Origin of the sequence: Achromobacter denitrificans NBRC 15125, from assembly GCF_001571365.1 — a bacterium.
GTDB classification, from domain to species: Bacteria; Pseudomonadota; Gammaproteobacteria; order Burkholderiales; family Burkholderiaceae_B; genus Achromobacter; species Achromobacter denitrificans.
Map to the genome: position 1 here is coordinate 1 of NZ_BCTQ01000016.1, position 54,444 is coordinate 54,444.

General features: G+C 69.8%; 55 protein-coding genes (1 of these 55 only partly in view). 20 read left to right on the forward strand and 35 right to left on the reverse strand.

All coding sequences use genetic code 11. The annotated features are described in order from the left end of the window. The 3 genes from ADE01S_RS14750 to ADE01S_RS14760 all read right to left on the reverse strand — a co-directional run. Positions 1 to 574, reverse strand: a 574-nt coding sequence (locus tag ADE01S_RS14750) for a Y-family DNA polymerase (protein WP_444540220.1), incomplete at its 3' end; no start/stop codon positions are given. Further along, the gene (imuA, locus tag ADE01S_RS14755; protein ID WP_062682460.1) at positions 504 to 1,208 is read right to left on the reverse strand and encodes a translesion DNA synthesis-associated protein ImuA; all 705 of its coding nucleotides are present in this window, start codon (positions 1,206 to 1,208) and stop codon (positions 504 to 506) included. The genes ADE01S_RS14750 and imuA, both read right to left, overlap by 71 nt. Positions 1,209 to 1,343: 135 nt before the next feature. After that, complete coding sequence (locus ADE01S_RS14760) at positions 1,344 to 2,879, reverse strand: amino acid permease (protein ID WP_062682461.1); 1,536 nt, start codon at positions 2,877 to 2,879, stop codon at positions 1,344 to 1,346. Positions 2,880 to 3,093: 214 nt separating this feature from the next. Between ADE01S_RS14760 and ypfH the strand changes: the two genes are divergently transcribed. Then, positions 3,094 to 3,798: an esterase gene (ypfH, locus tag ADE01S_RS14765; protein ID WP_062682462.1), complete on the forward strand. Its 705-nt coding sequence runs from the start codon at positions 3,094 to 3,096 to the stop codon at positions 3,796 to 3,798. Between the two features lie 15 nt (positions 3,799 to 3,813). Here the strand turns inward: ypfH and ADE01S_RS14770 are convergent, their stop codons facing one another. The 17 genes from ADE01S_RS14770 to queE form a co-directional block, all read right to left on the reverse strand. Next, positions 3,814 to 4,518, reverse strand: a complete 705-nt coding sequence (locus ADE01S_RS14770; protein ID WP_062682463.1) for a Crp/Fnr family transcriptional regulator — start codon at positions 4,516 to 4,518, stop codon at positions 3,814 to 3,816. A 97-nt stretch (positions 4,519 to 4,615) separates the two neighbouring features. Continuing rightward, positions 4,616 to 6,076, reverse strand: coding sequence for a 5-carboxymethyl-2-hydroxymuconate semialdehyde dehydrogenase (gene hpaE, locus ADE01S_RS14775; protein WP_062682464.1), 1,461 nt, complete (start codon positions 6,074 to 6,076; stop codon positions 4,616 to 4,618). A 34-nt stretch (positions 6,077 to 6,110) separates the two neighbouring features. Beyond that, positions 6,111 to 6,488 (reverse strand): RidA family protein, encoded by a 378-nt coding sequence (locus tag ADE01S_RS14780; protein ID WP_062682465.1) that lies wholly within the window; start codon positions 6,486 to 6,488, stop codon positions 6,111 to 6,113. Between the two features lie 22 nt (positions 6,489 to 6,510). Beyond that, positions 6,511 to 6,906, reverse strand: coding sequence for a RidA family protein (locus tag ADE01S_RS14785; RefSeq protein WP_062682466.1), 396 nt, complete (start codon positions 6,904 to 6,906; stop codon positions 6,511 to 6,513). Positions 6,907 to 6,934: 28 nt separating this feature from the next. Next, a complete protein-coding gene (hpaD, locus tag ADE01S_RS14790; protein WP_062682467.1) occupies positions 6,935 to 7,945 on the reverse strand; it encodes a 3,4-dihydroxyphenylacetate 2,3-dioxygenase in 1,011 nt (336 codons plus the stop codon). A 99-nt stretch (positions 7,946 to 8,044) separates the two neighbouring features. Beyond that, on the reverse strand, positions 8,045 to 9,427 hold the full coding sequence (locus ADE01S_RS14795) for an amidase family protein (RefSeq protein WP_062682468.1): 1,383 nt from the start codon (positions 9,425 to 9,427) through the stop codon (positions 8,045 to 8,047). 26 nt (positions 9,428 to 9,453) lie between these two features. Next, the gene (locus tag ADE01S_RS14800) at positions 9,454 to 10,176 is read right to left on the reverse strand and encodes an ABC transporter ATP-binding protein (protein ID WP_062682469.1); all 723 of its coding nucleotides are present in this window, start codon (positions 10,174 to 10,176) and stop codon (positions 9,454 to 9,456) included. Further along, on the reverse strand, positions 10,173 to 11,918 hold the full coding sequence (locus tag ADE01S_RS14805; RefSeq protein ID WP_062682470.1) for a branched-chain amino acid ABC transporter ATP-binding protein/permease: 1,746 nt from the start codon (positions 11,916 to 11,918) through the stop codon (positions 10,173 to 10,175). The genes ADE01S_RS14800 and ADE01S_RS14805 overlap by 4 nt, the downstream gene beginning before the upstream one ends. A gap of 22 nt (positions 11,919 to 11,940) precedes the next feature. Beyond that, positions 11,941 to 12,969 carry a branched-chain amino acid ABC transporter permease gene (locus ADE01S_RS14810; protein ID WP_062682471.1) on the reverse strand — a complete coding sequence of 343 codons (1,029 nt, stop codon included), beginning with the start codon at positions 12,967 to 12,969 and terminating at the stop codon, positions 11,941 to 11,943. Positions 12,970 to 12,971: 2 nt separating this feature from the next. Then, a complete protein-coding gene (locus ADE01S_RS14815; protein WP_082775807.1) occupies positions 12,972 to 14,156 on the reverse strand; it encodes an ABC transporter substrate-binding protein in 1,185 nt (394 codons plus the stop codon). 156 nt (positions 14,157 to 14,312) lie between these two features. Continuing rightward, positions 14,313 to 15,743 carry an efflux transporter outer membrane subunit gene (locus tag ADE01S_RS14820; RefSeq protein WP_062682473.1) on the reverse strand — a complete coding sequence of 477 codons (1,431 nt, stop codon included), beginning with the start codon at positions 15,741 to 15,743 and terminating at the stop codon, positions 14,313 to 14,315. A 48-nt stretch (positions 15,744 to 15,791) separates the two neighbouring features. Then, the gene (locus ADE01S_RS14825) at positions 15,792 to 16,706 is read right to left on the reverse strand and encodes an efflux RND transporter periplasmic adaptor subunit (protein WP_062682474.1); all 915 of its coding nucleotides are present in this window, start codon (positions 16,704 to 16,706) and stop codon (positions 15,792 to 15,794) included. Between the two features lie 2 nt (positions 16,707 to 16,708). Further along, the gene (locus tag ADE01S_RS14830; protein ID WP_025140452.1) at positions 16,709 to 16,921 is read right to left on the reverse strand and encodes a DUF1656 domain-containing protein; all 213 of its coding nucleotides are present in this window, start codon (positions 16,919 to 16,921) and stop codon (positions 16,709 to 16,711) included. Next, complete coding sequence (locus ADE01S_RS14835) at positions 16,918 to 18,969, reverse strand: FUSC family protein (RefSeq protein ID WP_062682475.1); 2,052 nt, start codon at positions 18,967 to 18,969, stop codon at positions 16,918 to 16,920. The genes ADE01S_RS14830 and ADE01S_RS14835 overlap by 4 nt, the downstream gene beginning before the upstream one ends. Continuing rightward, positions 18,966 to 19,442 (reverse strand): MarR family winged helix-turn-helix transcriptional regulator, encoded by a 477-nt coding sequence (locus tag ADE01S_RS14840; RefSeq protein ID WP_062682476.1) that lies wholly within the window; start codon positions 19,440 to 19,442, stop codon positions 18,966 to 18,968. The genes ADE01S_RS14835 and ADE01S_RS14840 overlap by 4 nt, the downstream gene beginning before the upstream one ends. A 195-nt stretch (positions 19,443 to 19,637) precedes the next feature. Continuing rightward, complete coding sequence (gene queD, locus ADE01S_RS14845) at positions 19,638 to 20,081, reverse strand: 6-carboxytetrahydropterin synthase QueD (protein ID WP_062682477.1); 444 nt, start codon at positions 20,079 to 20,081, stop codon at positions 19,638 to 19,640. A 28-nt stretch (positions 20,082 to 20,109) separates the two neighbouring features. Then, on the reverse strand, positions 20,110 to 20,742 hold the full coding sequence (gene queE, locus ADE01S_RS14850; RefSeq protein ID WP_062682478.1) for a 7-carboxy-7-deazaguanine synthase: 633 nt from the start codon (positions 20,740 to 20,742) through the stop codon (positions 20,110 to 20,112). 171 nt (positions 20,743 to 20,913) lie between these two features. On the opposite strand from queE, the gene arfB reads away from it, so the two are divergent. Both arfB and ADE01S_RS14860 read left to right on the forward strand, forming a co-directional pair. Further along, a complete protein-coding gene (arfB, locus tag ADE01S_RS14855; RefSeq protein WP_062682479.1) occupies positions 20,914 to 21,330 on the forward strand; it encodes an alternative ribosome rescue aminoacyl-tRNA hydrolase ArfB in 417 nt (138 codons plus the stop codon). 2 nt (positions 21,331 to 21,332) lie between these two features. Next, positions 21,333 to 22,016, forward strand: a complete 684-nt coding sequence (locus ADE01S_RS14860) for a DUF2238 domain-containing protein (RefSeq protein WP_062682480.1) — start codon at positions 21,333 to 21,335, stop codon at positions 22,014 to 22,016. On the opposite strand, the gene ADE01S_RS14865 is transcribed toward ADE01S_RS14860, so the two are convergent. Next, complete coding sequence (locus ADE01S_RS14865) at positions 22,011 to 22,937, reverse strand: LysR substrate-binding domain-containing protein (RefSeq protein WP_062682481.1); 927 nt, start codon at positions 22,935 to 22,937, stop codon at positions 22,011 to 22,013. The two genes, ADE01S_RS14860 and ADE01S_RS14865, sit on opposite strands and share 6 nt — an antisense overlap. A 141-nt stretch (positions 22,938 to 23,078) precedes the next feature. Between ADE01S_RS14865 and ADE01S_RS14870 the strand changes: the two genes are divergently transcribed. The 4 genes from ADE01S_RS14870 (at position 23,079) to ADE01S_RS14885 (ending at position 27,066) form a co-directional block, all read left to right on the forward strand. After that, a complete protein-coding gene (locus ADE01S_RS14870; protein WP_062682482.1) occupies positions 23,079 to 24,059 on the forward strand; it encodes a Bug family tripartite tricarboxylate transporter substrate binding protein in 981 nt (326 codons plus the stop codon). A 26-nt stretch (positions 24,060 to 24,085) separates the two neighbouring features. After that, entirely contained in the window at positions 24,086 to 25,495 is a 1,410-nt protein-coding gene (locus tag ADE01S_RS14875) for an amidase family protein (RefSeq protein WP_062682605.1), read from the forward strand. Positions 25,496 to 25,618: 123 nt separating this feature from the next. Further along, positions 25,619 to 25,966, forward strand: coding sequence for an ArsR/SmtB family transcription factor (locus ADE01S_RS14880; protein WP_062682483.1), 348 nt, complete (start codon positions 25,619 to 25,621; stop codon positions 25,964 to 25,966). A 44-nt stretch (positions 25,967 to 26,010) separates the two neighbouring features. After that, positions 26,011 to 27,066 carry an alkene reductase gene (locus tag ADE01S_RS14885; protein WP_062682484.1) on the forward strand — a complete coding sequence of 352 codons (1,056 nt, stop codon included), beginning with the start codon at positions 26,011 to 26,013 and terminating at the stop codon, positions 27,064 to 27,066. A gap of 37 nt (positions 27,067 to 27,103) precedes the next feature. On the opposite strand, the gene ADE01S_RS14890 is transcribed toward ADE01S_RS14885, so the two are convergent. Next, a complete protein-coding gene (locus ADE01S_RS14890; protein ID WP_062682485.1) occupies positions 27,104 to 27,949 on the reverse strand; it encodes a CPBP family intramembrane glutamic endopeptidase in 846 nt (281 codons plus the stop codon). Between the two features lie 86 nt (positions 27,950 to 28,035). Here ADE01S_RS14890 and ADE01S_RS14895 point away from each other — a divergent pair, with 86 nt between their 5' ends. Then, complete coding sequence (locus ADE01S_RS14895; protein ID WP_062682486.1) at positions 28,036 to 28,410, forward strand: MAPEG family protein; 375 nt, start codon at positions 28,036 to 28,038, stop codon at positions 28,408 to 28,410. Between the two features lie 28 nt (positions 28,411 to 28,438). Here ADE01S_RS14895 and ADE01S_RS14900 read toward each other — a convergent pair whose 3' ends face one another. The 10 genes from ADE01S_RS14900 to ADE01S_RS14945 form a co-directional block, all read right to left on the reverse strand. Further along, on the reverse strand, positions 28,439 to 28,873 hold the full coding sequence (locus ADE01S_RS14900) for a carboxypeptidase-like regulatory domain-containing protein (protein WP_062682487.1): 435 nt from the start codon (positions 28,871 to 28,873) through the stop codon (positions 28,439 to 28,441). Positions 28,874 to 29,001: 128 nt separating this feature from the next. Beyond that, positions 29,002 to 29,817, reverse strand: coding sequence for an NRDE family protein (locus ADE01S_RS14905; RefSeq protein ID WP_062682488.1), 816 nt, complete (start codon positions 29,815 to 29,817; stop codon positions 29,002 to 29,004). A gap of 3 nt (positions 29,818 to 29,820) precedes the next feature. Next, positions 29,821 to 31,800, reverse strand: coding sequence for an FUSC family protein (locus ADE01S_RS14910; protein ID WP_062682489.1), 1,980 nt, complete (start codon positions 31,798 to 31,800; stop codon positions 29,821 to 29,823). A 25-nt stretch (positions 31,801 to 31,825) separates the two neighbouring features. Then, positions 31,826 to 32,308: a YbaK/prolyl-tRNA synthetase associated domain-containing protein gene (locus ADE01S_RS14915; protein ID WP_062682490.1), complete on the reverse strand. Its 483-nt coding sequence runs from the start codon at positions 32,306 to 32,308 to the stop codon at positions 31,826 to 31,828. An 87-nt stretch (positions 32,309 to 32,395) separates the two neighbouring features. Then, positions 32,396 to 33,118 (reverse strand): response regulator transcription factor, encoded by a 723-nt coding sequence (locus ADE01S_RS14920; RefSeq protein ID WP_062682491.1) that lies wholly within the window; start codon positions 33,116 to 33,118, stop codon positions 32,396 to 32,398. 153 nt (positions 33,119 to 33,271) lie between these two features. Further along, entirely contained in the window at positions 33,272 to 34,750 is a 1,479-nt protein-coding gene (locus ADE01S_RS14925) for an efflux transporter outer membrane subunit (RefSeq protein ID WP_082775808.1), read from the reverse strand. A gap of 6 nt (positions 34,751 to 34,756) precedes the next feature. Further along, positions 34,757 to 35,902, reverse strand: coding sequence for an ABC transporter permease (locus ADE01S_RS14930; RefSeq protein ID WP_062682492.1), 1,146 nt, complete (start codon positions 35,900 to 35,902; stop codon positions 34,757 to 34,759). Beyond that, on the reverse strand, positions 35,899 to 36,861 hold the full coding sequence (locus ADE01S_RS14935; protein WP_062682493.1) for an ABC transporter ATP-binding protein: 963 nt from the start codon (positions 36,859 to 36,861) through the stop codon (positions 35,899 to 35,901). The genes ADE01S_RS14930 and ADE01S_RS14935 overlap by 4 nt, the downstream gene beginning before the upstream one ends. Then, positions 36,858 to 37,829, reverse strand: a complete 972-nt coding sequence (locus ADE01S_RS14940) for an HlyD family secretion protein (protein ID WP_062682494.1) — start codon at positions 37,827 to 37,829, stop codon at positions 36,858 to 36,860. The genes ADE01S_RS14935 and ADE01S_RS14940 overlap by 4 nt, the downstream gene beginning before the upstream one ends. A 2-nt stretch (positions 37,830 to 37,831) precedes the next feature. Then, a complete protein-coding gene (locus ADE01S_RS14945) occupies positions 37,832 to 38,554 on the reverse strand; it encodes a TetR/AcrR family transcriptional regulator (protein WP_062682495.1) in 723 nt (240 codons plus the stop codon). Between the two features lie 165 nt (positions 38,555 to 38,719). Between ADE01S_RS14945 and curA the strand changes: the two genes are divergently transcribed. The 3 genes from curA to ADE01S_RS14960 all read left to right on the forward strand — a co-directional run bounded on the left by curA (position 38,720) and on the right by ADE01S_RS14960 (position 41,231). Then, positions 38,720 to 39,769, forward strand: coding sequence for an NADPH-dependent curcumin/dihydrocurcumin reductase (gene curA, locus ADE01S_RS14950; protein ID WP_062682496.1), 1,050 nt, complete (start codon positions 38,720 to 38,722; stop codon positions 39,767 to 39,769). Then, positions 39,766 to 40,446, forward strand: coding sequence for a type 1 glutamine amidotransferase domain-containing protein (locus ADE01S_RS14955; protein ID WP_062682497.1), 681 nt, complete (start codon positions 39,766 to 39,768; stop codon positions 40,444 to 40,446). Before curA ends, ADE01S_RS14955 begins: the two co-directional genes overlap by 4 nt. Before the next feature lie 185 nt (positions 40,447 to 40,631). Next, positions 40,632 to 41,231, forward strand: coding sequence for an HD-GYP domain-containing protein (locus tag ADE01S_RS14960; protein ID WP_062682499.1), 600 nt, complete (start codon positions 40,632 to 40,634; stop codon positions 41,229 to 41,231). Positions 41,232 to 41,407: 176 nt separating this feature from the next. Here the strand turns inward: ADE01S_RS14960 and ADE01S_RS14965 are convergent, their stop codons facing one another. Further along, the gene (locus tag ADE01S_RS14965) at positions 41,408 to 43,003 is read right to left on the reverse strand and encodes a glycerol-3-phosphate dehydrogenase/oxidase (protein ID WP_062682607.1); all 1,596 of its coding nucleotides are present in this window, start codon (positions 43,001 to 43,003) and stop codon (positions 41,408 to 41,410) included. Positions 43,004 to 43,008: 5 nt separating this feature from the next. Further along, on the reverse strand, positions 43,009 to 43,800 hold the full coding sequence (locus ADE01S_RS14970) for a DeoR/GlpR family DNA-binding transcription regulator (protein WP_228468457.1): 792 nt from the start codon (positions 43,798 to 43,800) through the stop codon (positions 43,009 to 43,011). A gap of 209 nt (positions 43,801 to 44,009) precedes the next feature. Between ADE01S_RS14970 and ADE01S_RS14975 the strand changes: the two genes are divergently transcribed. The 6 genes from ADE01S_RS14975 (at position 44,010) to ADE01S_RS15000 (ending at position 50,064) form a co-directional block, all read left to right on the forward strand. Beyond that, positions 44,010 to 45,104, forward strand: coding sequence for an ABC transporter ATP-binding protein (locus ADE01S_RS14975; RefSeq protein WP_062682502.1), 1,095 nt, complete (start codon positions 44,010 to 44,012; stop codon positions 45,102 to 45,104). Next, positions 45,104 to 46,189 (forward strand): ABC transporter ATP-binding protein, encoded by a 1,086-nt coding sequence (locus tag ADE01S_RS14980; protein WP_062682503.1) that lies wholly within the window; start codon positions 45,104 to 45,106, stop codon positions 46,187 to 46,189. Before ADE01S_RS14975 ends, ADE01S_RS14980 begins: the two co-directional genes overlap by 1 nt. Beyond that, positions 46,186 to 47,076, forward strand: coding sequence for a carbohydrate ABC transporter permease (locus ADE01S_RS14985; protein ID WP_062682505.1), 891 nt, complete (start codon positions 46,186 to 46,188; stop codon positions 47,074 to 47,076). The genes ADE01S_RS14980 and ADE01S_RS14985 overlap by 4 nt, the downstream gene beginning before the upstream one ends. After that, a complete protein-coding gene (locus tag ADE01S_RS14990) occupies positions 47,069 to 47,881 on the forward strand; it encodes a carbohydrate ABC transporter permease (RefSeq protein WP_062682507.1) in 813 nt (270 codons plus the stop codon). Before ADE01S_RS14985 ends, ADE01S_RS14990 begins: the two co-directional genes overlap by 8 nt. A gap of 27 nt (positions 47,882 to 47,908) precedes the next feature. Further along, positions 47,909 to 48,217 carry a DUF2160 domain-containing protein gene (locus ADE01S_RS14995; protein ID WP_062682508.1) on the forward strand — a complete coding sequence of 103 codons (309 nt, stop codon included), beginning with the start codon at positions 47,909 to 47,911 and terminating at the stop codon, positions 48,215 to 48,217. Between the two features lie 116 nt (positions 48,218 to 48,333). Further along, positions 48,334 to 50,064: an ABC transporter substrate-binding protein gene (locus tag ADE01S_RS15000; protein WP_062682510.1), complete on the forward strand. Its 1,731-nt coding sequence runs from the start codon at positions 48,334 to 48,336 to the stop codon at positions 50,062 to 50,064. 64 nt (positions 50,065 to 50,128) lie between these two features. Here ADE01S_RS15000 and ADE01S_RS15005 read toward each other — a convergent pair whose 3' ends face one another. Beyond that, positions 50,129 to 51,031 (reverse strand): NAD(P)/FAD-dependent oxidoreductase, encoded by a 903-nt coding sequence (locus tag ADE01S_RS15005; protein ID WP_062682512.1) that lies wholly within the window; start codon positions 51,029 to 51,031, stop codon positions 50,129 to 50,131. Positions 51,032 to 51,204: 173 nt separating this feature from the next. Between ADE01S_RS15005 and ADE01S_RS15010 the strand changes: the two genes are divergently transcribed. The 3 genes from ADE01S_RS15010 to ADE01S_RS15020 all read left to right on the forward strand — a co-directional run. Beyond that, the gene (locus ADE01S_RS15010; RefSeq protein WP_062682514.1) at positions 51,205 to 52,026 is read left to right on the forward strand and encodes a glucose 1-dehydrogenase; all 822 of its coding nucleotides are present in this window, start codon (positions 51,205 to 51,207) and stop codon (positions 52,024 to 52,026) included. A gap of 2 nt (positions 52,027 to 52,028) precedes the next feature. After that, positions 52,029 to 53,849: a glycoside hydrolase family 15 protein gene (locus ADE01S_RS15015; protein WP_062682515.1), complete on the forward strand. Its 1,821-nt coding sequence runs from the start codon at positions 52,029 to 52,031 to the stop codon at positions 53,847 to 53,849. 117 nt (positions 53,850 to 53,966) lie between these two features. Then, positions 53,967 to 54,444, forward strand: partial view of an acyl-CoA dehydrogenase family protein gene (locus ADE01S_RS15020; protein WP_062682517.1) — the beginning only. The gene runs 650 nt beyond the window's last position; 478 of the gene's 1,128 nt are visible here — the first part of the coding sequence; its start codon is at positions 53,967 to 53,969; its stop codon lies off the right edge, out of view.

Here is a 54,444-nt window from a genome sequence, read left to right on the forward strand (position 1 = left end):
GGCAGCCGATGTCGTCGAGCCAGTCGCGGCGGGCCTGCGCCTGGGGCAGCAAGGCCAGGGGCAGGGCGTCCAGCCGCCGGGTCAGCGTGGGCAGCGTCAGGGTGCGCCGGGGCGCGCGCCGGCCGGGGTTGCGCGCCAGCAGCCAGGCGCCGGCGGCGGTGGGCGCCATGCCGAGCGAGACGCGCAGGTCCAGCGCGCGCAGCGTGGCGGCTACCCGCCGGTGCAGGGCCTTCGGGCCGCGGAAGAACATCAGGCTCGCGCCCACGTTCAGGAGCAGGGTGTCGCCGTCGGCCAGGGCGACTTCGGGGGTGTATTGCAGCAGGGCCAGCGCCGCGCCCTGCAAGGCCTCGGCCTCGGCCGGGACATCGCGCGGCAGCAGCTCGACCTCGGGGGCGATGGCGGCCGCGCCGGCGCGGCGCATGCCGGGCCGCACGCCGGCCCGGCGGGCGGCGGGCGTCAGGGCGGCGACGCGTTCCTGGTCCAGGACCGCGAACGCCTGCCCCTCAAGCGGCCAGTGCGGGCGCAGGGCGTCCAGCGGCAGGCAGCGCAGGAAGGCGGCGATCCAGAGGCGCATGGCGGGGAGAGGCAGGAGTGGTGGCGCCCGGTTCCAGGCCCACGTATAGCGGTGTGTCGCAGGCGGGCCCGCGGCGCTTCAGGATATGCGCGGACAGGCCGCCCGCGGCCGGCGCGAGCGCCAGCCGCAAGGGGGCGGGGGTGGCGTTCTGCGCCGCGCTGCTGGGGCGCACGGCGATGAACAGCAGGTCGCTGGCCTGGGCGGCCAGGTGCAGGCGGCGCAGGGATTCGGGGCGCACGTGGGGCAGCCAGCAGATCAGGGCGCCGCAGCTGCCGTTCTTCAGGATCTGCTCGGCGGCCCAGAGCGCGTCCACGGGTTTTTCCGGCGCCACCCAGAGCAATTGGCGGGGATCCAGCCGCCAGCTCATCCAGCTGGCGATGTGCGGGGCGTGCGGCGGCTGCACCAGCGCGATGGGGCGGCGGGTTTCCAACTGGGCCAGCGCCGGGCGCAGCAGGCGGATTTCGCCGATGCCGGGGTGCGGGACCAGCAATTCGGTCAGGGAACCCAGCGGCCAGCCGCCGTCCGGCAGCTCGGCGGAAAGCGCGGCATGCCCGGTGGGCAGGGTGCGGGCGGCGCCTTGGGCCAACTGGGTGGCGCGCCACAACGCGGGGTGGATACGTTCTGGGGACTGCATGGCGGGCGGTTCCTGGATGCCAGAAGCCGGAAAAGTGGCCGATGCGTCATTATAGCTGTATGTATATACAGTAGTTAAAGGGGGCGGAGCGGGCCGTGAATAGTTTTGCGTCGGTGGCGCGGTGGGGATCGGGCGCTAGGTCCGGGCCTCGGCAGGAACAGGCGGCGCGGATGTCGCGCCTGTCCCGCACTCTAGATCCAGCCCGTCAAACCGCATGTCCGCGTACCGGATCCAGCGCGACTTGCGCAGCAGCCTATGGCCCAGCCACAGGGCCAGGAACAGCGGAATCGCCAGGTAGGTGGAGACCACGCCGATCCAGTCGATGCGCTCCTCCAGGAAGGCCTGGTAGTTCTGGCCCAGCGTGACCAGCAGGCACAGCGCGAAGGCAAGCAGCGGGCCGAAGGGGAAGAGGCCGGCCTTGTAGGGCAGGTCGGCGGTGTCGTAGCCGTGCTTCACGTAGCCCTGGCGGAAGCGGTAATGGCTGACCGCGATGCTCAGCCACACGATGAATTCGGTCATGCCCGCGAAGTTCAGCAGCCAGATGTAGACCGCCTTGGGGCTGTAGACCAGGCTGAACAGGCACAGGCAGGCCAGCAACGTCGTGGCCAGCAGCGCGTACAGCGGCACGCCCTTGCCGGTCACGTAGCGGAACACGGCCGGGGCCTGGCCTTCGGCCGCCATGTTGAACAGCATCCGCGTGGCCGCGTACATGCCGGAATTGCCGGCCGACAGCACCGAGGTCAGGATCACGGCGTTCATCACGGTGGCCGCCGACAGCAGCCCCGCGTGCTGGAACACCAGCGTGAAGGGGCTGACTGCGATGTCTTCCACTTCGTTGCGCAGCAGCTGGGGATCGGTATAGGGCAGCAGCAGGCCGATGATCAGGATGGCCAGCACGTAGAACAGCAGGATGCGCCAGAACACGTGGTTGATCGCGCGCGGCACGTTGCGCCGGGGGTTCTCGGATTCGCCGGCGGCCACGGCCACCAGTTCCGTGCCCTGGAACGAATAGGCCACCACCATCGCCACGCCGACCCAGGTGGCGGCGTTGCCCACGAAGGGCGCGTCGCCCACCTTCCAGTTCTCCAGGCCCACGGGCACGCCGCCATGGATGATGCCCGCCAGCATCGCCAGCCCGACGCCGATGAAGCACAGCACGGCCACGACCTTGATGATGGCGAACCAGTATTCGGCCTCGCCGAAGCTGCGCGCCGAGAACGCGTTCAGCCCGAAGGTCAGGGCCAGGAAGGCCACGCTCCATATCCAGCCGGGCGTGTCGGGGAACCAGTAGGCCATCACCAGCTGCGCGGCCACCACGTCCACGGCCACCACGGTGGCCCAGCTGATCCAGAAGTTCCAGCCCAGCGCGAAGCCGAAGCCCGGGTCCACGTAGCGCGAGGCATAGGTGCAGAAAGAGCCCGATACCGGCATGAAGGTCGCCAGTTCGCCCAGGCTGGTCATGATGAAATAAACCATCAACCCGATCGCCAGGTAGACCAGCAGGGCGCCGCCGGGGCCCGCCTGCGCGATCGCGGCGCCGGAGGCGACGAACAGGCCGGTGCCGATGGCACCCCCTAGCGCTATCATCGTGAGGTGGCGCGCCTTGAGCACGCGATGCAGCTGATGCTGGCCGGCAGGCGTGGCGCCGGCTTCCGTTGTCGGTATTTGCATTGCAGGGTGAGTGATGGCCGCCGCGGCGGAAAAGGCTTCGGTGTCCCGGCCACCCTGGGCGGGTGCACCGGTTTCCGGCGTCCGTCGGGGGACGGGCTTCGGCCTGCGGCGGCGTATCGAGGGTGTCAGTCACGGAAAGACACCGGGCCGCGCATTTTACAATGCGGCCATCGGGGCGCGTTTCAGCGGCCCCAGGCCAGTACGGAGCAGTTTCATGGCGTCTTCCAATTCTCTCGAATTCCTTCCCGATCCGGGCGTCGACGTGCGCCAGCTTTTCATCCTGCTGCATGGGGTGGGCGGCTCGCCCGACAACCTGGAGCCCCTGGCCCTGGCCGTGCGCAAGGCGTTTCCGGCGGCGGCGGTGCTGGTGCCCGAGGGCTTCGAGCCCTTCGACGGCGGCGGCGCGGGCCGGCAATGGTTCTCGGTGCGCGGCGTGACCGAGGAAAACCGCCCCGAGCGAGTGGCGCAGGCCCTGCCGCCCCTGGAAGCCTACGTGCGCCAGGCGCAGGCCCGCTTCGGCCTGCTGCAATCCGACACGGCGCTGGCCGGCTTTTCCCAGGGCGCCATCATGGCGCTGGAGCTGGTCCAGGCGCACGACGGCATGGCCGGCCGCGTCATCGCGTTTTCCGGCCGCTATGCCCAGCTGCCCCGGTCCGCGCCGCAATACACCACGCTGCACCTGCTGCACGGCGCCGACGATCCGATCATGAGCGTGGCGGACATCCAGGCCGCCCAGGCGCGGCTGACCGAGCTGCACGGCGATTCGACCATCGACGTCGCCACCCACGTCGGGCACGAACTGCACCCGGCCCTGATCGAGCGCGCCATCATGCGCCTGCAGACCTGCGTGCCGCTGCGCAGCTGGGAAGCGGCGCTGGGCCTGAACCAGACGCCGCCGGACGGCAGCACGGTGCATTGATCCGGCGGGGCGCGTTCAGGGCAATTCGCCGCGCACGCGTTCCGAGAAGCCTTCGGCCAGCATGATCTTCTTGCCGTCCAGGTCCAGCAGCCCTTCGCGCTTGAGCCGGTTGAGCACGCGGGTGACGGTGACGCGGGACAGGTCGACGAGGCTTCCGATCTGTTCGTGCGTCAGGTTGACCGTAATGGGGGCCTGCGGCCCGCAGGCTTCCTGGTGGGTCTGGCGGAACTGGTCGAAGAAGCGGATCACGCGCTGTTCGGGCGGGTCGAAGATGGCCTGGCGCAGGCGCGCGACCATCTGGCGCTGCTTGACGCTCAGCAGATAGATCAGCGCAAGCGCGAAGTCGGGGTCCTGCCGCACCAGGCCGGGAATGCGTTCGATCTCGAACCGCAGCAGCGATGTGTCTTCGATGGCGCGCGCGCTGGAGTAGCGGGGCTGGCCCAGGAAGGCGGCCGCTTCGCCGATGAGGCTGCCCGGCCCCATGATGTTCAGGATGGATTCGTGGCCGTCTTCGCTGAGCATGTGGACATGGACCTTGCCGGTCACGACCACGTAGAAGACGTTGTCGACCTGCCCCTGGCTGAACAGATTGGCGCCGCTGGGCAGCGCGACGCGCTGGCCCACGTGGCCGAGCGAGCGCAGGTAGGCCGCCTGCTCGCCCTGGGGCAGCCAGGTCTCGGTGGCGACATGACGTGCCGGGCCACTCGCTGGTTTGGCCACGATTTCCCTTGATTTGTGTTTGTCGTTCTGTGTGCCTCCGGATTATACGGCGGGCTGGCGGCAACCCGGCGGGCGGCCGGGTCCGGGAAAGCGCGGGTCAGACGCCCCAGCGAGGAATGGCGTGTCCGCCCATCGAGATGCAGACGTTCTTCATTTCGCAGAAGGTCTCCAGGCTGGCGTCGCCGCCTTCGCGGCCCACCCCGGAATCCTTGATGCCGCCGAAGGGCTGGCGCAGGTCGCGCACGTTCTGGCTGTTGACGAAGACCATGCCGGCCTCGATGCCGCGGGCCAGGCGGTGCGCCTTGCCCACGTCCTGGGTCCAGACGTAGGAGGCCAGCCCGTAGCGGCTGTCGTTGGCCAGGCGCAGGCCCTCGTCCTCGTCGTCGAACGGAATCAGGCAGACCACCGGACCGAAAATCTCTTCCTGCGCCACGCGCATGCGGTTGTCCACGCCCGTGAGCACGGTGGGTTGCACGAAGTTGCCCTTGGCCACCCGCGCCGGCAGGCCTTGGGGCACGCCGCCGCCGGCTGCCACCACGGCGCCCTCGCGGCGCCCGATCTCGATGTAGCCGGTGACCTTTTCCCAATGCTGGCGGGTGATCATGGAGCCCACGTTGGTGTGCGGGTCCCGCGGATCGCCCACCGTCAGGCGCGCGGCGCGCTCGGCGAATTCGCGCGCGAAGCGGTCGTAGATGGAACGCTGCACGAACACGCGCGAGCCGGCGGTGCAGCGTTCTCCGTTGATCGAGAAGATGGTGAATAGCGCCGCGTCCAGCGCGCGTTCCTGGTCGGCGTCGTCGAACACCAGCACGGGGGATTTCCCGCCCAGTTCCATCGACAGCCGCTTGATGCCCGCCCGCTCGGCGATGCGCCGGCCGGTGGCGGTGCCGCCGGTAAAGGAGATGGTGCGCACGTCGGGGTGGCGCACCAGCGCGTCGCCGGCTTCCGCGCCGTAGCCGTGCACGATGTTGAGCACGCCCTTGGGCACGCCGGCTTCCAGTGCCAGGCGGCCCAGCCGGTCGGCGGTCATGGGCGAGAGCTCGGACATCTTCAGCACCGCGGTGTTGCCCAGCGCCAGGCAAGGCGCGACTTTCCAGGTGGCCGTCATGAGCGGCACGTTCCAGGGGGAAATCAGTCCGCACACGCCCACCGGCTGCAGCAGCGTGTAGTTGAGCATGGCCGAATCGACGGGAAAGGTCTGGCCGTTGATGCGGGTGGCCACCTCGGAGAAGAAATAGAAGTTCTCGCTGGCGCGCGGAATGAGCTGATGCGAGGTCTGGTGGATGGGCAGCCCGGTGTCGTCGGTTTCCAGCTCGGCCAGTTCGGGCACGTGGCGTTCGATCAGGTCGCCCAGGCGGCGCATGATGCGGGCGCGCTCCTTGGCGGGCAGGCCGGCCCACTTGGGGAAGGCCTCCTTGGCGGCGGCCACGGCCAGGTCGATTTCGCGCTCGCCGCCGAGCGCGACCTCGGCCAGCGCGTCGCCGGTGGCGGGATTGGTGTTTTCCAGTACGGCGGGGCTTTCGACGTCCTTGCCGTCGATCAGGTGGGGAATCATCACTGCGTTCTCTTGGTCTGGAGGAGTGGAAACGGGCTCAGGCGCCGCGCGCGGCGATGGCGTCGATCTCGATCTTCAGGCCGGGCCGGCCGAGGTGGGAGATGCCCACGGTCGTGCGGCTGGGCGGCCGGTCGGGAAAGAACTCGCGGAACACCGCATTCATGGCGCCGAACTCGCCGATCATGTCGGTCATGTGCACCGTCATCTGCAGCACGCCGCCGGCCTCGCAGCCGGAGGCGGCCAGCAGGTCCAGCACGTTGTCGAGCGCCTGGCGGGTCTGCGATTCGATGTCGGGCGCGAAGTCGCGCGTGCCGGGCGTGAAACCGACTTGCCCGGAGACGAACACCAGGTCGCGCCAGGCCACGGCGGGCGAATGCGGCAGGCCGGCATCGCGGCCAATGATCTGTTTTTCCATGGCGTAATCCCTGGGCCGCGGATCAGGCGGCCGATCCGATCACGGCGACGGCCTCGATCTCGACCTTCAGGCCGGGGCGGGCCAGGTGGGCCACGCCCACGGTGGAGCGCGCCGGCGGCCGGTCGGGGAAGACGCGCTTGAACACGGCGTTCATGGCCTGGAAGTCCGCGTCCATGTCGGTCATGAAGACGGTGGCCTTGGCCACGTCCGCCATGCTGCCGCCCGCGGCTTCGATGACGGAACGGAGGTTGCGGAAGGCCTGTTCCGTCTGCTCGGTGATGTCGTCGGAGAAGGCGCGCGTGACGGGGTCGGCGCCGGTGTGGCCGGAGACGAAGAGCAGGCGGTCGATCAGGACGGCGGGCGAATAGGGGCGGTGCGGCAGCAGGCCGGTGGGCGGGATGATGACGTGGCGGTTCATGGGCGGGGAATCCTGGGTGAAGGCGGGGTCAGTCGACATAGGTCGGGATGGCGCGGGTGATGGGGTCGGACACCGGCTGCGGGCGGCCGTCGACGAGCGAGGCGACGGACATGGATTCCTCGTACCAGCGACGCGGAGGCGGCGTGCCCCAGAGGCTTTGCCGGCGCGGGTTGTCCAGCTCCCAGCGAAGGGGCGCCTGGTCGCGGTCCACCGTCAGGTAGTCGCCGGTGTATAGCTCAAAGCGGTTGCCGTCGGGGTCGCGCACATAGACGAACAAGGCGTTGGAGATGCCGTGGCGGGCCGGGCCGCGCTCGATGTTGTCGGCGTAGCCGGCCGCGGCCAGGGCGTCGCAGGCGCGGATCACGCCCATGGGTTCCATCAGCGAGAAGCCCGCGTGGTGCACCGTGGGGCCCTTGCCCGTCATCACGGCGATGTCGTGGATGGTGGCCTTGCGGTACAGCCAGCTTGCCCAGACGCGTTCCTCGGGCGGGGCCGACACGGTGTATTCCGAGCAGAAAAAGCCGAGTTCGCGCGTGTACCAGTCGAAGCCGGCCTGCGCGTCGGGCACCAGCACGTTCAGGTGGTCGAGCCGCGTGGGGCAGCCGTGGCGGTGCAGGTGATACTGCTGCAGCATCCATGGCGCCTGGTCCATGTGCGCGTAGTACTCGACCGGAAAGCCGAACGGATCCTGCACGCGCAGCGCGCGGCCCTGGCCGCGTTCTTCGCCGGCTTCCAGCCAGCGCATCGGCAGGCCCAGGCCCTTGAACTTGGCGGCCAGGCGTTCCAGGTCTTCTTCGCAGGACACGCGGAAGCTGAAATGGCCGATGCCGGGCGAGGGCGAGCGCGTCAGCACGACGCTGTGGTGCTCGCGGTCCTCGATGGCGCGCAGATAGACGTGGTCCGCGTCGGATTCGGTTTCGAACAGCCCGACCACGTCCACGTAGAAATCGCGGGCGCGGGCAAGGTCCGACACCAGGTATTCGATGTGGCCCAGCCTGAGGATATTGAAGTCGGGCTTGCCCGGCGTGTAATCGATCATTGGTAGTCTCCTTCCGGAACACGCGGCGCGGTCCGGTTCGTGTCGATGAAATTCTGCGCGCCCCGGGGGCGCGGCGTCTGTATCGCGGGATACACCGCGCTATTCCGGTTCGGCCGCGGTCCGTACCGGAAATCGCGTTTCCAGCCAGCGGCCCAGCGCCAGCAGTCGGTCTTCGCGGTACTTGGGCGCCACCCATTGCACGCCCGCGGGCAAGGCTTCGCCCTGGGGCCATACGGGGTAGGACAGGGCCGGGACCTGGGCGCTGTTGAACGCGGGCGTGTAGGGGTTCCAGGACATCCAGTCGTCTCCAGACTGGTCCGGCGGCACGTCGCGGCCGGCTTCGAAGGCGCACAGCGGGACGGTCGGCAGCATCAGCAGGTCGACCTGGCCGAACAGCCGGGCCAGGTCGTTCGCGTGCTGGTCGCGCTGCTGGCAGAGGGCGTGATAGCGTGAAATGGGCCAGTCGTCGACCCCGCGCACGAAGACGATCAAGCCGGGATCGAGCCGGCCGCGCAGTTCGGGGGCCACGGCGCGCACGGCGGCGGCGCAGCCCAGCCGGTACAGGTCCTGGCCCACGCGCGATGCCGCCTCGATGTCGACATCGATTTCCACGACGTCCATGCCGTCGGCGCGCAGCGCGGCCAGCGCCTCGTCCATGGCGGCGCGCACCGGGGCCGCGCAGCGCGGGCCCCAGCGCCGGGGCGACACCAGGCCGATGCGCGGCCGGCCGGCGGGCACATCCGGGCCATCGTCCCCGCCCAGGCATGAGGTCCAGTCCAGCGCCGACGCGCCGCGCGCGGCGAGATAGGCCGCTTCCAGTTCGTCCATCCCCGCGGCGATAGGCCCCGTGTGCACGATGTTCGAGAAGGCGCTGGGCAGGGGCGACAGCGGAATCCGCCCGTGCGTGGGCTTCAGCCCGATGGTGCCGGTGAACGCGGCGGGGATGCGGATCGAACCGCCGGCGTCGCTGCCCATCGACACGCGCACGATGCCCGCGGCGACCGCCGCGGCGCAGCCGCCGCTGCTGCCGCCCGGCGTGAGCGCCGGGTTCCAGGGGTTGCGCGTGATCCCGAAGGCCGGGCTGTCGGTGACGCCTTTCCAGTTGAATTCAGGCGCGCGCGTCTTGCCCAGCAGGACGGCGCCGGCATCGGCCAGCCGCTGGACGAACACGGTATGGGCCGCGGCCGGCTCGTCGGACGTGACCGCCGAGCCGCGCCGCGTGGGCCAGCCGCGCACGGCGGCGAATTCCTTGATCGCAATCGGCATGCCGTCCAGCGGGCCCAGCGGCGCGCCGCGGCGCCAGCGTTCCTCGGATCGACGCGCGCCGTCCAGGGCGCCCTCGCGGTCGATCAGGGCGAAGGCATTGAGCGCCGGGTTGGCGCGTTCGGCGTGATCCAGCGCGCTGCGCGTCACCTCCACGGGCGAGGCGCTGCGCGCCAGATACTGCTCGCCCAGGCGCTGGAAAGGAAGTTGATGCAACATGGTTTGGCTCCTAGTGTCGGCCCGCCTTAACTGGCGCTGGCCCCGAGATAGCTGGCCAGCAGGTCCGGGTCTTGCGCGAGTTCGGCCCCGCTGCCTTGCTTGACGATGCGGCCCAGTTCGATCAGATAGGCCAGGTCGGCGCTCTTGAGCGCGATGCGCGCGTTCTGCTCGACCAGGATGACGGTCAGGCCCTCGCGCCGGCGCAGGTCCACCACCACGTCCATGATCTGCTGCACGATCAGCGGCGCCAGCCCGATGGACGGCTCGTCCAGCAGCAGCACCCGGGGATGCGCGATCAGGGCGCGGCCGATGGCGACCATCTGCTGCTCGCCGCCGGACAGGGTGCCGGCCAGTTGTTCGCGGCGCTGCGCCAGGACCGGGAACAGGGCGTACACGCGGTCCAGTTCGCGAGCGAAGTCGGTGCGCCGGCGAAAGGCGTAGGCGCCCAGGCGCAGGTTGTCTTCCACCTTCATGGACGCGAACAGCGAACGCTTTTCGGGCACCAGGCACATGCCGCGGCGCACGCGTTCCTCGACCGGGGCGTTGCCCAGCGAGTCGCCATGCAGCAGCACCCGGCCGGCGCGGGCGGGCAGGGCGCCCATCAGCGCCTTGAGCAAGGTGGTCTTGCCGGCGCCGTTGGCGCCGATGAGCGATACCAGCGTCCCCTGGGGCACGTCGAAGCTGATGCCGTGCAGGGCGTCGACCTGGCCGTAGCTGACCGCCAGGTCCTTCACTTCGATTGCGTTCATGCCTCGGCTCCGAGATAGGCGGCCACCACGGCCGGATTGCGCTGCACTTCCTGGCGTTCGCCCTGCGCCAGCAGCGCGCCGTAGTTCAGGACGAACAGATAGTCCACGCAGCCCATCACCAGTTCCATGTCGTGCTCCACGAGCAGGACGGCCATGCCTCGTTCGTCGCGCAGCTTGCGCATCAACTGGACCAGCACGGCTTTCTCCGGGCCGCGCAGGCCGGCGGCCGGCTCGTCCAGCAATAGCACGCCGGGTCGCGCCATCAGGGCGCGGGCCACCTCGACCAGGCGCTGGCTGCCCAGCGTCAGGCTGGCGGCCGGGCGCAGCGCCTGGTCCGCCAGGCCGACCAGCTCCAGCGCGGCGCGGGCCTCGCGCGCCAGGCGGCGTTCCTCGGCGCGATCCAGGCCCAGCGCGGCCGACAGCAGGCCGGCCTTGCCCTGGATGTGGCCGCCGATCAGCACGTTGTCCAGCACGGTCAATTCGGGCACCAGCTGCACGTGCTGGAAGCTGCGGGCGACGCCGCGCCGCACCACCTCATGCGCCCGGGCCGGCAGCGCATCGCCGTCCAGCGCGACGCGGCCGCCGCTGGCCGGCAGCACCGCGGTCATCACGTTGAACAGAGTGGACTTGCCCGCGCCGTTGGGGCCGATCAGCCCGGTGATGCGTCCCGGCGGGATATCCAGCGTCACGTTCTTGAGGGCCTGCAGTCCGCCGAAGCGCTTGTGGACGGCGTCCACGCTCAGGCGCTGGCCGGTGGACACGCGATGCGGCGCGGCCTCGGCCTCGTCCGGCGCGGCGGGACGCGATGGCGGCTTCAGCCGCACCCAGGTCAGCAGGCCGTTGGGCCAGCGCAGCAGCGCCACGATCAGGATCAACCCGAACAGCATGGTTTCCATCTGGCCCGGAATGCCCAGCAGGTTGGCGATCAGGTACTGCGCGCCGAGTTCGATCGCGGTGAAGGCCAGCACGCCCAGCAAGGGCCCCAGCGGGTGCAGGCAGCCGCCCAGCACCACCATGATCAGCAGATTGAAGGAGACTCCGATGGAGAACGAGGTGGGACTCAGGAAACTCATGTAGAAGGCGTAGATCCCGCCAGCCAGGGCCGCCAGCGCGGCCGACAGGACGAAGATGCGGATCTTGGCCGCCGCCACGTCCACGCCGAAGGCCGCGGCCATGGTGGGGCTGGCCTTGATGGCGCGGGCGGCGCGGCCCATGCGGCCGCGGTAGATCCGGCAGTAGGCGATGAAGGCGAGCCCCACCGCGATCCACGCCACCGCGCCCATGCCCCGGGTGCCGAATTCCAGCCCGAAGACGCGCGGCGGCGGAATGTCGGACAGGCCGGAGGCGCCGCCGGTGAGGTCGGTGGCCGCCACCAGGCAGACATAGGCGGCGATGCCCCACGCCAGCGTGGCCAGCGGCAGGTAGTGGCCGCGCAAGCGCAGCGTGAGCCGGCCGATCACATAGGCAGCGGCCGCGCACGCCACCACCGCCAGGGCGATGGCCAGCGGCGGCGGCACGCCGTAGTCGCGCGCCAGGATCGCGGAGGCGTAGGCGCCGCCGCCCAGGAAGGCGGCATGGCCCAGCGACAGTTGCCCGGCCGCCAGCAGGAAGGCCAGCCCCAGGCAGACCAGCGCATTGGTGCCGGCCAGCGTCAGCAGGCCGACGTAGTAGGTGGGCAGCAAGAGGATCAGCGCCGCCACCGCGAGGGCGGCGCCGGACAGGTACAGTTTTTCGGGTTTCATCGGCATGGGCGGAGTAGCGTTTTCAATGTTCGTCCAGGTCGGCGCCGGCGCGGCTGTTGCGCCAGAGCAGGATGGGAATCACCATCGCGAACACCAGCGCGTCGCGGTAGGAACTGCTGAGAAAGGAAGCGAAAGACTCCAGCACGCCCACGATGAAGACGCCGGCGACGGACAGCGGGTAGTTCACCAGCCCGCCCATCGCGGCGCCCACGAACCCCTTGAGCCCGACGACGAAGCCCATTTCGTAGTGCGCCGTCACCAGCGGCGCCAATAGCATGCCGCTGGCGCCGGACAGCGCGGCGGCGAGGAAGTAGCTCAGCCGGCCCGCCATCACCACGGGAATGCCGCAGTACTGCGCGCCCTCCCGGTTGACCGACGCCGCGCGCAGGGCCTTGCCGGTCAGTGTGCAGCGGAAGAACAGGTACAGCCCCAGGGCCGCCAGCAGCGAGAACGCCATGATGAAGAGTGATTGCGCCGCGATGTCCACGCCGGCCAGCTCCAGGCGGGCCTCGCTGATGGGCGGGACGGCGCGCGGATCGGCGCCCCACAGCAGCAGCGCGAGCGGGTGCATGATCATCGACACGCCGACGCCGATGATCACCAGCACGACGGTGGAATTGCCGGGATTGGGTTCCACCGTCAGGCGATAGACGATGGGCCCCAGCGACGCGACCAGCGCCAGCGCGGCCAGCATTTGCAGGGCGGACGAGGGCACGCGCCAGGCCAGGGCCGCCAGGGCGGCCAGCGCCGCGCCCGCCGCCGCATAGGCCGCGAGAGGCCGCAGCGGCGAACGGCCGTCCGCCCGGGCCCGCAGCAGATCCAGCAGCAGGCAGGCCGCGCCGCCTGCGCCCACCACGTAGACCACGGGGGCGAGCGTGCCCTCGATGAAACTGGCCAGGGTCAGCGCGCCGAAGGTCACGTACTCGCCTTGCGCGATGTTGACCACGCGGGTGGTGGTGTAGACCAGCACCAGGCTCAGGCCCACCAGCGTATAGACGGCGCCGTTGGTCAGGCCGTCCGTGGCCAGGAACAGGGTAGTGGTGAGGTCCATTCCTACTCACCCAGCAGTTCGAACTTGCCGTCCTTGACCTTCACCAGGAAGGTGCTGCGCCGGTCCAGCCCCAGGTGGTCGGTGGGGCTGTAGCTGAAGAATCCGTTCACGCCGCGGTAGTCGCGCGTGGCCTCGATGGCGTCGCGCAGCGCGAGCCGCGCCTGGGCCAGGTCGCCGGTCTTGCCGTCGGCCACCACCTGCCGGTAGGCCAGCAGCGGGATCTGCACCGTATCGTAGGCCTGGGCGGCGAACATATCGGTCTTGCCCGCGCCGTACTTGCCGTCATAGGCCTGGATGAAGCCGGCGATGACGGATTTGAGCGGATGGTCGTCGGGCAACTGCCGGTACACCGTCAGCGCCGAGGTGCCGACGATGGCGCCTTCGGCCGCCTTCTTGCCGACGGCGATGAAGGCCGGCGTGGCGGAGCCGGCGCCGTGCAGGACCGGTCCTTTGTAGCCGACGCGGCGCAGCGTTTCGGTGGCCAGCGCGGACGACGGGGGGATGGCGTGGAAGTAGACCGCGTCGGGCTTCTTCTGCGCGACGCGCAGCGCCTGCGGCGTGAAGTTGGTGTCGCCGCGGGAAAAGCGCTCGACCGCGACGATGTCCAGGCCCTTGCGCTTGGCGATCTGGCTGAACTCCACCCAGCCGCCTTCGCCGTACGAGTCCTCCAGGCCCATGAACGCCACCTGCTTCCAACCCTGCTTGAGCATGTAGTCGACGGTGTGGTCGATCATCAGGCGGTCGGTCACCGGGGTCTTGAACGTAAACCGGTGCGCATCGGCCGGCTCGATCACCGAGGCCGCCGAGGCCAGCGACAGGTTGGGCACGCGCTCTTCCTCGATCACCTTGTTCACGGCCAGCGAAGCGGGCGTGGTGGTGCAGCAGACGACGAGGTGCACCCGGTCTTCCTGGATCAGCTTGCGTGTCGCATTGACGGCCCGCGCCGGATCGGAGCCGTCGTCGTATTTGACGAAGGTGACGCGGAACGGCAGGGTGGCGTCGGCCGCCGTGCGCGCTTCCATCAGATTGATGGCGGCCACTGCGCCGGTGGCGATGGCCGAGGCGCCGCCGGTGACCGAGCTGACCACGCCGATGCGCAATTCCGGACGGTCGTCGGCTTGCGCGGCGGGTGCCAGCAAGAAGCCGGCGCATGCGAGGCCGGCCAGCAAAGGGTTGATTCTGCTCATCAATAGCTCCCGAAGAGGACAAGACAGGATGCCGGCGGGCGGCACGGGTCTGGGTGGGAGCTAGTCTGGCAGGGACGTGTGGGCGGGGATGTATCCCGCGATACAAAGCGCGGCCGCGGGTCTCGGGGTTTTCCTCAGTTGTCTGGGAGGGGCGGTTCAATCGCCGCCGTTTTCCCACCCCCCGCCCAGCGCCAGGAACAGCGCGATCTGGTCGTTGCTGAGCTCGGCCTGGGAGGCCGCCAGCGCGCTTTCGTTGGTGGCCAGGGTGCGTTGGGCGTCCAGCACGGTCAGGTAGTCGGTCTTGCCGTAACGAAAGAGCTGGGTGGCCTGGGAGGCGGCTTCGGCGCTCTGGTCGCGGGCGGCGCGCAGGGCGGCGTCGCGGTCCAGTTGGCGGGCATAGACCACCAGCGCGCTTTCCGTTTCCCGCAGGGCGTTCAGCACGGTCGCGTCGAACCGCGCCGCAGCGGCCTTGGTATTGGCCTGCGCCTGCGCGATGCGGGCCTGCGCGGCGCCGGTGTTGGGGATGGTCCAGGAGATCAGCGGGCCGACGCTCCAGCTGAAGGTGCCGCGGTCTCCGAACATCGTGGCGGGGCCGCCCGACGCGGCCGACAGGCCCAGCGTGATCTTCGGATAAAGGTCCGCGGTGGCCACGCCGATGCGCGCGGTGGCCGCGGCCAGGGTGCGTTCTGCCTGGCGGATGTCCGGGCGGCGGCGCAGCAGGGCGGCGCCGTCTCCGACCGGGATAGTCTCGGCCAGTTGGGGCGGCGCGGCGCATTGCAGCAGCGCGGGCGTGACTTCGGCCGGCGTCTGGCCGGTGAGCGCCGCGAGGCGGTACAGCGCGGTGCGCTGCTGGGCCTCGAACGGCGGCAGGTTGGCCTGCAATTGTTCCAGCTGGCTGCGGGCGCGGGTGACGTCGAGCGTCGTGCCGCGGCCGGCGCGCTGTAGCCGAGCCACGGCATCCAGCGATTCCTTCTGCACTTGCACGGAATGCCGGGCGGAGGCCAGCTGCATGCCGGCCGAGCAGATGTTGGCGTAGGCGCGGGCCGTCTCGGCGGCCACGGTGACGCGGGTGGCGTCGTAGGCCGCCTGCGCGGCCTGGACGTCGCCGGTGGAGGCTTCGACGGCGCGGCGGATCTGGCCGAAGAGGTCCAGCTGGTAGGACACGCTGGCGCCCGCCGAGTACGACCAGCGGTTGGGCGGGTCGATGCCCGGCTGCAGTTCCTGCAGGCCCGAGGCGTGGCCGAAGGTGGGCGAGGCGTTGACGCCGATGCCGGGCTGTTGCTGCGCCTGCGTTTCGCGCAGGGCGGCCTGCGCGCGTTCGAGGTTGGCGCTGGCCACGCGCAGGTCGGTGTTGGCGGCGAGGGCCTTTTCCACCAGCCCGTCCAGCGCGGGATCCTGGTATAGGCGCCACCAGTGGCCGGGCACCGCCTCTTGCCGGAACACCTGCTCGCGGGCTTGCGCGAAAGGCGCCTGCGCGCTCTGTCGCTCGGCCACCGCGTCCGTGGGCACCAGGTAGTCAGGGCCGACGGTGGTGCATCCGGCCAGCGCGAGGGCCAGCATCAGCGGCAGGAGGTTTCTGGTGTTCATGGCAATTACGGCTAGTCGTTCGGGGTAAGGGTTGGGGGCGGGAAAGAATCAGGACGGCAGGCGCGCGCCGGCCGACGCCTGGGCGGGTTGGGGGTCGACCGAGACGGTGGCGGTCTGGCCGGCCACCAGGCGCACCCCTTCGGGGACGTCGTCGATCCGCACGCGCACCGGGATGCGCTGCGCGAGCCGGACCCAGTTGAAGGTGGGGTTCACGTTGGGCAGCAGGTTGGCGCCGGTGCTGCGGTCGCGGTCGGCGATGCCCATGGCGATGCTCTCGACGTGGCCGCGGATGCGGCGCGAGTCGCCCATCAGCGTCACCGTGACGGGATCGCCTTCGTGGATGCCGGGCAGCTTGGTTTCCTCGAAGTAGCCTTCCACGTAGAAGGAGCCTGCGTCGACCAACGCCATCACGCCGCGGCCGGCGGTGGCGTAGGAGCCCGCGCGCAGGTCCAGGTTGGTGATGCGGCCGTCGTTCACGGCGAGCACGCGGCTGCGTTCGAGGTTCAGGCGCGCGGTGTTCAACTGCACTTCGGCCTGCGCCAGCGCGGCTTCGGTCTGTTGCAGGCGGGTCTGGCTCTGCTCCAGCGCTTCGGCCGCCACCAACTGGCCCAGCGAGCGGTTGCGCTTGGCGTCGCGCAGCGCCTGGTCGCGCGCCACCTGTTGGGAACGCACCGAGGCCTGGGCCTGGTCGAAGGCGAGCTGGAAGCGGGCGCGGTCGATTTCGAACAGCACGTCGCCGGCCTTCACGTCCTGGTTGTCGTGCACGGGCACGCTGGTCACCAGGCCGGAGACGTCGGGCGCCACCTGCACCACGTAGGCCTTGACTCGGCCGTCGCGGGTCCAGGGTTCGACTTCATAGTGGTCCCAGAGCTGCCAGCCGGCGTAGGCGGCCGCGGCGACGACGACGGCCGTCACCGCGAATTTGCCGAGGGCGGCGGGGCGCAGGGCATTGGGGAGTTTCATACCTATCTCTGGAGAAAATACGGGGAAATGAGAGAGACGCCATACAGCAGCACCACGAACAGCGCGAGATCGAACAGCGCGGGGTGCCAGACCAGGCGGTACAGCCCGGCGCGGGCCAGCACGCGGCGCACCGCCCAGGCCACGCCCAGGGTGACCACGCCCAGCACCAGCAGCCAGGGGAAGTAGATGCCGTAGAGATTGAATTCGCCGATCATGGTGTCAGGCCCTCCAGCGTGGGGTGGGCGGGTTGGTAGTCGGGCGCGTCGGGGAAGAAGGCGCGGCGGATGCCCACCAGGGCGACCACGGCGCGGTCGCGCGCGGCGGCGCCTTGCGGCGTGGCGGCGACGCTGGACAGCGCGCGGTCGATCTGCGCGAGGAACTCGGGCGTTTTATCGCCGCTGCGCCAGGCGGAGCGGGCGCGGAAGAAGCCGGCCAGGCTGTCGAGCACCGGTTCGATGGTGGCCTCGGCCATGGGCAGGTGGCGGCGCGCGCGTTGCAGTTCGGTGATGTCGCGGCCCACGCGCAGGTCTTTCAGCGCGTCGGCCGCCACCACGTCGTCGGGGCGCTCGGCCAGCGCCAGGCGCGGCTGCAGCAGGCCGATGCGGTCCAGCATGCGGGCGGCATAGGTATGGCGCGACGGCGCGCGCGGCGAGCTCGCCAGCGTTTCCAGTTCCTTCCAGTTCGCGGCCTGGATGCGGCGCGCGCTCCAGTCGGCGCTGACGGTGCGGAAGATGGCGGCGATGATGGCGGCCGTGGCCACGCCCATGCACTGCGCGACCTGCGTGTCGATGAAGGAGACGATGTCGGCGGTGTTGGTGTCTTGCAGCGCCATCGTGCCCAGGAAGCCGAACAGCATGGCCATGGCCTTGCCGGCGGTGGCGGGCCGGGCGATGAAGATGCCCAGCACGAAGGCCGTGGGCAGCATCGCCAGGGCCAGCATCTCGAACGAATGGATCGCGGGCATGATGCCCAGCAGGTACAGCGCCGACAGCGGGATGGAATAGACCGTGTAGGTCAGGAACTGCATGATGCCGGGGACGGGGTTGTCCTGCGACGCGAAAAAGCAGCTGAAGATGGCGGCCATGAGCGCGGCGGTGGCGCCGTTGCTCCAGGCCGTGCCGATCCAGAAGGCGCAGCAGACCGAAATGGCCACGCCGGCGGCCAGCGCCGACAAGAGCGCCATGCCGCGGTCGCGGTGCAGCACCGTCTTCGGGCCGCGCTTGGCGCGCGGCGAGCGCAGCGGCGCGCCCTGCAGCCCGGCGCGGATTTCGCGGCGCAGGGCCAGGCATTCGTCGTAGGTGTCGATGAGCTCGCGCAGGCGCGTCATCAGGCTGGCCAGCAGGGCGTCGCGCCAGGTGGAACGGCTGTCGATGGAAGGCGTGAGCCGGGACACCGCGGCGCGCAGGCGCACGGCGGTTTCGTGCGTGGCCTGGGCGCCCGCGTTGATCCATTCGGAGATGTCGTTCAGCAGCGCCGATACCGGCTCGGGCAGCGCCTGGCCGTCGGCCTGCAGGGCGCGCATGCGGTCTTCCACGGCGGAGACGGCGGGCGTCAGGGCGGCGATCTGGTCCTGCATGGCGCGCACCGCGCCCGAGGTCCAGCGCAGGTTGCTAGTGTCGAAGGGCACGTGCGTGGACAGCAGGCGCAGCTGCGTGATGTCGTTGGCCAGCACGCGGCGGTCGCGGTCTTTCTGTTCGGCGGTCTGGCCGCTGAGCGTGTCGTGCATCCAGTTGCGGGCGTCGCGCACCGCCTTGTCCAGCTGCAGGGTGAGGGCGGGCGCCAGGCCGCGCGGCAGCACGATGCTGTGGATCAGCGTGGCGCAGACGATGCCCAGGCTGATCTCCTCGACGCGGGCGAGCGCGGTGTCGAACACCAGGGAGGGGTCGGTGACGCTGGGAAACCCGATCATCGCGGCGGTGTAGCCGGCCAGCATGAACAGGTAGGAACGCGGCGTGCGGTCCAGCACGGACAGGTACAGGCAGGCGCCCACCCACAGCACCATCGCGGCGGTCATGACGACAGGGGAATTCGACAGTCGCGGCACCATGTAGACGGTGGCGGCCGAGCCGAAGAAGGTGCCGGTCAGGCGGTACAGCGCCTTGGAGCGCACCGCGCCCGACCAGGGTTGGGCCACGACGTAGGCGGTGGTCATGGCCCAGAACGGACGCGGCAACCCGATGCTGTAAGCCAGGTAGAGCGCCATGATGGCGCTCAGGTAGCTCTTGAGCGAGAAGATGGTTTCGCGGACGTTCGGCAGCTTCACGGTTGTTCGTCCGGTTGCTGCGCGCCGGCGCCGCTGCGGCCCAGCGATACCTTCAGGCTTTCGAAGACGCGCAGGCAGGCTTCCAGGTCCGCTTCGCTCACGCCCCGGAACAGGCGGCGGCGCAGTTCCACCAGCACTTCCTCGACCTGCGCGCGCAGCGCGTGGCCGGCCTCGGTCAGGTGCAGGGTCTTGGCGCGGCGGTCGTGCGGATCCTCGCGGCGTTCCATCAGGCCGGCGGCGACCAGCTGGTCCAGCACCCGGACGAGGGAGGGGCCCTCGACGCCCAGGGCTTCGGCCAGCGCGCCCTGGCGGACGCCGTCTCCGAGGCGGCCGGCCAGGATGACGGGCCAGGCCGTGGCCTGGGAAAGGCCGTAGTCGGCCAGCGCCTTGTCGGCGGCGCCGCGATAGGCGCGCGACAGGACCATCAGGTTGGCGGTGGTGGCCATGAGACGGGAGTCGGAAGGAGTATTCATGGAATAGATTGTATCCTATCTATTAGCTTACTATTAATTGAAAATGGCGAATATCTCCATAGATTCTCTCAATCGGGAAAATAGGGAACGGCCTTTCCATGGATGGAAAACCGGGGGCGGAAGAAGGGGGGCGCGCGCCGGGCGGGGCCGCGCGCGTGGCGTCCGGGGCGGCTCCGGGGACGGAGCCGGCCGCGGTCAGCCGTTGCAGTCAGCCCAGCAGTTGGGCGTTTCGTACAGGCGCACGCGGGTCAGGCGCAGTTCGGCGCCATAGTGGCCGTGATAGTGGGGCGCGAGGGTGTCGAAGACGATGGCCGCCAGGTTTTCCGCCGTGGGGATGCGGTCCAGCACCACGGTCTTGTGGTCGGGCAGCGTGTCCAGGAAGGCGCGCACGGCGGCGTCGCCCTCGTAGACCAGGAAGGCGTGGTCCCAGACGTCGACGATGTGCGTCTTGGCGATCTGCTTGATCTCGGAGAAGTCCATCAACATGCCGTTGTCGGACTCGCCGGGCGCCTGCACCACGTCGCCGGTCAGGGTGATTTCCAGCACGTAGCGGTGGCCGTGCAGGTTGCGGCACTGGCTGCGGTGGTCGGGAATGCGGTGGCCGGCGTCGAACTCCAGCCTGCGGGTCACGGAAATCATGGCGCGCTCCGCAGGGGGCGGGGGTGAATCATGGAATGCCTATGTATTTGTGGGTTTGCAGGCTGAGCCGCCATTGCGGGTGCTGCATGCAGTACTGGACGGCCTGCTCGGTATTGGCCGCGCGCGCGGGGCCGTCCATGGGTTGCAGGAAGAAGTGGTCGAAGTCCAGGTGGGCGAACGCCTCCGGCAGCGCGTTGGCCTGCGGGTAGACGAGCTTGAGCTCGTCGCCGCGTTCCAGCACGACGGGCGCGGTGCCCTTGGGGCTGACGCAGATCCAGTCGATGCCGGCGGGCGGCTTGATGGTGCCGTTGGTTTCGATGGCCACGGTGAAGCCGCGGGCGTGGATGGCCGTGAGCAGGGGCGCGTCCAGCTGCAGCAGGGGTTCGCCGCCGGTGAAGACCACGTAGCGGTCGTCGGCGCCGGGGCCCCAGCATGCGGCGATGGCGTCGGCCAGCAGCTCGGGCGTGGCGAACTTGCCGCCGCCCTCGCCATCGGTGCCGACGAAGTCGGTGTCGCAGAAGGTACAGGCGGCGCTGGCGCGGTCGCTTTCGCGGCCCGTCCAGAGGTTGCAGCCGGCGAACCGGCAGAATACCGCCGCGCGGCCGGCATGGGCGCCTTCGCCCTGCAGCGTCTTGAAGATTTCTTTGGCGGAATAGGTCATGGGTAGTGCTGGCGGCCGGAGGGCGGACGCCGGAAAAATCGGGCAAAGCGCGCTATTTTACTTGGCGCGGGGCATCGGGCGATAGCGCCATCGGGTAACCGGCGGCCGGCCGCCCGACAGCGCGCCGCGGCGACGGCGCGCCAGGCTCGGCTCCCTCTATACTTCCGCCCTATGTTTCACGTCCAAGATTCCCTCTACCTGGATGAACGCGAACTGACGTTCACCATGATCCGCGCCCAGGGCGCGGGCGGCCAGAACGTCAACAAGGTGTCCAGCGCCGTGCACCTGCGGTTCGACGTGAAGGCGTCCAGCCTGCCGCCCGAGATCCAGGACGCGCTGTGCGCCCTGAGCGACCACCGCGTCTCGAAGGACGGGGTCATCGTCATCAAGTCGCAATCGTTCCGCAGCCAGGAGAAGAACCGCGCCGAGGCCATCGAGCGCCTGCTCGCCATGGTGCGGTCGGTGGCGCGGCCCGACAAGCCGCGCCAGGCCACGCGGCCGACGCGGGCCTCGCAGCGCCGGCGCGTCCAGCGCAAGGTGCGGCACGGCGAAATCAAGCGCCTGCGCGGCCGGGTCGAAGGAGACTGACCGTGGCCGACGCGCGGCGGCGTTACCTGTACACGTTGGGCCTGCTGTTCGCCGTGGTCTGGGTGGCGCTGGCCATCGCGCCGCACGACCGCGCGGACTGGGCGCTGGAGAACGCGCTGGTGCTGGCCTTCGGCGCGGCGCTGCTGATCACGCGCCGCTGGTTCGTGTTTTCGCGCGTGTCCTACACGCTGATCTTCCTGTACCTTTGCCTGCACGCCATCGGCGCGCACTACACGTACTCGCTGGTGCCCTACGACGAGTGGTGGCGGGCCCTGACGGGCCATGGCTTCAACGCCATGGTAGGCTGGGAACGCAACAACTTCGATCGCGTGGTGCATTTTTCCTACGGGCTGCTGCTGGCCTATCCCATCCGCGAGATTTTCCTGCGCGTGGTCGAGGTGCGCGGCTTCTGGGCGTACTTCCTGCCCATGGACGTCACCCTGTCGACCTCGGCGCTCTACGAGCTGCTGGAATGGGGCGCCGCGGCCACCGTGGGCGGCGACTTGGGCGCGGCCTACCTGGGCACGCAGGGCGATATCTGGGACGCGCAGAAAGACATGGCGCTGGCGGCCGCCGGCGCGGTCATCGCCATGGCCGTTACGGCGCTGGTCAATTGGCGCGCCCGGCGGGACCTGGCGCGCGATTGGGCCGACAGCCTCAAGCCCCGGCGTCCGCCGCAGTCATAGCGCGGGCCGCCGCGGGGGCGGGTCCGCCGCCTGGGCCATGCGGCGCCGGAACAGGCCGGCCATGGTCGCGGCGGCCAGCGACAGCGGGGTGCCGCGAAGCGTCATGATGCCGATGCCCGCCACCGGCATGGGCACCTCCGGCCGGACCCGGCTCGCTTCGTCGCCGTACGGCTGCACATCCAGCATGCCGGCGGGGCAGAGGATGAGCGCGTCGCTTCGCGTCATCAGGTTCCACATCACGCCGAACGTGTCGCAGTCGATCACGCGGTCCGGCGCTTGCAGGCCGTTGGCGCGCAGGCCTCGCAGGAAGGCCTCGGTGTGGCTGCCGGCCGAGGCGTTGAGCAGCCATTCACAGCCCAGCAGATCTTCCCAGCGCGTGGCCCCGGCCAGGGGATGGCCGCGGCGGCAGGCGATCATGAATTCCAGCGGACGCAGGACTTCGAACTCGAACTCGGAGTCGCCGCTGCTGTCGGCCATGCGCGACGCCACGGCGAAATCCAGCGTGCCGTTGCGCAGCGCGGGCTGCACGGCGGGCAGCAGGCCTTCCGAAACCTTGATCTTGGCGGCGGGCATGCTGCGCCGGAAATCGCGCAGCACTTCGGGCAGCACGCTCAGCATCACCATGGGCGTCACGCCCACGGCCACCCGCGCCTGCGCGCCACTGAGCAGCTGGCGGATGTCCTGGCGGGCCAGCGTCAGCTGCGCCTGGGCCAGCCGCGCGCGCACCGTCAGGTGTTCGCCGCATTCGGTGAGGGCGATGCCCTTGGCGCTGCGGGTCAGCAGGGGCGCCTCCAGCTCGGCCTCCAGTTCCTTGATGGCCTTCGTCACGGCGGCCTGGCTCAGGTGCAGGCTGCGTGCCGCGGCCCGGATGCTGCGCAGTTCGGCCACCTTCAGCCAGGCGCGGAGATGATGGTCCTTCATACTGCTCCAGAGACAACTTTTGGTTGTCACCTTAACAAATAAATAGCCTTACATGCAGCGCCCACGATCTCTAAGCTTCACGACGACAAGGCCAGGTGCGATTCCCGAGTCTGGTTCCGTGTAGCGCTTCAGGAGAACGTCATGCCGATATTTCCACGTTGTGCCCGCCGGGCCTTGGCTCTGTGCCTGGCCCTGTTCGCCGCCGCCGGCGCGGCCCATGCCGAATGGCCTGAGCGGCCGATCAAGCTGATCGTGCCGTATGTGGCGGGGTCCGGTCCCGACGTCGTGCTGCGCCCGATCGCCGACGCCCTGGGGCGCGAACTGGGCCAGCCCGTGATCGTGGACAACCGGGGCGGGGCGGGCGGCATCGTCGGCACCCAGCAGCTGGCCGCCGCCGCGCCGGACGGCTACACCATCGGCTTCGGCAATCTGGTGACGCTGGCGATCAACAAAAGCATGTATTCCAAGCTGTCTTACGACCCGCAGCGCAGCCTGGCGCCGATCAGCCTGGCCATCAGCAATGCCCTCGTGCTCATCGCCCGCAACGACTTCCCGGCGGGCAACGTGCAGGAACTGGTCGAATACGCCCGCAAGCACCCGGGCAAGGTCAGCGTGGGTTCGCTCGGCGTGGGATCCAGCGCCCACCTGGCCGGCGAGATGCTCAAGAGCGAGACGGGCACCGTCATGCTGCACGTTCCCTACAAGAGCGGCCAGCAGGCCGTGGGCGACATCGCCGGCGGGCAGCTCGACGTGATGATCGATAACGTCGCCGGGGTGTTGCCTTTCATCCGCTCGGGCCAGGTCAAGGTGCTGGGCGCGACCAGCCTGGCGCGCGTGCCCGTGCTGCCGGACGTGCCGACCGTGGATGAGTCCGCGGTGCGGGGATTCGAAGTGGTTTCCTGGGGAGGCATCGTCGCGCCCGCGGGCACGCCCAGGCCCGTGATCGACCGGCTCAACGCCGCGGTGGCGAAGGCCTTGCGGGATCCGGCGGTCCTGAAGCTCAACGAGACGCTCTCGGTCGACGCGACGCCGTCCACGCCCGAGCAGTTCGCCAGCCTCATCGCCAGCGAAATCCCGCGCTGGGGCGCGATGGTGCGGCGCTCCGGCGCCTCGGCCGACTGACCGCCTACGCAGCAATGGGAGCCATCATGACGAACGACCTCTGGCGCTGGAGCGCCCTCGACCTCGCGCAAGCCATCCGGCACCGGGAGGTTTCCAGCCGGGATGCGGTGCAGAGCTGCCTGGAGCGGGCCCGGCGGCTCAATCCCGTGTTCAACCCGCTCACGGAAATCTACGCCGAGCAGGCCTTGCGGGCGGCCGATGCCGCCGACGCCGCCGTCCGCGACGGCCGCGCGCCGGGCCTCCTCCACGGCGTGCCCGTGACGATCAAGGCCAACGCCGACCTGGCCGGAACGGCCACCACCAATGGCGTCGTCGCCTACCGGGATCTCATCGCCCGCGAGAACAACCCGGCCGTCGACAACTGGATCAAGGCCGGCGCCATCGTGATCGGCCGCACGAACGTGCCGGCCTTCTCGTGGCGCTGGTTCAGCGACAACGATCTGCACGGCCGCACGCTCAATCCGTTCGATGCGGCGCGCACGCCGGGCGGCTCCAGCGGCGGCGCGGCCGTTGCCGCCGCATTGGGCCTGGGGCCGCTGGCGCACGGCAGCGACCAGGGCGGATCGATCCGCTACCCGGCCTATGCCTGCGGCGTCGCGGGCTTGCGGCCGTCGCAAGGGCGAGTGCCCGGGTACAACGCCAGCCAGCGATCGGAGCGGCCGGTGGTGTCGCAGCTGGCCGCGACCCAGGGCCCGCTGGGCCGGACGATCGCCGACCTGAGGCTCGGATTGGCGGCGATGTCGCCCGGCGATAGCCGCGATCCCTGGTGGGTGCCGGCGCCGCTGGAATGGCGCGAGCCCGGCGAAAGCCGGCGCGTTGCGCTGTTCCGGGGCACGGCGGCGTTCCGGCCCGACCCCGCGGTATCGGCCGCGTTGGAGCAAGCCGCCGCCTGGCTGGAGGACGCCGGCTACCACGTCGAAGAAGCGGAGCCGCCCCGGTTCGGCGAGGCGGCCGGCCTGTGGCTCGACGTCCTGATGAACGAGGCGGCCGGCTCCATGGGGCGCGAGATCGAACGCGCCGGCGACCCGGCGATCCAGCGCGCCTACCGCAGCATGCTGGCGAGGGTGCGGGACCTGGACAGGGACGCCTTCGTCGAAGCCATGGCGATGCGCACCACGATCCTGAGGGAGTGGGGCGAGTTCTTCGAGCGCTTTCCGGTGCTGCTTATGCCGGTGTCGTTCGAGCGCCCGTTCCCGGTGGACCTGGACCAGCAGGGCGACGAGGCCATGGAGCGTTTGCTCCGGGCCCAGAGCCCGCTGGTCTCGACCGCGATCCTCGGCCTGCCGGGCCTGTCGGTGCCGGTGGGGATGGCCGACGGCGTGCCGATGGGCGTGCAACTGGTGGCGGGCCGGTTCCGGGAAGACCGCTGCCTCGCCGCGGGCGAGGCGATCGAGGCGCGCGCCGCGTGGTCCGTGCTGGACCACTGCCCCGCCTGATCGCAGCCGTTTCCCCGGGGGATCGGTCCGGCCGTTTCAGGCCGATAGCCCTGGAGGCGGCAGGGGCATGACTATATATCGTATAGTTCCGATATATGATTCGGTAAATTGCGATATATCAATATGACTGCCCCCACTTCCAACCCCGATCCCGCCGCCGCGCCGCCCGGCATCGACGCCGACGCCATCCTCAAGGCGCTGGCCAATCCGGTGCGGCGCGACATCCTCGCGTGGCTGAAGACGCCGCAAGCGTACTTCGAGGAGCGCCCGGGCCATACCTTCGAGCACGGGGTATGCGCGGGCCACATCGACAGCCGCTGCGGCCTGTCCCAGTCCACCGTGTCCACGCACCTGGCCGTCTTGCAGCGCGCGGGCCTGATCACGTCCACGAAAGTGGGGCAGTGGATATTTTTCCGTCGCAACGAACCCGTGATCGCCGCCTTTCTGCGGCAACTCAACCAGGATATGTAGCGCTCCGCTACCACGGGCCCCGCCTGCGGGGCCGAGGATTTCGCATGAACCAGCTATTCGAACCCCTGCGCGTCGGCGACCTGACGCTTCCCAACCGCATCATCATGGCGCCCCTGACGCGCATGCACGCCGACCCGGGCCGCGTGCCCAACGACCTGATGGTCGAGTACTACACGCAGCGCGCCGGCGCCGGCCTGATCCTGACCGAGGCCACGGCCGTGACGCCGCAAGGCGTGGGCTACGCGGACACCCCGGGGCTGTGGACGCCCGAGCAGGTCAAGGGCTGGCGCAAGGTCACGTCGGCGGTGCATGCCGCCGGCGGCCGGATCGTGGCGCAGCTGTGGCACGTGGGCCGCATTTCCGATCCCATGTTCCTGGACGGCGAGCTGCCCGTGGCGCCCAGCGCCATCGCGGCCGAAGGCCACGTCAGCCACGTGCGTCCGCAGCGCGCCTACGTGACGCCGCGGGCGCTGGAAACCGCCGAGTTGCCGGGCGTGGTCGAGGCCTATCGCCACGGCGCCCGGATGGCGATGGAAGCCGGGTTCGACGGCGTGGAAGTGCATGCCGCCAACGGCTACCTGCTGGACCAGTTCCTGCAGGACAGCACCAACCTGCGCACCGACGCCTACGGCGGGCCGGTGGAGAATCGCGCGCGCCTGCTGCTGGAAGCGGTGGACGCCTGCGTATCGGTGTGGGGCGCGGGCCGGGTGGGCGTGCATCTGTCGCCGCGCGGCGAGATCCACAGCATGGGCGATTCCGACCCCGCCGCCACGTTCGGCTACGTGGCCCGCGAACTGGGCAAGCGCGGCATCGCGTTCCTGTGCGTGCGCGAGCACGAAGCCGCCGACAGCCTCGGCCCGGCGCTCAAGGCGGCGTTCGGCGGCGTCTATATCGGCAATGAAGGCTATACGCGGGAATCCGCCGAGGCCGCCATCGCGGCGGGCCGGGTCGATGCCGTGGCTTTCGGCGTCCAGTACATCGCCAACCCCGACCTGGCGCGGCGCTTCGCGCTCAAGGCGCCGCTGAACCGGCCCAATCCGGCCACGTTCTACGCGCCCGGCCCCGGCGGTTATACGGACTATCCGGCGCTGCCGGCCTGACGCGGGTTGCGCCGGACCCGCATGTGCCCGGCGGGCGTCAGAAGGCGGCGCGCATCGGATAGGTGAACAGCGCGAAGTGCGCCGCGTTCAGGCCCAGGTGCGCCAGCACGGCCGCGGCCAGGCCGCCATGGCGGTAGGCCCAGCCATAGGCCGCGCCCGCCAGCCCGGCCAGCAGCATCCATTGCCAGCCGCCGGCGTAATGCGCCAGCCCGAACGCCAGGGCCGCCACGGCCAGCGCCGCCTGGCCGCCCCAGGCGCGGTCGCGCCACAGGAGGCTCAGGCGCTCTTGCAGATAGCCGCGGAACAGCGCTTCCTCGGCCAGCGTGACCAGCAGCGCGTTATTGAGCAGCCAGATCGGGCCCGCGGCCGGCCATTTGGGCGCCCAGTCCACCACGCCCAGCGCCAGCGCGCTGCCCAGGCAGACGGCCGCCGCCGCGGCCCACGCCAGCAGGGCCGCCCGCAGCGTGGCGCGCGGGTCCCGGCCGGCCATGGGCGGGGCCAGCGCCAGCACCACCCAGAACGCCACCAGGGGCTTGTCCAGGTTCAGGTGCATGCCGAAGGGCGCGGCGCCGGGGCTGAGCGGCGCGGGGTCTATCACCCGCAGATTGTGAAAACCCGGCAGCAGATGCAGGAACAGCAGCGCGGCCAGCGCCAGGAACAGCGCATGCCCCGCGGCGCGTGTCGCAGGCGTGGCGTTTCGCAGCAGCACCGCCGCCAGGATCAGCAGCGCGGGCCAGGCCAGCGCCGCCGGATCGAGCGTGCCGTCGGCCCAGGCCCAGCCGTAGGCGGCCGCCAGCGGCGCCAGGGCCCAGCGCCGCGTCGCGGGCGGCCAGAGCAGGGCGGCGGCTACGAACAGGAAGGACCAGGGGCTGAGCAGGGGCACGGGGCGCGGCGGCGAAAAGCGATGAGTGTAAGCGCGGCGCGGCCGCTTGCGGTATCGTGCCTGGGCGCATACCTGGGAGTCGCACCATGAAGACGATCGCGTGGTTGATGCTGGCGGCGGCCTTGCTGCCTTTCGTGTCGACGCTCATCGCCAAGGCCGGAGGCCGGCAATACGACAATAACGATCCGCGCGCCTGGCTGGCGCGACAGGAAGGCTGGCGCGCCCGCGCGAACGCGGCGCAGATCAACACCTTCGAGGCGCTGCCGTTCTTCTACGGCGCGGTGCTGTTCGCGCTCTACAACCAGGCGCCCGCCGCGCACGTGGCCACCTTGATGGCCTGCTGGCTGGGCGTGCGCCTGGGCTATCTGGCGATGTACCTGGCGGGCTGGGGCGCGCTGCGCTCGCTGGTCTGGGCGATCGGCGTGGGCTTCGTGATCGCCATCCTGTTCTCGGGCGTCTAGGGCCTGTTGCCCCTGAAAGAGGCCCGGGCTACTTCCATTCGAACACGGCGCGCGCGGTGGCGCCGTTCTGCACCGAGACTTCGCGCTCCTGCGCGGTGCCATTGTAGGTGGCCGAGACCTTGTAGCGGCCCGCCGGCAGCTTCACCAGCATGTAGGGGCCTTCGGCCGTGGTCTGCAGGACCGGCTTGCCGTGCGCGTCCTGGATCGAGACGTTGACGTTGGCGACGTAATCCGCGTTGCCGTCGCGCTGCGCCGCGAAGGTCAGGGCCAGCGGGTAGTCCTTGGCGGCGGCCTTCATGGCCTCGGACTCGTCCAGGCCGATGCCGCCGCTGACGTATTCCACGGCGCCCTGGTGCTGCACCGCCGGCAGGCCGGCCTGCACCGTCGACAGGACGCCGGCGAAGGCCATGCTGCCCACGGCCATCGCGGCGGCCATGGTGCAGCGTTCGATACGCTTGTTCATTAGGTTCTCCTTGATGGGATGGCCGGCGCCGCTGCGCGCCGGCCGCGGCCATATGCCGCGCCACTGAGGGGTGACAGGAAATTCGACCCTCGCCAGCGCCCGGAGTTCGCGCCGCGGCGCCTTCGATGTCAACCGATTGTTTCCGCGGCCCGGGGGAGGGGATCGCCGCCGCCGGCCGCGCGCCAGGAGAACGTCAGCCGGCTTTCACCGCTGATCGAGCCGTCGGGCGCGAAGCGCCTTTCATCCAGCTGTCCGGCGCCGCCGTCGCGCAGCGCCAGCACGCTGGAGCTGCGGGTGCCATAGTTCGGACTGACGATGAAGGGGCTGCTCAATAGCCTTTCGCGATCCAGCGGCAGGCCGGTGGCGGGCAGGTCGGCGTCGTCGGCGGGCGCTCGGTCGGCCAGGGCGGCCATGAGCGCGGGCAGGTCGGGCTGCAGGCCGGCATGCAGGACGGCCGTGAAGGCGGCTTTGGTGCGCGCCAGCTTGGGCCAGGGCGTGTCGAGCAAGTGATTGGACAGGGCGTAGACGCCGGGCGCGAGCGCGCGCGGCCCGCCGTCGCGGTTGCTGAGATACCAGGCTTCCCGCGTGTCGCCCACGATCAGGTTGAAGCCGTTGTAGGCCTGGCCGGCCTCGTGCACGCGGGCGAGATAGGCGGCGGGCGTGTCGTCGCCGCGCAGAAAGTCTTCCACCAGCGCGCCGCGGGACGGGGCCGGGTCCAGCACTTTGCCCGGTTCGCGGAAGTTCGTCACCAGCGCATAGCGGCCCTGGACGGTGGCGCCCATCCAGGTGCCGCCGGCGCGGCCATCGCGTCCCGCGTAGATGCCCGGCGCGTCCGGCCATCGTTGGGCGGGCAGCGTGGGCCTTTCGTGGAATTCATCGCGGTTGGCGGCGATCAGGACGGGGATGCCCGGCAGGGCGTGCAGGGCCAGTACGGCAAGACACATGGTTCAGACCTGGTTGGCGGGTTGATCGGGGGTGGCGCGGCCCGGCGCGGCCGCGAAATCCGGGCCGGCCAGCGTCGCGCGCAGGGTTTCTATCTGGGCGGCCACGTCGCGCAGCGCGGGCGAGGGCGAAGTGACGGCGGCCGAGGGCATCGGCGCGCCCTGGGCGACGGCGGCGCTCATCTCGTGCAGGCAGGCGGCCAGCTGGCCCAGCTGCGCGGCCGTGGGCGGGGCCTGGCCGTCGGGCGCGGACCAGGCGGTGTCGGAGATTGCGTTGGCCACGCGTTCCAGGGCCACTTCGACCGGCCACCAGGCCAGCGCGCGGCGGCTGACCAGCCGGGGCTCGGACAGGCCGCGCTGCAGCGCGACGCGCAGGTCGGACAGGCGCGCGTAGGCGCTGGCGCGCAGATCGTGCCGGCTGGCGGGGTCGGCCTGGAATACCGTGTTCAGGTAGGCGGCCAGCGTCGCCATGGCGGCGGAGACGGCGTTGTCGAGGTTGTTGCGCTCGATCCGGATCCAGGGCAGGTAGCCGACCAGCAGCACGATGGACGCGGCCACGCCCACGTCGATCAGGCGCGCCAGCGCGATCGGCCAGCTGCCGGGCTGCAAGGCGCCGATCAGCAGCATGAGGATGGGCAGCAGGATGGCCGAGAACAGGCCGTAGTTGCGCCGTATGGACCAGGGCAGCAAGGAAGCCAGCGCGGCCACCGTGAGCAGGCTGACGATGCCGTTGCGGTCCAGCGCCAGCACCGTCGCGCTGATGGCCACGCCGATCACGCTGCCCGCGCAGCTTTGCAGCGCCCGCGCGAAGACCGAGCCGAAGTTGGGCTTGAAGACCACCACGACGATGAGCGGCACCCAATAGGAACGCGGCAGCGACGCCGCGTGCGCCACCACTTCCGCGGCGATCAGGCACAGCCCCAGCCGGATCAGGTAGCGCAGCGTCGTCGGTCCGGGGCGGTAGGTGCGCGCCAGCACCCGCCAGGGCGTGCGCGGCCGGGCCGGGGGCAGGCCGGCGAAAGCGTCGGCCTCGGTCAGCTTGCCGCCGTCCAGCAACTGCTGCACCTGCGTCAGCGCGTCGGCCAGCTGCGGCATGCCGGCGCGCTGCAAGGCGGCGATGTCCTCGCGCGGATCCGGCACGGCATCGTTCTCGACCCGGTCGGCCAGCCGGTTCATCACGCGCGCGCAGTCCGGCGGCAGCACGCGGCCGGCGCGGGCCAGCGCCAGCGCGGCGTTGGTCAGCGGCGTGCAGGCCTGCAACTGGGCGGCCAGGCGGGCCAGCCGCGGCGAGGGGCCGGCCGCGCGGCCGCGCGCCGCCAGCACGGTGTCGTAGGCGGTGGTCATGGCCGCTTCCATGTCGCGCCGGGCGGCCATCGTCCGCGAGGTGCCGATGGCCGCGAACATCGCCGCCAGCTTGCGGTAGGCCATCGCCACCGCCGCGCGCTCCGGGGCGATGGGATTGACCACCCAGCCCGACAGGGTCAGGGCCAGGCCGAACAGGCCGCCCGCGCCCACCAGCACCGAAGGCAGCCAGGGCGGCAGCGTGGAGGTGAGGCTCGCGCCCACGATCACGTAGACGGCGAATTGCAGCGTGGCCACCGCGGCGATGTTGTTGAAGGTGCCGACCAGGCTGGCCGCCAGCACCAGCACGGTCATGGCGCCGGCGGTCCAGAGGCCGTGGCCGGAGATCAGGTTGCCCAGCAAGTAGCCCAGCGCGCCGCCGAACACGGTGGAGCCGATGGACAGCGCGCGGTTGCGGTAGGGGCCGCCGTTGTCGCCGGTAATGGCGGGCAGCGCGCCCAGCGATACCAGGGCGGCCGCCGCGCTCTGGTCCAGCGCCAGGCCGGCGGCGGCGGGCAGGCCGATGGCCAGGGCGGCGCGCAGCGCCACCCAGCGGCTGACCGGCGAGGGCTCCATGTGCGCCAGGCTCATCAGCCAGCGCATGTTGGAGCTGCGCGCGCCGCGGCTCATCGAGGGGCGGGACACGATGGCCTCATGGCGGCACGGCGGCTCAGGCCTTGATCAGCGGCGCCTCGTCGGGCGCCGCCAACCGGAAATAATCCTCCGTATTGAGGAGGATGGAAGCATCCAGGCGGCCGGCGTTGAACACGATTTCGCCGTGGCGTTCCCGGAGGCTGGGATCCACCAGCAAGTGCAGTTCCGGATTGAAGCTGAAGGGAGGGATGGCGCCGATCTCGCAGCCGGTGAGTTCGCGCGCCAGGTCCTGCGACGCCAGCGACGCCTTCTTGCCGCCGGCCGCGCGGGCGATGGCGTCCAGGTCGGCCTGCTTGTCGGCCGGGAAGACGGCCAGCACGTTCTTGCGCAGGTTGGACGACACCTTGACCCGGCACACCAGCGCCTTGGCGCCCTGGCTGACCTCGGTGCCGCGGATGGCCGCCACTTCGACGGACCGGCCGGCAGCCGGATGTTCGATCAGGCGGTAGCGGGCCTGGTTCTGGGCAAGCAGGGCTTGCAGGCGTTCAAAGACTTCCATGTCGGGCGCGGGCGGTGGGCGATCGGGCCGGCGCCGGGAGTCGACGCCGTACGCCGCATGATACGCCGGCCGGGAGCCATGCAGGCCCTAGATGTCTCCGGTGAAGGCGTAGCCCCAGCCCCACACGGTGCGGATCGGCAGTTCCACGCTCAGGTCCTGCGCCTTGCGCCGCAGGCGACTCACCACCACGTCGGTGCGGCGCATCGAGTCGCGGGCGCCCTGGGCTTCCAGGCCGGGCGAATCGCCGCGCGGCAGGCGCTTGTCGGGGCTGGCCGTGAGCTTGAGCAGGAACTCGCGTTCGGCCTGGGTCAGCGACAAGCGCGCGCCTTGCGGGCTGACCAGCGTCCAGGCGGCATCCTGGAATTGCCACTTGCCCGCGGCGTCGGCGGAGGGCGCCGCGGGGGGGCGCGGCTCGGGCTCGGCGGACGGCCGGCGGCCCGCGGCGGGCACGCGCCGCACCAGCGCCTGCAGCGCCGCCGCGATCTCGGGCGTGCCCACGTCGGCCTGGAAGCAGGCGTCGGCACCGCAATGCAGGCCCAGGATGCGGTTTTCGGGGGAATCGAAATTGGAGATGGCGATGATGCCGGCGGTGGTATCCATGGCTCGCAGGCCGGCCACGGCCATGCAGAGATCGGAGAGCTCGGCTTCCATCACCAGCAAGGGGGTGCGGCGCGCCTGGAACAGGCGGAACAGGCCGTTGGAGTCTTCGCAGGGGCGCGGCGAGAAGCCCATTCCGGCCAGCGCGCCGCTACGGCGCTTGCGTTGACCGGCATCGGGCGAGAAGACGATCAAGTCGAGGAGGTCATTCATGAATCGTTGTGATCTGTGCAGCATAAGCTTCTGCATGATGCAACGGATCCAGCGGTTTCCTAAACCTCGCTCAACACTACTTTCCGGCCCGAATTCTCGGACATGCGCGCGCCGCGGGCGCCGGGCGCACCGTTGTGGTGCGCGACCGGCGTTTCAAGGGGCGCCTGCTTCGTTCCACCAGCCGCCGCCCAGCGCCTGCAGCAGCGCCGCGGTGTCGGCGTAGCGCGCCGCGTCGGCCTCGGCGCGCGCCAGGCGCGTCTGCAACTGTTGGCGCTGGCTGTCCAGCAGGCTCAAGTGGCTGATGCCGCCGGCGCGATACCGGCCTTGCGCGATCCGCTCGGCTTCGTCGGCGCGGCGCCGGGCGTCGTCCTGCGCGAGATAGGCCTCGCCGTCGGTCTGCAGGGCGCGCAAGGCGTCGGCCACCTGGCGGAAGCCGTCCAGCACGGTCTGGCGGTAGGCCGCCGCCGCCGCGTCGTACGCGGCTTGCGCGGAGCGCTGCCGGGCGCGCAGTTCGCCGCCGTGGAACAGCGGCTGCGCGAGGCCCAGGCCGAGGTTCCAGACGTTCACGCCGTTGGACAGGTCGCCGGCGCGGGTGCGTTGCGAGCCGAAGCTGGCGGTCAGCGTGAACTGCGGATAGAGATTGGCGGTGGCCACGCCCACGTCGGCCGAGGCCCGGTGCCACAGCGCCTCGGCGGCCAGCACGTCGGGCCGCTGGCGCGTGAGCGCCGACGGCACGCCGGTGGGCACGTCCGGTGGCAGGGTCAGGTCCGCCAGCCGCAGCGGAGGCTGGCGCAAGTCCGCGGGCGGCAGCCCGAGATAGGTGGCCAGCTGGTGCGTGACCTGCGCCAGCTGGTAATCCAGCGGCGGCAGCGTGGCCCGCGTCTGCGCCACGAGCAGCTCCTGGTTGCTCAGGTCGGCCTGCGACACGCCGCCGGCGTCCAGGCGCTGGCGCATGATGTCCCGCTGCCGCATTTGGGCCGCGAGCAGCTCGCGGGTGACGTCCCGCCGCTCGCTCAGGTCGGCCTGGCGGATCGCGGCGGTGACCACGTTGGCGGCCAGCGACATGCGCGCGGCCTGCAGTTCGTGGCGCTGGTAATCCACCTGGGCGCCCAGTCCTTCCAGGGCGCGGCGGTTGGCGCCGAACACGTCCAGCGTGTAGGACACGTCGATGGAAGCGTTGTAGAGCGTGAAGGGCGCGGGCTGTTCCGCCACCGGCACGCCGAAGGCCGAAGGGTCCACCTTCTGCCGCGCCACGGACAGGTTGCCGTCCACGGAGGGCAGCAGGCGTCCGCCGGTCTCGGCGTTCAGGTCTTCGGCGGCTTGGCGCAGGCGGGCGCGCGCCTCGTCCAGCGTCGGGCTGGCCGCCAGCGCCTGGCGCACCAGGGCGTCCAGCGCCTCGGACTGGAACAGCCGCCACCATTGGGCGGGGATGTCGGCGCCCGCGGCCAGCTGCTGGCCGGCATCGGCCGCCGGCGCGGCGCCGGGCGCCACGTAGGCGTCCACGGCGGGCGCCGCGGGGGACCGGAAATCCGGCCCCACCGCGCAGCCCGCGAGCAGCAGGCTCAGGGCCAGCGCGGCCAGGCCGCGCGGCGCGAGGTCGGAGGGGAAGGGCGGAGGCAGGGAGCGGGACATGGCGGCTCAATCCAGGGTGCGGCGGTAGAACTTCACGGCGGCGGTCATGACGACCACGGTGAACAGCAACAGCGGCCAGATGCTGGGCCAGAGATCCCACCAGCCGTTGCCCTTGAGCAGGATCCCGCGGATCAGCCGGTTGAAGTGCGTCAGCGGCAGCAGGTTGCCCAGGTATTGCGCCCAGACGGGCATGCCCAGGAACGGGAACATGAATCCCGACAGCAGGATGTTGGGCAGGAAATAGAACATGGTCAGCTGCATGGCCTGCAGCTGGTTGCGGGCCAGCGACGACAGCGTGATGCCCACCGTCAGGTTGGCCGCGATGAACAGCAGCGCGGCCAGGTACACGCTGAGCAGCGATCCCTGGAACGGCACGTGGAAGACGAACCGGGCGGCCAGCAGGATGATGCTGGCCTGGATCAGGCCGATCGCGATATAGGGCACGATCTTGCCGGTCATCACCTCGACGGGCCGCACCGGCATCGCCAGCAGGTTTTCCATCGTGCCGCGCTCGCGTTCGCGCGTCATCGCCAGGCCGGTCATCATCACCAGCGTCATCGTCAGGATCACGCCCATCAGGCCCGGCACGGTGTTGTACTGCGAGATCTGTTCTTCGTTGTAGAGCCGGTGCACGCGCACCTCGAAGGGCGGCTGGCCGCCGGCCAGGCCGGCCAGCGGCCCGGTCAGGTCCTTGTCGGCCACGGCCTGGGTCAGCTGGGTGGCCGCGCCGATGGCCAGGCCGGTGGCCATGGGGTCGGTCGCGTCGGCCTCCAGCAGCAGCGCCGGGCGTTCGCCGCGCAGCAGGCTTCGGCTGAAGTCCGGCGGAATGGTCAGCACGAACAGCACGCGGCCCTGCGCCAGCGCTGCGCGTCCGGCCTCTTCGTTGTCCAGCTCCTCGGTGACGTGGAAGTAATCCGACGATTTCATCGCCGCGACGAAGCTGCGCGTGAAAGGACTGTGGTCCGCCGCGATGATGGCGGTGGGCATCTGCTTGGGATCGGTGTTGATGGCGTAGCCGAACAGCGCCAGCTGCATGATGGGCATGCCCACGATCATGCCGAAGGTGATGCGGTCGCGGCGCAGCTGCAGGAACTCCTTGAGCACCATGCTCCACCAGCGGGACCAGGAAAAGCCTTGCAGGCGGCGGATCATGGCGGGCTCGCGTAGTTGTCGGTGGAGCGGTTCATCAGGTAGATAAAGACGTCTTCCAGGCTGGTGTCGATGCGCTCCAGGCTCAGGTCCTGCCCGGCGATGGCGTCGTGCAGGGTGCGTTCCAGCAGCGCGGCGTCGCGGCCGCTGATGTGCAGCGCGGAACCGAAGGCCACCGTCTGGTCCACGCCGGGCGCGCCGCGCAGGCGCTGCGCCAGGGGCACCAGGTTGTGGCCGCGGATGGCCCAGGTGGTCAGCCCCTGTTCGGCGATCACGTCGTCGGCCGTGCCCTGCGTGAGCAGCCGCCCGTAGGACAGGTAGGCCAGCTTGTGGCAGCGTTCGGCCTCGTCCATGTAGTGCGTGCTGACCAGGACCGAGATGCCGCGCGCGGCCAGCTCGTGCAGCTGCTCCCAGAAGTCGCGGCGCGCGGTCGGATCGACCCCGGCGGTGGGCTCGTCCAGCAGCAGCAGACGCGGCTCGTGCAGCAGGCAGGCGGCCAGCGCCAGCCGCTGCTTCCAGCCGCCGGACAGGGAGCCGGTCAGCTGCGCCGCGCGGCTCTGCAAGCCCAGCCCCTCCAGGGCCCGGTCCACCGTCTCGCGGCGCCGGGGCATGCCGTACATGCGCGCCACGAAGTCCAGGTTCTCGCGGATGGTCAGGTCGTCCCAGTACGAGAACTTCTGCGTCATGTAGCCGACGTGCCGCTTGATCTGCTCGCTGTCGCGCAGGATGTCGTAGCCCATGCAGGTGCCGCTGCCCGAATCGGGCGTCAGCAGCCCGCACATCAGCCGGATGCAGGTGGTCTTGCCGCTGCCGTTGGGGCCCAGGAAGCCGAAGATCTCGCCTTCGCGCACTTGCAGCGACACGTCGTTGACGACCTGCTTGTCGCCGAAGCGCTTGGTCAGGCCGCGCACGTCGATCACGTAGCCGCCGGCCGCGTCCCGGGGAGCGGGGGCCGCGCTCATTGCAGCGCCGCTTCGAGGGGTTGCCCGGGATGCAGGCGCGGCGCGGCTTCGGGCGTCGGCCGGGCCTGGATCATGTAGACCAGCTTGCTGCGGCTTTCCCGGCTGTAGATGACGGGCGGCGTGTATTCGGCCTGGGTCGAGATGTAGTCGATGCGCACGGGGATGGGGTCGCCGCAGCTGTCGCAGCGCACCATGAGCTGCTGGCCCATCTTCAGGCTGCCCAGGGCCGTCTCGGGCACGAACAGGCGCACCTTGATGTTGCCCGGCGGCAGCAGGCTGACCACGGGGCTGCCCGCCGGCACCCATTCGCCCTCGCGGTACAGCGTATCGAACACCAGCGCCGCGGCGGGCGCGGCCTGGCGCTTCTGCGACAGGGTCCAGTCCGCCTGCGCCAGCGCCGCCCGGGCGGCCTCGACCTGCGCGGCCTGGGCCAGCCGCTGGTCGTCGCGGCCGGGCAGCGCGGCCACGTCCAGCTGGGCCTTCAGCTCGCGCACCCGCGCGGTGTCCGACTGGGCTTGTTCGCGGCTGTCGTCGAGCTGCGCCCGCGCGATGCCGCCGATGCGGAACTGCTCGGTGTCGCGCCGCAGTTGCGCGGCCGACCGCCGCGCGGCCGCCTCGGCCTGGGCCAACTGCGCTCGGGTGACGTCCACCTCGGCCGGACGCTTGCCGGTGGCGATGTCTTCCAACTGCGCGGCGGCGGCGGCCAATTGCGCGCCGGCCTGGTCGCGCGCGGCGGTTTCGCGTATGGCTTCCAGCGCGAACAGCGGGGCGCCGGCTTCGACCTGCTGGCCGCGCCGCACCGGCAGCTCGGCCAGCCGTCCGGCTTCGGAGGAAGCCACGTAGACGTACTCGCCTTCCGCGTAGCCCTGGAAGAACGCGGCGTTGTCGTTGCCGCAGCCGGCGAGCAGCAGCAGGGCCAGGGCCGGGACGGCGGGCAGGGGGCGGCGCAGGGCGGTAGGGATGCGCATGGTCAGCGTCCTGAAGGAGCGGAGGGCGGGGCGGGCGGGGAAAACAGGCCGCCCGTGAGCATGGCGATGGCGTGGGCCGCGATCGCCTCGGTGTCGATGGCCTGCGCCCGCGCATCGCCTTGCCACACGCGCCGCCACAGGGCGGAGGTGGCCAGGGGCAGCAGGGTCAGGCCCAGGATGGAAAGAAATACCAGGCGCGGCTCCACGCCGGGGGTGATGGCGCCCCGGCGCTGGCTGTCGGCGATCAGGCCGGCGAAGGCCTGCAGGCGGTCGGAGGGCAAGTGGCGCAGCACGCGTTCGCGCAGTTGGCCGCCTTCGTTGACCACTTCGTGCAGCCACAGGGCCGGCAGCCACGGCCGTTCGGCCGCGCACCGGACCAGTCGGCCGACGATTTCCGCGATGAAGGCGCGGGCCGCGGCGGCGGGATCCGGGGCGGGCGCGGCGTCTTGCTCCAGCGGCACGGGCGCCCAGACAAAGCCGATCACCGGCACGATCCGTTCCAGCACCACCGCGTCGATGAGTTGGTCGCGGCTCTTGAAGTAGTAATGCACCATCGCCGGCGTGACGCCGGCGCGTTGCGCGATGTGCGAGATGGTGGTGGCGGCCACGCCGCGCGCGGCGAACAGTTCGGTGGCGAGGTCCAGCAGCTGGCCGCGCACGGCGGCGTTGTCGGGGCGCGGCGGCCGGCCGGGCCGGCGGGAAGGGGGAGGCGGTACGGGGCACATGCGGCGTATGTTAATTAAATTATTAATTAATTAAAAGGGGGGCACGCGCCAGGGTTACACCACGGGGGCGCGGGCAACGATGGTGTAATGGGGCGGATCCCCCCTTCCTGCCGCCCGGGCGCTGCCCGCCAGGCCCGGACGGCTTTTCGCAGGAGACTGGAACTCATGTCGCAATCGTCTTCCATCAACCGCCGCATCGTGCTTGCCGCCCGTCCTCACGGCGAGCCCGCGGACAGCGATTTCCGCCTGGAAACCGGCGAGGTGCCGCAGCCGGGGCCGGGCCAGGTGCTGCTGCGCACCGTCTATCTCTCGCTGGATCCCTATATGCGCGGGCGCATGAGCGACGCGCCGTCCTACGCCGAACCCGTCAAGGTGGGCGAGCCCATGGTGGGCGGCACGGTCGCGCGCGTCGAAGCATCCAACAACCCCGCCTACCAGGCGGGCGATTGGGTGCTGGCGCAGTCCGGCTGGCAGGATTACGCGCTGTCGGACGGAACCGGCCTGCTGCACCTGGGGCCGGATCCCGAGCATCCTTCCTATTCGTTGGGCGTGCTGGGCATGCCCGGCTTCACCGGCTACATGGGCCTGCTGGACATCGGCCAGCCCAAGGCCGGCGAAACCGTGGTGGTGGCCGCCGCCAGCGGCGCCGTGGGCGCGGTGGTGGGGCAGATCGCCAAGATCCACGGCTGCCGGGTGGTGGGCATCGCCGGGGGCGCGGACAAATGCCGCTACGCGGTGGAGGAGCTGGGCTTCGACGAATGCCTGGACCACAAGGCGCCCGACCTGCCGGCCCGCCTGGCCCGGGCGGTGCCGCAAGGCATCGACGTGTATTTCGAGAACGTCGGCGGCGCCGTGTTCGACGCCGTGCTGCCGCTCTTGAATCCGCGCGCCCGGGTGCCGGTCTGCGGCCTGATCGCCGCGTACAACGCCACCAGCCAGCCCGAGGGGCCCGACCGCCTGGGGCTGCTGATGCGCGCGATCCTGACCAAGCGGCTGAAGGTGCAGGGCTTCATCATCTTCAATGAATACGCGCACCGGTATGGCGAGTTCCGCCAGGCGATGGAAGTCCTGGTCCGGGACGGCCGCATCAAGTACCGCGAAGACGTGGTCGAGGGGCTGGAAAACGCGCCGCGCGGCCTGATCGGGCTGCTGCGGGGCGAAAACGCCGGCAAGCGCATCGTGCGCGTCGGCCCGGACGAAAGGAGCGCGCTATGAATATCCTGATTGTGCTGACCTCCCACGACACGCTGGGCGACACCGGCCGCAAGACCGGCTTCTGGCTGGAAGAGTTCGCCGCGCCGTACTACGCCTTCGTGGATGCCGGCGCCAAGGTCACGCTGGCCTCGCCCAAGGGCGGCCAGCCTCCGCTGGATCCCAAGAGCGACGATCCCGACGCCCAGACGGACGATACGCGGCGCTTCCGCCAGGACGCCGACGCCCAGCAACGGCTGGCGTCCACCCGTCTGCTGGGCGAAGTGCAGGCGGCCGACTACGACGCGGTCTTCTACCCGGGCGGCCATGGCCCGCTGTGGGACCTGGCCGAGGATCCGAAGTCGGTCTCGCTGATCGAGACCATGCTGGCGGCCGGCAAGCCGGTGGCCGCCGTGTGCCATGCGCCCGGCGTGCTGCGCCACGCCAAGACGGCCGACGGCAAGCCGCTGGTGCAGGGCAGGCAGGTCACCGGGTTCTCCAACGCCGAGGAGGCGGCCGTGCAGCTGAGCGACGTGGTGCCTTTCCTGGTCGAGGACGAGCTGAAGAAACTCGGCGGGCTGTATTCCAGCGGCCCGGACTGGCAGCCTCTCGTGGTCGGCGACGGCCTGCTGATCACCGGCCAGAATCCGGCGTCGTCGGTGGGCGTGGCGCAGGCGCTGCTGGACCGGCTCAAGGCCTGAGGCCTGAGGCCGCGGGGCGCGGGCCGGCCCGCGGCGGCCGGCTCGGACGGGCGCGGGCCGGTCCCTCGCGGTGCGCCGCGTTGCGGGGTCTGCAACTGATCGGCAATATTCGGTGCGCATTGTGTCAGAATCGCCGCTTTCTGAAACAAGCGCATGGCGCCAAGCCGCCTTGCGAGCCCGTCCCGATGCCTCCAGACGTACCCGAAATTCCCCAAGGCTCCTGCGTGGCGGCGTTGTTCGCCGCCATGCGGGCGCGCGATCCCGCGACCGGCCGCCACTGCGACAGGGTCGTCGCGTTGAGCGTGTCCCTCGCCCAGGCCTGCGGCCTGCCCGAAAACGAACACGAAGCGGTGGCCGTCGCGGCCAGGCTGCATGACGTCGGCAAGATCGGCACGCCCGACCGCGTGCTGTTTTCGCCCGGTCGCCTGAACAAGGACGACTGGGAAATCATGAAGGCGCACGCCGCGGTGGGCGCGGACATCATCCTGCACAGCGCGATGGCGCGGCGCGAACTGGTCGCCCTCGCGGTGCGCCACCATCACGAGCACTTCGACGGATCCGGCTATCCCGCGGGCCTGGCCGGCGAGGCCATCCCGCTGCATGCGCGCATTATTTCGCTGGCGGATTCCTACGATGCGCTGGGCGATGCGCGTCCCTACCATCCCGCCCGCTCGCACACGGAGATCATGCGCATCCTGAACCAGGAGGCCGGCTCCAAGTGCGATCCCGCTCTTCTGCGCGTCTTCGAGCGCATGATCCAGAAAAGCCAGCTGAGGGTGCCGTAGGATGGGTGGAGCGCGGCAGTTCCTAGACGAGAACCCAGGTGCTCAACGCGCGAAACCCATGCAGCCGTGAGCAGACAATGCCCTGCAGCGGCCGGAAAACACGCTCTTGCGGCCGCATGGGTTTCGCGCGCTGGAGACTTGAGTTCTTCCTTAAGAACTCTCGCGCTCCACCCATCCTACAACCGGTAATTCGCTGCGACCGTTTCCAGGTCCTGCAAGGTGCGTTGCTGCCAGGCGGCGTCGTGGCCGAGTTCCTCGGCGAGGATGCGCGCCACTTCGGGCGCGGCCAGCATGGCGGCCTCGCTGTCCAGGAACAGGGCGCGGTTGCGGCGCGCCAGCACGTCCTCGGCGCTGCGCGCGAGCTCGAAGCGCGCCGCGAACCGGACGTGGGCTTCGGACAGCCCGCTGCTCTTGACCAGCATGCGTTCCGCGCCCGGCAGGGCCTTCAGGGTCGGCAGGTCGCTGCCGTAGTAGCTGTCCGGAGTGCCGGCGTGTTCCTGGGAAGGAGCCAGTCCCGAGGCGCCGTGCAGCGGCAACGATTCGGTGCGGCAGCTGGCCTGGGTCAGCAGCTGGTGCTGGATGGCCGTGTCCACCACGTCCTGCGCCATGCGGCGGTAGGTGGTCCATTTGCCGCCGGTCACCGTGACCAGGCCGGCCTTGGACACCAGGATGGTGTGCTCGCGCGACAGGGATTTGGTGGACGCTTCGCCCGTGGCCTTCACCAGCGGACGCAGCCCGGCCCAGACGCTGGTGACGTCGTCGCGCGTGGGCTTGCGGCTGAGATAACGCGCGGCCGTGCCCAGGATGAAGTCCACGTCCTGGGCGCCGGCCTGCGGATCCAGCGGCAGGTCGTCGCGCGGGGTGTCGGTGGTGCCGACGATGGTGTGGCCGTTCCACGGCACCACGAACAACACGCGGCCGTCGTCGGTCTTGGGAATCAGGATGGCGCGGTTGCCCGGCAGGAAATCTCGCGGCAGGGTCAGGTGCACGCCCTGGCTGGGGGCCACCATGGTCTGCGCGTTCTTGTCTTCCATGCGCCGCACCGCGTCCACCCAGACGCCGGTGGCGTTGACCACGCAGCGCGCGCGCAGCGTGAAGGTCGAGCCGCCGATCGCGTCCTGCGCGGTCACGCCGTCCACCTTGCCGCCCGTCATGGTCAGGCCTGTGGCGCGCACGTAGTTCACCGCCGTGCCGCCCAGATCGAACAGGGTGCGCATCAGGCTCACCGCCAGGCGCGCATCGTCGAACTGGCCGTCGTAATACAGCACGCCGCCCCGCAGCTTGCGGCCGTTCACGCTTTCGGCGAGCGTCGGTGCATTGGCCAGCGTATCGCGGCGCGACAGCCAGCGGCTGGGCGACAGGTTCAGCTTCCCGGCCAGCATGTCGTACATCTTCAGGCCGACGCCGTAGAAGGGCTGGTCCAGCAGGTTGTACGCGGGCACGACGAAGCCCAGCGGCCACACCAGGTGCGGCGCGTTGCGGTTGAGCAGCCCGCGTTCGTGCAGGGCTTCGCGGACCAGGCTGACGTTGCCTTGCGCCAGATACCGCACGCCGCCGTGCACGAGCTTGGTGGCCTTGCTGGAGGTGCCCTTGGCGAAGTCGGCGCCTTCGATCAGCAGCGTGCGATAGCCGCGCGACGCGGCGTCGACCGCGGTGCCCAGGCCCGTGGCGCCGCCGCCGATGACGATCACATCCCAAGAATGCGTGTTGTCCAGCGTGGCCAGGAGGCGATTGCGGTCGGGCGGGGCGACGGAGGCGGGGGAGGAGTTCATGGAGATCAAGGTATTTGCTTCAAAGTATTCGGGGCCGCGGCGACGTCGCAGCGCACGCCGGCGTCCAGCAGGACCTGGGCCAGCGGCTCTTGCGGATGCGCATCGGTGAAAAACCGGTCTATCTGCGAGATGTGCGCCAGCTCCACCATGGCCTGGCGCTTGAATTTGCTGCTGTCGGCGGCGAGCCAGACTTCGCGCGACTGTTCGATGATGGTCCGGGCCACGCGCACTTCGCGGAAGTCGTAATCCCGCAGCGTGCCGTCGGCTTCGATGCCGGAAATGCCGATCAGGCCGATGTCCACCTTGAACTGCCGGATGAAGTCCATGGTCGCTTCGCCCACGATGCCGCGGTCGCGCGAACGCACCACGCCGCCGGCCACGATGACTTCGCAGTCCGGGTTGTCCGACAGGATGTCGGCCACGTGCAGGTTGTTCGTGATGACGCGCAGGCCGCGATGGCGCAGCAGCGCGCGCGCGATGGCTTCGGTGGTGGTGCCGATGTTCAGGATCAGGGAGCAGCCGTCCGGCACCGCCCGCGCCACCGCCTCGGCGATGCGCTGCTTGCCGGCCGCGTGCAGGCCCTGGCGCTTGCGGTAGGCGATGTTCTCGATGGTGGACGCTTCGATTCGCACGCCGCCGTGGAAGCGCGAGAGCAGGCCGGCTTCCGAAAGGATATTGACGTCGCGCCGCACGGTCTGCAGCGTGACGTCAAAGCGTTTGGCGAGTTCTTCGATCGAGGCGGAGCCCTGGGCCCGCACCATTTCGATCAGCGCGCTCTGTCTGGGATTCAGTGTCATGTTCACATAATAAAACAACAAAAGCGAAAAATAATGACGCGCTGCAAGATTGTTTTTTGTTCGCTTCTTGAGTAAAACGCACAAAAAACGAAAACTATCTGAAAGGGTATGCTCACGGTGTGGTTCGTTTGACGCGCGCTGGGCCGCTGTACCGAATACCGAAGTCCGCCTTGAATAAGTAGGGACGCATAGTAGGTAGAGGAGATCAGATGCAGCTGAACCTGGACAGGATAAGTTTGCGCGCCGGCTCGCAAACGCACCTGTACCCCATGAGCCTGGCCCCGGTCGAGGGCGCCATGACGGTCTTGCTGGGCGCGACCCTGGCCGGCAAGACCTCGCTGATGCGCATCATGGCCGGGCTGGACCGGCCCACCGAGGGCCGCGTGCTGGCCGACGGCGCGGACGTCACCGGGGTGCCGGTGCGCCAGCGCAACGTCGCCATGGTGTACCAGCAGTTCATCAATTACCCGTCCATGTCGGTCTACGACAACATTGCCTCGCCGCTCAAGCTGCGCGGGGCGGGGGACATCCGCGAAAAAGTCCGCGCCATGGCGGCGCGCCTGCACATCGACCACCTGCTGGAGCGCTACCCGTCGGAACTGTCGGGCGGGCAGCAGCAGCGGGTGGCGCTGGCGCGCGCCCTGGCCAAGGATGCGCCGCTGATCCTGCTGGACGAGCCCCTGGTCAACCTGGACTACAAATTGCGCGAGGAACTGCGCGACGAACTGTCGGCGCTGTTCGCCGAAGGGCGGTCCACGGTGGTGTACGCCACCACCGAACCCGGCGAGGCGCTGTTGCTGGGAGGCCACACGGCGGTGCTGGACGCGGGCGAGCTGCTGCAATACGGCCCCACGGCCGAGGTTTTCCACCGGCCGAATTCGCTGCGCGTGGCGCGCGCTTTCAGCGATCCGCCGATGAACCTGTTCCCGGCGCGCCGCACGGCGGCCGGCTTCGTGCTGCAAGGCGAGATGGAAGTGGCGCGCGCGCTTCCGCCGGAGGCGGGCGGGGACTGCGCGGACATCACCGCCGGCCTGCGCGCCGGCGCGCTGGACGTGGAGCCGCGCCCCGGCCATCTCGGCCTGCCGGGGATCGTGAAGCTGGCGGAGATTTCCGGGTCGGACACCTTCGTTCACGCGGAAACGGCGGCGGGCGACGTGGTGGCGCAACTGCCTGGCGTCCATCGCTATACGCTGGACGAGCGCGTGCAGCTGTACTTCGATCCCGCCCAGACCTACGCCTTCGGGGCGGGCGGCGCCTTGCTGGCCGCGCCCGGGCAACCCGCGGGCGCGGGGGAGGCGGCCTGATGGCGCAGATCGAGCTGGACCTTTCCCATTCCTACGTGGCCGATCCCCGGACCGATGACGACTATGCGCTGCTGCCGCTGAAATTCACGTTCCAGGACGGCGGCGCCTATGCCTTGCTGGGGCCGTCCGGCTGCGGCAAGACCACGCTGCTGAACTGCGTATCGGGGCTGCTGCGCCCGTCGCACGGGCGCATCCTGTTCGACGGCCAGGACGTCACCGGCAAGACGCCGCAGGCGCGCAACATCGCCCAGGTGTTCCAGTTTCCCGTCGTGTACGACACCATGACGGTGGCCGAGAACCTCGCGTTCCCGCTGCGCAACCGCGGCATCGCGCCGGACCGCATCCGCGAGCGGGTGGGGCGCATCGCCGAAATGCTGGAAATGTCGGCGGTGCTGGACCGCCGGGCCAGCGGCCTGACGGCCGACGCCAAGCAGAAGATTTCGCTGGGCCGCGGGCTGGTGCGCAGCGACGTCTCGGCCATCCTGTTCGACGAGCCCCTCACCGTCATCGACCCGCAGCTGAAATGGGAGCTGCGCCGCAAACTCAAGGAGATCCACCACGAGTTCAAGCTGACGCTCATCTACGTCACGCACGACCAGACCGAGGCGCTGACCTTCGCCGACCAGGTCATGGTGATGGCGCGGGGCCGGGCCGTGCAGGTGGGCACCGCGGACGACCTGTTCCAGCGCCCGGCGCACACCTTCGTGGGCCATTTCATCGGCTCGCCGGGCATGAACTTCCTGCCCGCGCAGTGGCGCGACGGGGCGCTGGAGGTGGGCGGACGCCGGGTGGCGGGCGTGCCCGACGCCCTGGCCGAGAAGCTGGCCGGCGCGGGCCCGGTGAAGCTGGGCGTGCGCCCGGAATACCTGAGGCTGGCCGAGCCCGACGCGCCCGGCGCCGTGCCGATGCGGGTCGAGCGCGTGCAGGACGTGGGCACCTATACGCTGCTGGTGGCGGATTTCGAGGGCGCGCCGGTGCGCGCCCGCCTGGGCAACGGCGCGGTGGCCGCCGCCGCCGGCACGGTCTGGCTGTCCGTGCTCAACCCGCACACCTGCTTCTACCGCGACGAGGAGCTGATCCGATGAAACCCATAGATCACCGGGCCTGGTTCCTGGTCCTGCCCGTGGTGCTGTGCGTGGCGTTCTCCGCCATCCTGCCGCTGATGACCATCGTGAATTATTCGGTGCAGGACATCATTTCGCCCGAGCGCCGCGTGTTCGTCGGGACCGAGTGGTACGCGGCCGTCCTGCAGGACGAAGAGCTGCACGGCGCGCTGTTTCGCCAGATCGGCTTTTCGCTGGCCGTCCTGGCCATCGAGATCCCGCTGGGCATCCTGCTGGCGCTGTCCATGCCGGCGGCCGGCTGGCGGGCCTCCGCCGTGCTGGTGATCATCGCGCTGTCGCTGCTGATCCCGTGGAACGTGGTGGGCACTATCTGGCAGGTGTTCGGCCGCACCGACATCGGCCTGCTGGGCGCCGCGCTGTCCTGGCTGGGCGTGGACTACAACTACACCGGAAACGACGTGGACGCCTGGGTCACGGTGCTGGTGATGGACGTCTGGCACTGGACGCCGCTGGTGGCCTTGCTGTGCTACGCCGGCCTGCGCGCCATCCCCGACGCCTACTACCAGGCCGCGCGCATCGACGGCGCCTCGCGCATGGCGGTGTTCCGGTACATCCAGCTGCCCAAGATGCGGGGCGTGCTCATGATCGCGGTGCTGCTGCGCTTCATGGACAGCTTCATGATCTATACCGAGCCCTTCGTGCTGACGGGTGGCGGGCCGGGCAACGCCACCACCTTCCTCTCGCAATACCTGACGCAGAAGGCCGTGGGCCAGTTCGACCTGGGGCCGGCCGCCGCCTTCTCCATCATTTACTTCCTGATCATCCTGCTCTTGTGCTTCATCCTGTACAACTGGATGCAGCGCGCCGGCACGACCGGCGGCTTCGACGAGGAGCGCGCAAATGCGTGACAACAACACCTGGTGGCGCGGCGCCTTCCTGACCCTCTACCTCGTCTTCGCCATCCTGCCGCTGTACTGGATGCTGAACATGTCGTTCAAGACCAACACCGAAATCGTCAGCACGCTGACGTTCTGGCCGAACGACTTCACCTTCGAGCACTACCGGACCATCTTCACCGACCCGGCCTGGTATTCCGGCTATATCAATTCGCTGATCTACGTCGTCATCAATACCGTGATTTCGCTGGCGGTGGCGCTGCCGGCCGCCTACGCCTTCTCGCGCTACCGCTTCATCGGCGACAAGCACGTGTTCTTCTGGCTGCTGACCAACCGCATGACACCGCCCGCCGTGTTCCTGCTGCCGTTCTTCCAGCTCTACAGCTCGTTCGGCCTGATGGACACGCACCTGGCCGTCGCGCTGGCGCACCTGGTGTTCAACGTGCCGCTGGCGGTGTGGATCCTGGAGGGCTTCATGTCGGGCGTGCCGCGCGAGATCGACGAAACCGCCTATGTGGACGGCTATTCCTTCCCGCGCTTTTTCCTGACGATCTTCCTGCCCCTGATCAAGTCCGGCGTGGGCGTGGCCGCCTTCTTCTGCTTCATGTTCAGCTGGGTGGAATTGCTGCTGGCGCGCACGCTCACGTCGGTCAACGCCAAGCCCATCGTCGCCACCATGACCCGCACCGTGTCCGCCTCGGGCATGGACTGGGGCGTGCTGGCCGCGGCGGGCGTGCTGACCATCGTGCCCGGAGGCATCGTCATCTGGTTCGTGCGGCACTACATCGCGAAGGGCTTCGCGATGGGCCGGGTATAGCGCCGGCCGCCTTCAGGAGGACCGCCCATGTTCAGCTGGATGGTATGGACCACCCCCGTCGCCGTGTTCTTCACCTGCGTCATTCTGATGCTGGTGGGCATGACGGTATGGGAATTGAAATCGCCCACGGTCGAGCGCAAGGGGTTCCTGCCCCTGCGCACCACGCGGGGCGACCGTCTTTTCATCGGCCTGATGGCCGCGGCCTGGGTCAACCTGGCGTTCGTGGGCCTGGGCGGCAAGGCGGCCGAATGGTTTTCGCTGGATGAGCCGCCCTCCGTGTGGATCGGGTTCGCCGCGTCGATGCTGCTGCTCGCATTCGTTATGAGGAAGGGCTGAAGAGGGGCGACAGATCTCTCGTCAACGCAAGCGGTGTGGAAGGACTATCGGCCAGCGTCTTCCCCGGCCAGCAGTCCGCAGCGAACATAGGGGAAGGCTTATCGAGGAGACAGGTCATGAAATTGCGCATGCACGCCATGGCGGCCGCTATCGCCCTGATCGGGACGTCGGGCGCGTGGGCCGGCGAGCCGGAAGCGAAGAAGTGGGTCGATTCGGAGTTCCAACCCTCATCGCTGTCCAAGGACCAGCAGATGGCCGAGATGAAGTGGTTCATCGACGCCGCGGCCAAGCTCAAGGCGAAAGGGGTCAACGAGATCAGCGTGGTATCCGAGACCATCACCACGCACGAGTACGAGTCCAAGACGCTGGCCAAGGCCTTCACGGAGATCACCGGCATCAAGGTCAACCACGACCTGATCCAGGAAGGCGACGTGGTCGAGAAACTGCAGACCTCCATGCAGTCCGGGAAATCCATCTACGACGGGTGGATCTCGGATTCGGACCTGATCGGCACCCACTACCGTTACGGCGCCATCCTGCCGCTGTCGGACTACATGGCCGGCGTGGGCAAGGAATGGACCAACCCGAACCTGGACCTCAAGGACTTCATCGGCACCAAGTTCACCACGGCGCCGGACGGCAAGCTCTACCAGCTGCCGGACCAGCAGTTCGCCAACGTGTACTGGTTCCGGGCCGACTGGTTCGCGCGCCAGGACCTGAAGGACAAGTTCAAGGCCAAGTACGGCTACGAGCTGGGCGTGCCCACCAACTGGTCCGCCTACGAAGACATCGCCGACTTCTTCTCCAACGACGTCAAGGAGCTGGACGGCAAGAAGGTCTACGGCCACATGGACTACGGCAAGAAGGACCCGTCGCTGGGCTGGCGCTTTACCGATGCCTGGCTGTCCATGGCCGGCGCCGCGGATAAGGGCCTGCCCAACGGCATGCCGGTGGACGAATGGGGCATACGCGTGGCGGACGACAAGTGCACGCCGGTGGGCGCGTCGGTCTCCCGCGGCGGCGCTACCAACAGCCCGGCCGCGGTGTATGCGCTGACCAAGTACGTGGACTGGATGAAGAAGTACGCGCCCCAGCAGGCCATGGGCATGACCTTCTCGGAGTCCGGCCCCGTGCCGGCCCAGGGCCAGATCGCCCAGCAGATCTTCTGGTACACGGCCTTCACCGCCGACATGACCAAGAAGGGCCTGCCGGTGGTCAACGACGACGGCACGCCGAAGTGGCGCATGGCGCCGTCGCCCTATGGCCCGTACTGGAAGGACGGCATGCAGAACGGCTACCAGGACGTGGGCTCCTGGACCTTCTTCAAGTCGACCAACCCGGACAAGATGGCGGCGGCCTGGCTCTACGCGCAGTTCGTCACGTCCAAGTCGGTCTCGCTGAAGAAGTCCATCACCGGCCTGACCTTCATCCGCGACAGCGACATCAACAGCGAGTTCTTCACCAAGAACGCCGCGAACTACGGCGGCCTGATCGAGTTCTACCGCAGCCCCGCGCGCGTGGCCTGGACGCCGACCGGCAACAACGTGCCGGACTATCCGAAGCTCGCGCAGCTGTGGTGGAAGAACGTCGCGACCGCCGTGACGGGCGAGAAGACGCCGCAGGCCGCCATGGACAACCTGGCCAATGAAATGGACCAGGTGATGGCGCGGCTGGAGCGGGCCGGGATGGCGCAGTGCGCGCCCAAGCTGAATCCCAAGAGCGACCCCTCCAAGTGGCTGTCCGACCAGCATGCGCCGTGGAAGAAGCTCGCCAACGAAAAGCCCAAGGGCGAGACCATTCCCTATGAAAAGCTGCTGGCCGCCTGGAAGGACGGGAAGGTCAGGTAGGCCGGCCGCCGCCTGGCAAAGCGCCGCGTCCGCGTGGCGCTTTTTTTTTCGCCTGGCGGTGGCGTCAGCCCAGCACCAGCGACCGGTGCGCGCACACGCCGGCCATCACGCCCGAGGCGCTGGCGAGCGTCGCGTTGCTCATGGGGATGGCTGCGTCGCCCGCCGCGAACACGCCTTCCACGCTGGTCTGCTTGAGCGCGTCCACGCGGATCACGGGGCCCAGCGGCCCGTCGTCGAAGGCGCAGCCCAGCTGCATCGCCAGCGGGCTGGCCATGTGCGTGCGGCTGGCGACGAAGAGCGCGTGGATCGCCTTGCGGCGGCCGTCGGCCAGCTGCACCGCGTCCAGCGCGGGCGCCGCGCCCAGCAGTTCCACCACGGGCGCGCGTTCGATGCGCACGCCGCGCCGGGCCAGCAGCGCCGCCTGTTCCGCGTCGGGCTCGAACTCGCCCTGCGTGAAATAGGTGGTCGGGCCCCAGTCCGGCAGCAGCGCCGCCTGGTGCGCCGACAGCGGGTGCGCGGCCAGCACGCCCAGCGGCCGGCCGGCGTTCTCGTAGCCGTGGCAATAGGGGCAATGCAGGACGGTGAGGCCCCAGCGTTCCCGCAGGCCGGCCAGGGCGGGCAGCTCGTCGCGCAGGCCGGTCGCCAGGATCAGGCGCAGCCCCAGCGCCTCCCGGCCGTCGGCCAGGGCCACGCGGAACGGGCCGCCGGCGCGCACGGCCTCGGCGCTTGCGGCTTCCCCATCCAGGAAGGCCACTGTGGGATAGCGGGCGAGCTGGTGGCGCGCCTGCGCCACGATCTCGCTGGGCGGCTTGCCGTCCTGGCCCAGGAAGCCGTGGGCATGCGCGGCATAGCGGTTGCGGGGCAGGCCCGCGTCGATCAGCAGCACGCGCCGCCGGGCGCGGGCCAGTTGGAGGGCGGCGGACAGGCCGGCAAAGCTGCCGCCGACGATGATGGCGTCGTAGGTCATATAGGGATTCCGGTGGGCGACTATCAAGATACTTAAGAAGTTGCATGATAGGGCGAAAAACGAGCATCACGCAACTTTTAAAGTATCGTTTGACCATCCCCGGGGGCGGGACTAACCTGATTCCTTCGTACACCGAGCGGCGGGCGCCACGCGCGCGCCGCACAGGAGGCGACATGCAGCAAGGTTCGGACCTTCAAGGACGCGTCGCGCTGGTGACCGGCGCGTCGTCGGGCATCGGGCGGGCGACCGCCATCGCGCTGGCGCAGGCCGGCGCGCGCGTGGTGGTCAATCACCGCGGGGGCGGCGACTCGCAGGCGCGCGCGGCCGCCGTGGTGGAAGACATCCAGGCCCTGGGCGGGCAGGGCGTGGCGGCGGCGGCCGACATCAGCCGAGAAGCCGAGGTGGACCACCTGTTCGCGCAGGCGCTGCGGCATTTCGGGCGGCTCGACATCCTCGTCAACAACGCCGGCATCGAGCATCCCTCGCCGATCGCCGACATGACGCTGGCCGACTGGCGGCGGGTCATCGACGTGAATCTCACCGGCCATTTCCTGTGCGCCCGCGCCGCGGCCCGGGCATTCGAGACGCAGCCGGCGGACCCGGCGCGGCAGGGGCTGGCGCAGGGGAACATCCTGTTCATCAGCTCCGTCCACGAAGTCATTCCCTGGGCGTTCCAGGTGAACTACGCGGCCTCCAAGGGCGGGATCTCGCTGCTCATGAAATCGCTGGCGCAGGAGTTGGCGCCGGCCAGGATCCGCGTGAATTCGATCGCGCCCGGCGCCATCCGCACCGCCATCAACCGGCCCGCCTGGGAGACCCCGGAAAACCTGGCCAATCTGCTCAAGCTGATTCCCTATGGCCGCATCGGCGAGCCCGAGGACGTGGCGCGAGCGGCCGTCTGGCTGGCCGGCGACGCGTCCGACTACGTCACCGGCACGACCCTGTTCGTGGACGGCGGGATGACGCTGTATCCCGAATTCCGCGGCGCGGGCTAGGCATGTCCAAGCCCCTGGAGGACTACGGCCTCATCGGCAATATGCTCTCCGCCGCGCTGGTCGCCCGCGACGGCTCGATCGATTGGCTCTGCCTGCCGCATTTCGATTCGCCGGCCTGCTTCGCGGCGCTGCTGGGCGACGAGCGCCACGGGCGCTGGCTCATCGCGCCGCGCGGCAAGGGCGTCACCGTGTCGCGGCGCTACGTGCCCGATACGGCGGTGCTGGAAACCCGCTACGAAACCGCCACCGGCGCGGTCACGCTGTGCGACTTCATGCCGCTGAGCGACGACGACGAGCGCGTCGACGTGGTGCGCATCGTGCGCGGCGAGTCCGGGCACGTGCAGATGGACATGGAGCTGGTGCTGCGCTTTAACTACGGCCAGGCCGTGCCCTGGGTGCGGCGGCGCGATTACGGTCTGAGCGCCATCGCGGGGCCGGACGCGGTGGAGCTGCACACCCCCGTCGAATTGGAAGGGCACGACCTGAAGACGACGGCGCGCTTCAACGTGCACAAGGGGCGCGTGGTGCCGTTCACGCTGTCGTACCACCGCTCCCACCGCACCCCGCATTTCGTGCCCGACCGCGTCGAAAGCATGGACCGCACGGTGTCCTGGTGGCAGGAATGGTCCAAGCGCTGCCACTGGGAAGGGCCGCCGAACGAGCGGCGCGACGCGGTGCTGCGTTCTCTGATCACGCTCAAGCTGCTGACCTTCCAGCCCACGGGCGGGATCATCGCCGCGCCCACGACCTCGCTGCCCGAGGCCCTGGGCGGCAACCGCAACTGGGACTACCGCCATTGCTGGCTGCGCGATTCGGCGCTGACGCTCTATGCGCTGCTCAACGCCGGCTACCGCGAAGAGGCCGAGGCCTGGCGGCAGTGGCTGCTGCGGGCCGTGGCGGGCCATCCGGACCAGTTGCAGATCATGTACGGCATCGCCGGCGGGCGCTGGCTGCCGGAGCTCGACATTCCCTGGTTGCCCGGCTACGAGGGCAGCCTGCCGGTGCGCAGCGGCAATGGGGCGTCGGGCCAGAGCCAGCTCGACGTCTACGGCGAACTCATCGAAACGCTGTACGCCGCGCGCGTGGCGGACCTGGCGCCGCTGGCCGAGGCCTGGCGCCTGCAGAAGGTGCTGCTGGAACCGCTGGCGGATCGCTGGACGCAGCTGGACCACGGCATCTGGGAAGTGCGCGGCGAGCGTCGCGCCTTTACGCATTCGCGCTTGATGTGCTGGGTGGCCTTCGACCGCGCGGTGAAGGGCTGCGAGCGCTTCGGCCTGAAGGGCCCGGTCGAGGCGTGGCGCCGCCTGCGGGAACAGATCCGGGCCGACATCTGCGACCACGGCTACGACCCCGCGCAGGGCTGCTTCGTGCAGAGTTACGGCTCGGCGGCCCTGGACGCCAGCCTGCTGCTGATCCCTCAGGTCGGCTTCCTGCCGGCCGACGATCCGCGCGTGGCGGGCACGGTGCGCGCGATCGAACGCGGGCTGTTGCGCGACGGATTGCTGCGGCGTTACTCCACCGACCGCACCGACGACGGCCTGGAAGGCGAGGAGGGCGTGTTCCTCGCCTGCAGTTTCTGGCTGGCCGACGCCTACGTGCTGCTCGGCAGACTGGACGACGCCGAGCGCCTGTTCGGGCGGCTGCTGTCGCTGCGCAACGACCTGGGCCTGTTGTCGGAGGAGTATGACGTGATCCGCGGGCGCCTGGTCGGCAACTTCCCGCAGGGCTTTTCGCATATCGGCCTGGTGAACACGGCCTACAACCTGAGCCGGGCGGTCGGCCCGGCGCGGCAGCGCGCCCGCCAGGATGCCCCGCGCGCCTAGCGGCCCGCCGCGGTGTATTCTCGCAGTCATGCGGGGCCCCTGAGACGGGCCCCGTTTGCGCGGACGAAGCCAGGCAGCGACCCCGCTCGCCGGCCGCGGCGCCCAGGAGAGACAAGCATGCTTTTGACGGAAGAACAGCAGAGCATCCAGGAGATGGCGCGCCGGTTCGCGCAGGAACGCCTGGCGCCCAATGCCGAACGCTGGGACCGGGAACATCACTATCCCGCCGACGCCATCGCCGAAATGGCCCAGCTCGGCTTTTTCGGCATGCTGGTGCCGGAAGAATGGGACGGCAACGACAGCGGCTACGTGTCCTACGCCGTCGCGCTGGAGGAAATCGCGGCGGGCAACGGCGCCTGCTCCACCATCATGAGCGTGCACAACTCGGTGGCCTGCATGCCCATCCTGAAATTCGGCACTGATGCGCAGAAGGAACGGTTCCTGCGGCCGCTGGCCCGCGGCGAGCACATCGGGGCGTTCGCGCTGACCGAGCCGCAGGCCGGGTCGGACGCCAGCAGCCTGCATGCGCGCGCGCGCCGCGACGGCGACGGCTACGTGCTCAACGGCGCCAAGCAATTCATTACCTCCGGCCGCA

Bases quoted from the DNA above. Each gene is read 5' to 3' on its own strand.
- imuA (WP_062682460.1), bottom strand. From the start codon at position 1,208: ATGCAGTCCCCAGAACGTATCCACCCCGCGTTGTGGCGCGCCACCCAG.
- ADE01S_RS14760 (WP_062682461.1), bottom strand. From the start codon at position 2,879: ATGCAAATACCGACAACGGAAGCCGGCGCCACGCCTGCCGGCCAGCAT.
- ypfH (WP_062682462.1), top strand. From the start codon at position 3,094: ATGGCGTCTTCCAATTCTCTCGAATTCCTTCCCGATCCGGGCGTCGAC.
- ADE01S_RS14780 (WP_062682465.1), bottom strand. From the start codon at position 6,488: ATGGAAAAACAGATCATTGGCCGCGATGCCGGCCTGCCGCATTCGCCC.
- ADE01S_RS14785 (WP_062682466.1), bottom strand. From the start codon at position 6,906: ATGAACCGCCACGTCATCATCCCGCCCACCGGCCTGCTGCCGCACCGC.
- hpaD (WP_062682467.1), bottom strand. From the start codon at position 7,945: ATGATCGATTACACGCCGGGCAAGCCCGACTTCAATATCCTCAGGCTG.
- ADE01S_RS14795 (WP_062682468.1), bottom strand. From the start codon at position 9,427: ATGTTGCATCAACTTCCTTTCCAGCGCCTGGGCGAGCAGTATCTGGCG.
- ADE01S_RS14800 (WP_062682469.1), bottom strand. From the start codon at position 10,176: ATGAACGCAATCGAAGTGAAGGACCTGGCGGTCAGCTACGGCCAGGTC.
- ADE01S_RS14805 (WP_062682470.1), bottom strand. From the start codon at position 11,918: ATGAAACCCGAAAAACTGTACCTGTCCGGCGCCGCCCTCGCGGTGGCG.
- ADE01S_RS14810 (WP_062682471.1), bottom strand. From the start codon at position 12,969: ATGGACCTCACCACTACCCTGTTCCTGGCCACGGACGGCCTGACCAAC.
- ADE01S_RS14815 (WP_082775807.1), bottom strand. From the start codon at position 14,156: ATGAGCAGAATCAACCCTTTGCTGGCCGGCCTCGCATGCGCCGGCTTC.
- ADE01S_RS14820 (WP_062682473.1), bottom strand. From the start codon at position 15,743: ATGAACACCAGAAACCTCCTGCCGCTGATGCTGGCCCTCGCGCTGGCC.
- ADE01S_RS14825 (WP_062682474.1), bottom strand. From the start codon at position 16,706: ATGAAACTCCCCAATGCCCTGCGCCCCGCCGCCCTCGGCAAATTCGCG.
- ADE01S_RS14830 (WP_025140452.1), bottom strand. From the start codon at position 16,921: ATGATCGGCGAATTCAATCTCTACGGCATCTACTTCCCCTGGCTGCTG.
- ADE01S_RS14840 (WP_062682476.1), bottom strand. From the start codon at position 19,442: ATGAATACTCCTTCCGACTCCCGTCTCATGGCCACCACCGCCAACCTG.
- queD (WP_062682477.1), bottom strand. From the start codon at position 20,081: ATGATTTCCGTGACCCGCAGGCTGGAGTTCGACGCCGGCCACCGCATT.
- queE (WP_062682478.1), bottom strand. From the start codon at position 20,742: ATGACCTATTCCGCCAAAGAAATCTTCAAGACGCTGCAGGGCGAAGGC.
- arfB (WP_062682479.1), top strand. From the start codon at position 20,914: ATGTTTCACGTCCAAGATTCCCTCTACCTGGATGAACGCGAACTGACG.
- ADE01S_RS14865 (WP_062682481.1), bottom strand. From the start codon at position 22,937: ATGAAGGACCATCATCTCCGCGCCTGGCTGAAGGTGGCCGAACTGCGC.
- ADE01S_RS14870 (WP_062682482.1), top strand. From the start codon at position 23,079: ATGCCGATATTTCCACGTTGTGCCCGCCGGGCCTTGGCTCTGTGCCTG.
- ADE01S_RS14875 (WP_062682605.1), top strand. From the start codon at position 24,086: ATGACGAACGACCTCTGGCGCTGGAGCGCCCTCGACCTCGCGCAAGCC.
- ADE01S_RS14880 (WP_062682483.1), top strand. From the start codon at position 25,619: ATGACTGCCCCCACTTCCAACCCCGATCCCGCCGCCGCGCCGCCCGGC.
- ADE01S_RS14885 (WP_062682484.1), top strand. From the start codon at position 26,011: ATGAACCAGCTATTCGAACCCCTGCGCGTCGGCGACCTGACGCTTCCC.
- ADE01S_RS14895 (WP_062682486.1), top strand. From the start codon at position 28,036: ATGAAGACGATCGCGTGGTTGATGCTGGCGGCGGCCTTGCTGCCTTTC.
- ADE01S_RS14900 (WP_062682487.1), bottom strand. From the start codon at position 28,873: ATGAACAAGCGTATCGAACGCTGCACCATGGCCGCCGCGATGGCCGTG.
- ADE01S_RS14905 (WP_062682488.1), bottom strand. From the start codon at position 29,817: ATGTGTCTTGCCGTACTGGCCCTGCACGCCCTGCCGGGCATCCCCGTC.
- ADE01S_RS14915 (WP_062682490.1), bottom strand. From the start codon at position 32,308: ATGGAAGTCTTTGAACGCCTGCAAGCCCTGCTTGCCCAGAACCAGGCC.
- ADE01S_RS14920 (WP_062682491.1), bottom strand. From the start codon at position 33,118: ATGAATGACCTCCTCGACTTGATCGTCTTCTCGCCCGATGCCGGTCAA.
- ADE01S_RS14925 (WP_082775808.1), bottom strand. From the start codon at position 34,750: ATGTCCCGCTCCCTGCCTCCGCCCTTCCCCTCCGACCTCGCGCCGCGC.
- ADE01S_RS14930 (WP_062682492.1), bottom strand. From the start codon at position 35,902: ATGATCCGCCGCCTGCAAGGCTTTTCCTGGTCCCGCTGGTGGAGCATG.
- ADE01S_RS14935 (WP_062682493.1), bottom strand. From the start codon at position 36,861: ATGAGCGCGGCCCCCGCTCCCCGGGACGCGGCCGGCGGCTACGTGATC.
- ADE01S_RS14940 (WP_062682494.1), bottom strand. From the start codon at position 37,829: ATGCGCATCCCTACCGCCCTGCGCCGCCCCCTGCCCGCCGTCCCGGCC.
- ADE01S_RS14945 (WP_062682495.1), bottom strand. From the start codon at position 38,554: ATGTGCCCCGTACCGCCTCCCCCTTCCCGCCGGCCCGGCCGGCCGCCG.
- curA (WP_062682496.1), top strand. From the start codon at position 38,720: ATGTCGCAATCGTCTTCCATCAACCGCCGCATCGTGCTTGCCGCCCGT.
- ADE01S_RS14955 (WP_062682497.1), top strand. From the start codon at position 39,766: ATGAATATCCTGATTGTGCTGACCTCCCACGACACGCTGGGCGACACC.
- ADE01S_RS14960 (WP_062682499.1), top strand. From the start codon at position 40,632: ATGCCTCCAGACGTACCCGAAATTCCCCAAGGCTCCTGCGTGGCGGCG.
- ADE01S_RS14965 (WP_062682607.1), bottom strand. From the start codon at position 43,003: ATGAACTCCTCCCCCGCCTCCGTCGCCCCGCCCGACCGCAATCGCCTC.
- ADE01S_RS14970 (WP_228468457.1), bottom strand. From the start codon at position 43,800: ATGACACTGAATCCCAGACAGAGCGCGCTGATCGAAATGGTGCGGGCC.
- ADE01S_RS14975 (WP_062682502.1), top strand. From the start codon at position 44,010: ATGCAGCTGAACCTGGACAGGATAAGTTTGCGCGCCGGCTCGCAAACG.
- ADE01S_RS14980 (WP_062682503.1), top strand. From the start codon at position 45,104: ATGGCGCAGATCGAGCTGGACCTTTCCCATTCCTACGTGGCCGATCCC.
- ADE01S_RS14985 (WP_062682505.1), top strand. From the start codon at position 46,186: ATGAAACCCATAGATCACCGGGCCTGGTTCCTGGTCCTGCCCGTGGTG.
- ADE01S_RS14990 (WP_062682507.1), top strand. From the start codon at position 47,069: ATGCGTGACAACAACACCTGGTGGCGCGGCGCCTTCCTGACCCTCTAC.
- ADE01S_RS14995 (WP_062682508.1), top strand. From the start codon at position 47,909: ATGTTCAGCTGGATGGTATGGACCACCCCCGTCGCCGTGTTCTTCACC.
- ADE01S_RS15000 (WP_062682510.1), top strand. From the start codon at position 48,334: ATGAAATTGCGCATGCACGCCATGGCGGCCGCTATCGCCCTGATCGGG.
- ADE01S_RS15005 (WP_062682512.1), bottom strand. From the start codon at position 51,031: ATGACCTACGACGCCATCATCGTCGGCGGCAGCTTTGCCGGCCTGTCC.
- ADE01S_RS15010 (WP_062682514.1), top strand. From the start codon at position 51,205: ATGCAGCAAGGTTCGGACCTTCAAGGACGCGTCGCGCTGGTGACCGGC.
- ADE01S_RS15015 (WP_062682515.1), top strand. From the start codon at position 52,029: ATGTCCAAGCCCCTGGAGGACTACGGCCTCATCGGCAATATGCTCTCC.